The sequence below is a fragment of the Polaribacter septentrionalilitoris genome (assembly GCF_009832745.1).
Taxonomy (GTDB): Bacteria; Bacteroidota; Bacteroidia; order Flavobacteriales; family Flavobacteriaceae; genus Polaribacter; species Polaribacter septentrionalilitoris.
This window is the reverse complement of sequence record NZ_VRMJ01000042.1, coordinates 288358-346028: the sequence shown is the minus strand read 5'-3', so window position 1 is coordinate 346028 and position 57671 is coordinate 288358. Positions and strand designations below refer to the sequence as shown.

The following is a 57671-nucleotide window of genomic DNA, read 5'->3' as shown; positions in this document are numbered from 1 at the left end:
AACATCAGCAACAGAAGTGAGTATTTATGTAGAAAGTGAAACTAATAATGATATTGGAGAAATTGCTAGATGGGATAGTTTTGATGGTGGCGATACTTTTAAAAAGAACCATATTTTTTTACAAAGAAAAAATTCTGGTTTTGTAATATCTGCTTTGATTGATAACCCTCACCCTGATGCGAGAATCATTGTAGGTGAGAAAGAAGAAGGATCAGATTTTAGAAAAATGTATTTGTTGGGAGATAATGGACCAATTAAAAGAAATAAAGAACAAACAATATTTGAAAAACAGACTATAAATCAAAATAAAAACTAAAAATCGAACTTAAAATGAATATTATTAGAAAATTATCTTTAGGACTACTTGCGTTAAGTATACTAATTTCTTGTGGAAAAGGAACTAAAAAAGAAACAGAAATAGGTTTAGTAAAAGCTGAAAATCAACCCAACATCGTTTTTATCTTATCTGATGACCAATCTTGGACAGATTACAGTTTTATGGGCGATGAAAATATTGAGACTCCAAGAATAGATCAATTTGCAAAAGAAAGTTTAACGTTTACAAGAAGCTATGTGCCAACACCTTTATGTTCGCCTTCTTTGGCAACAATTATAACAGGTTTGTATCCAAAAGATCATGGTATTATAGGTAATGATAAAGTTTACAAACGTGTAAAAGGTGATCGTTCAGCAAGTAAAAAAAATAGAGCAGAAGCCTACAAACCTGTTATTGCCGCTTTTGAAAAGCAAACAACATTGCCAGATATGTTAAAAGAAAAAGGCTATTTGTCTTTTCAAACAGGAAAATGGTGGCATGGAAACCACAAAGTAGGTGGTTTCGATTATGGAATGACACATGGAGACCCTAAAAGAGGGGGGCGTCATGGAGATTATGGTTTAAAAATAGGAAGAACAGGGCTAGATACTATTAACAATTATGTAGACTTGGCATTAAAACAAAAGAAACCTTTCTTTTTATGGTACGCACCTTTCTTGCCTCACAGACCACACACGCCACCAGCACGTTTGTACGAAAAATACAAAAAGAAAACAGACTCTGAACACCTAGCAAAATATTGGGCAATGATAGAGTGGTTTGATGAAACTTGTGGGCAATTATTTGATATGTTTGAAGAAAAAGGTTTAACTGAAAATACCCTTTTTGTATATGTTTGTGATAACGGATGGAGACAAAATCCAGATAAAAGTGGTTATATGTCAGACTCTAAACGTGCTCCTTATGATATGGGAATTCGTACACCAATTATGTACAAATGGGCAGGTAAGATAAAACCAGAAATGAACAAAACTACCATAACAAGTAGTATAGATATGGTGCCAACAGTATTGGATATTTTAAATATAGAAAAACCTAAAAACTTGCCAGGTGTTAGTGTGTTAGATAAAAAAGCATTAGAAGCTCGTAAAGGAATTTTTGGAGAAGTATACGCGCACGATTTTGATACTATAGAAAATAGCATGTATTACAACATGGCAATTTTTCCTCCTTATAAAATTATTGTTCCAGACCCAGTAAGAAAACCAAAAGAAAAAGTACAGTTGTTTAATATTGATGCAGATCCTTTTGAGAAGAATAACATTGCTAATGAAAACCCTGAAATTGTTTTGAAATTAAAAGATAAAATAAAAGCCTTTAGATCTAAATAATATCGTTTTTTTGATAAAAACGATATAAGTACTAGCAAAAAATTCAAGATATGAAACCATATTTTAGAACATTACTTTTTTTAACACTCTGTAGCTTTATTACATCATCTTTACTTTCTGCAAACGATTTGTTGCAAAATAGTTATTTAAGAAAAGGTATGAGTTTAAACGGAAGGTGGCACTATATAGTTGATGTTTATGAAACAGGATACTTTAACTACAGAATGGAACCTCATGATGGTTCAGAAAACCCAGGTTCTAGTGCTTATTTTTTAAATAAAAAACCAAAAAATAAAACAGATAGAGTAGAATACGACTTTGATACTGCCCCAACGATGTTAGTGCCAGGTGATTGGAATTCTCAAAAAGAAAAACTTTTCTATTACGAAGGGACTGTTTGGTATAAAAAATCTTTTAATATCGAAGATTTTAATAGCTCTAAACGTTATTATATACATTTTGGAGCAGTAAATTACAGAGCAGATGTATATCTAAATGGTAAAAAATTAGGAGTTCATAAAGGCGGGTTTACACCATTTAATTTTGAAATGACACATCTTTTAAAAGAAAAAGACAATTTTATTATTGTAAAGGTTGATAACAAACGTGCTGCAGATGAAGTACCAACATTGAGTACAGATTGGTGGAATTATGGAGGTATAACAAGAGATGTAACAGTTTATGAATTGGGTAACACCTTTATAGAGGATTATAAAATTCAATTAGACAAATCAAATAACAAATATGTTACAGGTTATGTACAGTTAAATGGAAGTACAAAAGCTTCAAAAAGGGTAACTATTGAGATTCCAGAGTTAAAGCTTCAAAAACAAGTTACTACAGATAATAATGGGTATGCTAAAGTATCTTTTCCTATTAAAAAAGTAACATACTGGAGTGATAAAAATCCAAAATTGTACGATGTCAAAATTTCTACCGTTGAAGATCAAGTAGTAGATAATATTGGATTTAGAACCATAGAAACAAAAGGTACAAATATTTTATTAAATGGCAAGAAAGTCTTCCTTAAAGGAATTTCAATACATGAAGAAAATGTAATACGGGGTGGTAGAGCTTGGTCTATAGAAGATGCTAGAGTTTTATTAGGTTGGGCTAAGGAATTAGGATGTAATTATGTGCGTTTAGCACATTATCCTCACAATGAAAATATGATACGTTTGGCAGATCAAATGGGCATACTCGTATGGGAAGAAATACCCGTATATTGGACCATTCAATGGACAAACCCAGAAACATACAAGAAAGCAGAGAAGCAGTTAAAAGAGCTAATTCATAGAGATAAAAATAGAGCATCGGCTATTATTTGGTCTATGGCAAATGAAACCCCAACTTCTAACGAACGTCTCGTTTTTTTAACCAATCTTGCTAAAACTGCAAGAAAGTTAGATGATACAAGGTTAATTAGTGCTGCTTTAGAAGATCATGGTAGAAAAGACAATAAAAATATTATGATTGTGGAGGATGAATTTGCTCAAGTAGTCGATATTTTAAGCTTTAATCAGTATTATGGCTGGTATGGTGGTACAGTAGAGAATATAAAAAATATAAGATGGGAAATAGATATTAATAAGCCTGTAATTATTTCGGAGTTTGGTGCAGGGGCATTACAAGGCTATCACGCAGATAAGATGACACGATGGAGTGAAGAATTTCAAGAATTATTATATGAAGAAACCTTACCAACTTTAGCTAAAATTCCTGGAATAAGTGGCATGACTCCTTGGACTTTAGTTGATTTTAGAAGTCCACGTAGAATGTTAATTCCTTATCAAAATGGGTGGAATAGAAAAGGATTAATATCGGAAACAGGAAATAAGAAAAAAGCGTTTTATACACTTCAAAAGTTTTATAAAAACGTAAAACAAAAATAGATGACAATGAAAAAAATAGTTCTAGTTTTAACTGTTATAAGTTTAGTGTTGAGTTCTTGTAAATCAGATGATAAAAAAGCTAAAGCAGCTAAACCTAATGTACTTTTTATAGCTGTTGATGATTTAAACAATTGGATTAGTCCAATTCAAAATTTTTCAAACGTAAAAACCCCCAATTTTCATAGATTGGCAAAAATGGGAGTTACGTTTACTAACGCCCATGTACAAGCTCCTTTGTGTGGTCCTTCACGAGCATCCTTAATGACGGGTTTGCGACCTTCAACAACGGGTATCTATGGCATGACACCAGATAATAAAATCCGAAGAGCAGGAAATAAAGCCACAAACGATATTACATTTTTGCCAGAATATTTTGAGCAAAATGGATATCACACTATGGGTATTGGAAAATTATTTCATATTCATGCTCCTGATAGCGTTTTTAATGAATCTGGAGGACGTGTTAGAGGTTTTGGTCCATATCCAAAAAAACGTTTTGTTTGGGATGGTTTTGGAACATCAAAATCTAAAAAAGAGAAATATGGCAGAACCAGTACAGATTGGGGCGCCTTTCCAGAAAAAGATTCATTAATGCCAGATCATCAATCTGTAAATTGGGTTACAGAACGTTTACATAAAGATTATGACAAACCATTTTTTATGGGCCTTGGTTTTTTACGTGTGCATGTACCATTATATGTGCCTCAAAAATGGTTCGATTTATATCCTTTAGAAGACATTCAAACACCACCTTATAAATCAGATGACTTAAATGATATTCCGCCTGTTGGAATGCAAATTAACGATTTACCCATGATGCCATCTACAGAATGGGCAAAAGAAAGTGGCGAATGGAAAAAAATTGTGCAAGCTTATTTGGCTTGTATTAGTTATGTAGATTATGAGTTGGGTAGAGTTTTAGACGCTTTAGAAAATAGTAAATATGCAGATAATACTGTAATTGTTTTATGGTCTGATCATGGTTACAGATTAGGAGAAAAAGGTACGTTTGCAAAACACGCACTTTGGGAAACTGCCACAAAAGCTCCATTGCTATTTGCTGGACCAGACTTACCAAAAGGAAAGAAAATTGACGCTCCTGTAGAAATGCTGTCTATTTATCCAACTTTATTAGAATTAAGTGGATTACCTGCTTACCAGAGAAATGAAGGGTACAGTTTAGTGGATATGATGCAACAAGATAAAGGACTTGCAGAAGCTAAAGCCATTACAACTTTTGGAATGAATAACCATGCTATTAAGATGAATGGATATAGATACATTCAATACGAAGATGGAAAAGAAGAGTTTTACGATCATAATTCAGATCCAAATGAATGGAATAATGAAGCAGGAAATCCAAAATATAAGGCTCAAATAGAAAAGATGAAAGGTTTTTTACCTAAGGTAAATTCTAAATGGGATGCTAGTTCAAATTATACATTTCAGCCTTATTTTGTCGAACAAAAAGCTAGAGTTAATGGTAAATAGGTATCTATAAAAATAGCAAAAGGATTAAAAAATTAAATAAAGAAAATGTTCATTCAAAAAAAACACATAAAAAAGTACCTCTATTTTTTATGTGTTTTTTTGTGCAATAGTTTTTTAGCTCAAAACCCAATCTTAAAAGGATTGGGCGTTTCAGATCCTCATGTTCGCGTTTTTAATGACACAATTTATTTGTATTCTGGTCATGATGCAAGTCCCAAAGATAAAACCTGGGTGATGAAAGACTGGCGCGTTTTTTCATCAACAGATTTACTCAATTGGTCATTACAAACTACTATTAGTCCAAAAGACAATTATATGGACGATAATAGCACTGATTGTTGGGCAGGTGATGCAGCCAGCAGAAACGGAAACTATTATTTTTACTTCTCAGACAGAAAACGTGGAGTTGGGGTGATGTCTGCTAAATATCCCGCAGGAAATTTTAAAGACGCTTTAGGAAAGCCATTGGTAGCTCCAATGCATGATCCTACTATTTTAATTGATGATGATGCTCGTAAAACTCCCTATTTAATTTATGGCGATAAAGAAGGAGGAGGCTTTCATATTACAAAATTAAATGAGGATATGATTTCTGTAGCAGAAACGCCAAAACCAATCCAAATTATTGGTGATGCTTGGAATAAAGCACCACATTGGATGGATAAAAACTACATCTTTAAACACAAAGACACCTATTATTTAAGTTGGGGAAGAGATTATGCAATTTCTAAAAATATTTATGGACCTTACCATTGTGTTGGAACTGTTGGAAATGGATACAATTTAAGTGAGTATGCTCATGGAAGTTTTTTCAATTGGAAAGGACAATTTTATCATATTTGGTGTTATTACCTCAAAAAAGGATTCAAATTTAGAGAGTCTATCATTACCTATTGTCATATAGATGATGATGGTGAAATTGTAACAGATACTAATTTTTTAGATCAACATTTTAAAAATGGAGTGGGGCAATACAATGCTTCTTGGGATAAAATTGAAGCAGAATGGTTTTACGAAAAGTCAGCTTCAACAATACTTAAAACGGGAACTAAAGTAAATGGTTTTGCAGTCTCAAACCTTAAAAATGGAGATTGGATAAAATTTTCTAATCTAACGTTTGATAAAAAATATAAAAAAATAATTGCAAGTATTGTATTTAAAGGTAAAAAAGGAACGTTAGAAATTAGAACAAAAAGTCCGAAAGGTAAGTGTATTGGAAAATTAAAATTAACAACTAAAAATCAATTACATACTTTTCAAAAAGTAGCGTCTAAAATAAATAATAGTATAGAAAAGACGGATGTATACTTAGTTTTTAAGGCAAAAAAAGATAGCCTGCTAAAACTAGATTGGTTCAAATTTGAATAAATTCATAAAGTAAATTTTAAAAGGCTTGACTGTATTATTGGCTTTTTTTCAGTATTGTTATCATGCTTTCGTTCAAAACAAAAAAAGAAATAAAAAAATAGACAATCTAAATAATATTAATCCTAAAACAAAAAAATAAATGAACCCATTTCTAAAAATAACAACAGTTGTTTTTATAATAGTACCACTATTTACATACGCTCAAAAAAATAAAGAAAAAATACCAAAACCCAATATTGTACTTGTTTTTGCTGATGATTTAGGTTGGACAGACATAAGCACAGGAAATACAAACAAAAACAATGGTTCTAAAATTTATAAAACACCTGTAATAGACAAATTAGCCTCTCAAGGTATGTCTTTTACCAATGCCTATGCCAACCAAAATTGTGCACCATCAAGAGCTGCGTTAATTAGTGGGCAATATGCTACAGGTATAGAAAACCAGGTGTATAATGTAGGTTCTTTAAAAAGACAAGACAAAAGAACTAAAGGATTTCCTAATGTACTCATAGAACCATTTAAGCAAAAAAAGGTAATTGCAGAAGATGGAATTAATATTTTTGATGTATTAAAAACAAAAGGATATCGAACTGCTTTAGTAGGGAAAAGTCACGGAACACCACATCCTTTAAAGGGCGATTTTGGTATTGATTTACCAGCAGATATTCATCATATTATTGCAGCGCCTATTAACGGAAAAAGAACTAAATCTTTTTATTTAGCGTTGAATTCTGATAAAAAAGGATGGACGTTTAATTCGGAGTTTGTAGATAAATACGCAAATCCTTATGATGAAGAATATATCAACACCATTTTAAAACCTTATAAAAGTCAAGGAAATCTAACGCTTTTAAAAGGAACTCCAAAACACCTTACAGATGCTATTGGAGATTTTTCTGTAGATTATATTAAAAAAAACGCAAATGCTGAAAATCCCTTCTTTTTGTATGTGCCATTTCACGCTGTACATTCTGATGTTACAGGAAGAAAAGATTTAACTCAAAAGTATTTAAAAAGAGGTTTAAAACCAAGAATTGCAGAATATGCTTCTATGATTGAATTGTTAGACCAAAATGTTGGAAAAATAAACAATGCTTTAAAAGATCCTAATGGAGATGGAAAAGATGATGATGATATTACTAATAATACAATTTTTATATTTTATTCTGATAATGGAGGCCTATTTAATAATTCACCTTTAAAAGGTAAAAAAGGAAACTTAACTGAAGGAGGTCTTAGAGTGCCTTTAATTTTTAGATATCCAAATGTGATTCCTGAAAACACAGTTACTAATCAAGCAGTGCATTGTATTGATTTTTTACCAACCTTAGCAGCCTTAACAGATGTAGATGTTACATCACTGAAAAAGAAAGATGGGAGCAAACCAAAATATGATGGTGCTTCTTTTGCTAAAATTCTAACAGGAAAAGAAAAAAGAATCTCGAGAGAAAATTTGTTTTGGCATTTACCAGGATATATGGATGAACGTTTTTCTCCATCAACTTTGATGCAAAAAAGAATTGAAAATGAGTATTACAAATTGTTTTATTTTTATGAAACAGATGAATTTGAAATGTATAATATCACAAAAGATATTTCTGAAAAAAGAAATATTTTAGAGAATCCAACATCAATAGAAATAGAAATTGCTTTGCAAATGAATGCTGATATGTTGGCTTGGTTAAAAACCAATAAGGCACCAACAGGAACTTGGCTAAAAAATGGAGAGAAAGTGCCTTATCCTAAATTAAATGGAGTTGAGAAATATAAATAATAATTACAAATACCTTAAAAAATGAAAAGACTTTTAGTATTTACACTTAGTGCATCAATTTTATTATTGTCTTGTAAAACAGTAAAGAAGGAGATTGCTATAAATACAGATAAAAAACCAAAAAACATCTTATTTATTGCTGTTGATGATTTACGTCCAGAGCTCAATTTTTACGGAGCTAATCATATCAAATCGCCAAACTTAGATCAACTAGCAAGTGAAAGCTTAGTATTTAACAAAGCGTATTGTAATATTCCTGTTTGTGGAGCTTCAAGAGCAAGTTTATTAACAGGTATGAGACCAACTAGAAATCGGTTTATAACAGCACATACCTCAAAAGATAAACAAGTACCTAATGCAAAATCTCTTCCTTTTCTTTTAAAAGAGAATGGCTACACAACCATTTCTAACGGTAAAATTTATCATTATAATAAAGATGATGTTGCTGCTTGGGACGAAATGTGGCAACCAGATAAACTTTGGAGTTATGCATTGCCAGAAAGTCAAGAAATTAGAAAAAACACCAAAAGAGGATTGCCTTTTGAAGTTGCAGAAGTGCATGATTCTGTATATAGAGATGGAAAATTAGCGTTAAAAGTAATTCAAGATTTAAAAAAACTAAAGCAATCAAATCAACCCTTTTTTCTAACAATGGGTTTAATGAAACCACACCTTCCATTTACAGCCCCAAAAAAGTATTGGGATTTATATGATAGAAATCAAATTGAATTACCTGAAAGCTATATTCAACCAAAAACAACTCCAAAACAAGCATTTCACAGATATGGGGAGTTAAGGAATTACGAAAATATTCCTAAAAAAGGGCATTTGCCTGATGATTTGGCAAAAGAACTCATTCACGGATATTATGCTTGTGTAAGTTATATAGATGCACAAATTGGTTTAGTTTTAGATGAATTAAAACGTTTGGAATTAGAAGACGATACTATTGTAGTTTTATGGGGAGATCATGGTTGGAATTTAGGCGACCATAAATTATGGTGCAAGCATGTTACGTTTGAAACTGCTTTAAGAACGCCATTAATCATTAAAGTTCCAGGAAAAACTAAAGGAACAAAAACAGAAGCCATTACAGAATATATCGATATCTATCCTAGCCTTGTAGAGTTAGTAGGTTTGGAATCACCAAATACTTTAGATGGTAAAAGTTTTGTGCCAATTTTAGAAGGAAAAGAACCTCAAAAAGATTGGGCAGTTAGCAAATTTAAAGATGCAGTTACGCTAATTAAGGGCGATTTATTTTACACAGAGTGGACAAAAGATGATGGTGTTGCTTATGCCAGAATGTTATTCGACCATAAAACAGATCCTTTAGAATTAGATAATTTAGCTGAAAAGCCAGCATATCAAGAAAAAGTAAAAGCACTTGCTTTAGAATTAAGAAAAAAATGGGGTAAAGATTTCTTAACAAAATAAATTACTAAAAATGAAATTATTAAGAGCAAGTATTTTAGTAGTATTGTTTTTTATTTCTTGTAAAAGTGATAAAAAAGAAGCGAATAGTATTGATGTAAAAAAACCAATGAATATCCTATTTATTGCGGTTGATGACTTACGTCCAGAACTCAATTTTTACGGAGCAAAACACATCAAATCGCCAAACTTAGATCAACTAGCAGGTGAAAGCTTAGTATTTAATAGAGCGTATTGTAACGTTCCTGTTTGTGGTGCATCAAGAGCGAGTTTATTAACAGGTATGAGACCAACAAGAAATCGTTTTATAAACTATAAAACGAGAGCAGATGTAGATGTGCCTTATGCTATTTCTTTACCAAAGCTTTTAAAACAAAATGGTTACACAACAATTTCAACAGGTAAAATTTACCATACTAATGAAGATGATAGCCTTTCTTGGAATGAAAGATGGTTTCCAAAAGGAAATATTCGAAACTATCAATTAGAAAAAAATATAGTGGAAAATGGTAAAGCCAATTTAGCTATGGGAGGTGCCAGTGCTTTTGAAATGGCAGCTGTAAATGATACTGCTTATTTTGATGGTAAAATAGCTCAAAAAGGAATTGCTGATTTAAAGAAACTTAAAAATAGTAAACAACCTTTCTTTTTGGCATTGGGTTTTATGAAGCCGCATTTACCATTCAACTCACCAAAAAAATATTGGGATTTATATGATAGAAATCAAATTGAATTACCAGAAAGTTATCTCCAACCAAAAACGACACCCAAAAAAGCATTTCACAACTTTGGTGAGCTACGTAATTATGGAAACATCCCCAGAAAAGGTCAAATTTCTAATGATTTGGCAAAAGAATTGATTCACGGTTATTATGCATGTGTAAGTTATGTTGATGCTCAAATTGGCTTGGTTTTAGACGAATTAAAACGTTTAGAATTAGAAGACGATACTATAGTAATTTTATGGGGAGATCATGGTTGGAACTTAGGTGACCATAAATTGTGGTGCAAGCATGTTACGTTTGAAACTGCTTTAAGAACGCCATTAATCATTAAAGTTCCAGGAAAAACTAAAGGAACAAAAACAGAAGCCATTACAGAATATATCGATATCTATCCTAGCCTTGTAGAGTTAGTAGGTTTGGAATCACCAAATACATTAGATGGTAAAAGTTTTGTGCCAATTTTAGAAGGAAAAGAACCTCAAAAAGATTGGGCAGTTAGCAAATTTAAAGATGCTGTAACTTTAATTAAAGGCGATTTATTTTATACAGAGTGGACAAAAGATGATGGTGTTGCTTATGAAAGAATGTTATTTGACCATAAAACAGACCCTTTAGAATTAGATAATCTAGCTGAAAAGCCAGCATATCAAGAAAAAGTAAAAGCACTGGCTTTAGAATTAAGAGAAAAATGGGGTAAAGATTTCTTAACCAAATAAACTACTAAAAATGAAAGTATTAAAAGTAAGTGTTTTAATAGTATTGTTTTTTATTTCTTGTAAAAGTGATAAAAAAGAAACGAATAGTATTGAGGTTAAAAAACCAATGAATATCCTATTTATTGCAGTAGATGATTTACGTCCTGAACTCAATTTTTACGGAGTAAAACATATTAAATCTCCAAACTTAGATAAATTAGCTAGTGAGAGTTTAGTATTTAATAAGGCGTATTGCAATGTACCCGTTTGTGGTGCTTCTAGAGCTAGTTTACTTACTGGTATGCGTCCAACAAGACATCGTTTTATAAGTTATAAAACCAGAGCAGATAAAGATGCTAAGCATGCCATATCATTACCTATGCTTCTTAAAAAAAATGGATACAATACCATTTCAAACGGCAAAATATTTCACCATCAACAGGATAATAGCTTAGCTTGGAATAGCATTTGGTTTCCAGAAGGCAATATTCGCGATTATCAACTTGAACAAAATAAATTAGTTACAGAAAAAACAGGCTATGGGTATCCTGTTGAAAATGTAGATGTAAATGATGGGGCATATTTTGATGGTAAAATAGCGAATAAAGGTATTGAAAATCTAAAAAAACTAAGAAATAGTAAAAAACCATTTTTTCTAGCATTGGGTTTTATGAAACCACATTTACCTTTTAATGCACCAAAAAAATATTGGGATTTATACAATAGAGAAAATATAGAACTTCCAGAAAGCTACGTACAACCAAAAACAACACCTAAACAAGCATTTCATAATTACGCTGAGTTACGAAGATATAGTGGCATACCAAAAAAAGGGCATTTACCCAATGAACTTGCAAAAGAATTAATTCATGGTTATTATGCTTGTGTAAGCTATTTAGATGCACAAATAGGAAGCGTGCTAAAAGAACTAGAAGATTTAGGTTTGGCCGAAAACACAACAGTTATTCTATGGGGCGATCATGGTTGGAATTTAGGAGACCATAAACTATGGAGCAAACATTCTACATTTAAAACGGCTTTAAAAGCACCATTATTAATTAAAGTACCAGGAAAAACAAGTGGAGAAACCACAGGTGCTATTACAGAGTATATAGATATTTACCCAAGTTTAGCGGAATTGGCAGGCATAAAACTTCCAGATACTGTTCCGGGCAAAAGTTTTATTCCTATAGTTAATGGCGCAAAACCTAAAAAGGATTGGGCAATTAGCAAATACAAAGACGCAGTAACATTAATAAAAGGCGATTTGTTTTATACAGAATGGACAAAGGACGATGGTATTGCTTACGCAAAAATGTTGTTCGACCATAAAACAGATCCTTTAGAATTAGATAATTTAGCTGAAAAGCCAGCATATCAAGAAAAAGTAAAAGCACTGGCTTTAGAATTAAGAGAAAAATGGGGAGAAGATTTTCTTTCTAAAAACTAAAAACGATCTATAAGAATGAGAAATATAGTTGCACTAATACTATTAACAGTACTGATAACAAATTGTAATTCATTAAAAACAAATAAAATACAATCTAAAGAGGTTGTTAAAAAATCAAAAGAAAAACAACCCATCGTTATACAATTTATTATAGATGGATTGATGAAAGACGCAGCAGAAACTGCTATTGCATCTGGAGCAAAAAACTTAAAATATTTTGCAGAAAATGGCGTAGTTGTAGAAGATGCCTATTCTAATAGTCCAGTTGGTAGAGTTAAATTACCAGATGGAAGTGAACCTTGGAGAGGAGCATCACCCCCAAATATTGGCATGCACACAGGAACTCACGTTTTTGAAACACAAGAATTAGATGATATTTTTTTATCAGCCAAAAGAAAGGGTATAAAATCCGTTTATGTAGGTGGACATACTTTATATGATGTTTTTACAACCTCAGATATTCATTATGCTGAAATTATGCCAGATCAAAAAGTTGTAGATCTTGGGATAAAACACATTAAAGAAGATGGAGTAAGGTTGGTGCGCTTGCATTTGCAAGAAATTAGAAGTTCTTGGAAAGGACCAGAAGGGAAAACCAATCCAAATTCTAAATACATTAAAGCCATTTTAAATGCAGATGCTCAATTAGGAAAATTGGTAACCTTCTTAAAAAATGAAGAATTATGGGAAACAGCATATTTCATCATTTCTGCAGACCATGGAATGGGAACTTTAAGAAAAAGCAATCACCTTTCAGAGCAATTGTCTTCATGGCAAATTTATATGAATTTTTATGGGCCTAAAGTAAAAAAAGGAGCCATAATTCCATATGCAGAATCTCCAGACATCGCTTTAGTAACCAATCATTTTATGGGGCTAGAGCCATTAAAAGGGTATACATCAAATGTAGAAAGTCTTAAAAATATAAAAACCACAGGTATTTTTCTAGAAAATATTTTTGAAGGAAATTCTGATAATTTAGAACATCCACAATGGATAAAAACCTACCTTGATAAAAATGCAGGCTCTCCTCCAAATGATTATTTACATTATAGAGAGGCAATGCTTAAATTTATCAATAATTAAAGTATCTTAAATCACAATGATATATAAACCAAGAAAACAAAAAGTAGTTACATTAGTAGTATTACTCTTATTTTCATTAAACATAATAAGTCAAAACGACTCCATTGTTTTTTCTAAACTAAAGAACGATAAAGAATGGGATTTAGTTTTTGAAGATGTCTGTACAAAAGACTGGACTAAAAAATGGACTTTAGATGGTTTAGTAGCAACAGTTAAAAATTCCAAACAAGGAATGCATTTTACATCAGGACCAGAATATAAAAACGATGCACATCATGGGGTTTTATGGACTAAAAAATCATTTACTGGAGACATTAAAATAGAATATGATTATACTAGAACAGACCACGCCACTAAATGTGTAAACATTCTTTACATTCAGGCCACTGGTGATGAAGCAGGTGGTTATGAGAAGGACATTTCTAAATGGAGTGCGCTTCGTGAAATACCAGCAATGAAAACATATTACGAAAAAATGAATGCCTTTCATATCAGTTATTCAGCATTTGGTAATCAGGAAAACTCCTTTCATTACGTGCGAGCAAGACGTTACCCCAAGCCAGAAGACAAACCGTTTAAAGTGACACAAATAGAACCTTCTTACGATAAACAAGGCTATTTCAAATCTGGTCAAACGTATCATATTACATCTATAAAAACTAAAACTCATCTTTTTTTTAAAATGGAAAGTAAAGATGGTGTAGAGCTTTTTAAATGGGATATTTCTAAAATTAAACCAATAAACGAAGGAAGAATAGGGTTACGTCAAATGTTTACTCGTTTTTCTATTTATAAAAATTTTAAAATTTACTCAAAATGAAAATTATAAAACGTCTAACTTTTCTATTCTTAATGATATTAAGCTTCATAGCTTGTGCTCAAAATACGTCTAAAGTAGATTATTTTGCAAGTAATGCATTAGGAAACCCTGTAACAGGAAATGCAGGCGAGTATTATAAAGGTGTAACCTATGTTTCTTACCAAGGAGCCTTAGAAGATCCTTATGTTGCAGCTTATGATCACAAAACCAAAACATGGGTTGGTCCTTTTAAAGCAGGTACCAGTTTAATGGGTAAAGACAAAAGTAGGAAAATAGATAACCACGGAAAGCCTACTTTGGTAATTGATAAAGAAGGCTATATTCATATCGTATTTGGTGGTCATGGTGGCACACCAGATATAGGAAAAAACCCACTTGGTAATTATCATTATGGTAAACAGATGCATGTGGTTTCAAAAAAACCGTTAGATATTTCCAGTTGGGAAGTTTTAGATAATATTTCACCTTTTGGTACATACAGTCAGTTTATAAAAATGGACAATGGCGATTTATATTTGTTTTACAGACATGGTGCGCATAGAAGCGATTACGTGTTTCAAAAATCTGTAGACAATGGTAAAACATTTTCTGCACCTATTTCTATTTTAAAGTCTAAGAAAATAAAAGGGACTGCAGAAAACCCTGTTATCTATGATTCTTGGTATCCTCACTTTTCTAAAGGTAAAAATTATGATATTATAGTAGCTTATAATTATCACGTCTGTAAAGGTCCAAAACATGATGGAGAACGTCAGAATGTGTATTATATGAGTTTTGATACCAATAAAAACGAATGGTATAATGTAAAAAACCAAAAATTAACATTACCCATTACAAAAGAAGTAGCAGATCTTTCTACACTAGTATATAATACTGGAGATTTATGGACGCATAATGGTCATGCAACTATAGATAAAAATAGAATTCCGCATGTTACATCTTATGAGGGAAAATATGATGGAACAGTTCACGGAGGTCCAAAGAGCCTAAAACATTACTATTGGTCTGGTAAAAAATGGATTAAATCCAAATCTAAAGGTTTGCCAATTGGTGCAAAAGGAGATATTATTGTAAACTCATCTAAAGAAATATTACTTTTAGTACGTTATAAAGAAGATGATTTTGGTATGTTGGCTTGGTGGAAAAGCAATAATGGAGGTAAAAGCTTTTATAAAAAAGAAGTGTTACTCAAAGAAAGTAAAGCAAATTACAGTTTGTCAAATTTTATAACAAATGCAAACCCTGAGGCTCAAATACTAGTTGCAGAAAAAAATAATGAAGCAAAAGCAAAAGTATATATTTTTGGAGAGAATGGCGCTGTAAAAAGATAGCATCAAAAAAAATAGCTTTCAAAGAAAAAGTATCTATAATAAGATTTTAGAAAATATGAAATACTTTAAAAATAGGATTATAAAATTGAAGCTTGTTGTGCTGTTTTTTATGCTATCTGTAGGTGCTCAAATTAACAGTCAAGAAGTAGAGCGTCCTTTTATTTTAGTAAAAAATTCTGATAGAACTGAAATTTTAAACAAAATAAAAACAAAAACTTGGGCGAAAGAGATTTATGAAAATTTAAAAACAAGAACAGATTTACAAGTTGTTAAATTCAATCAAAACCCAAAAGACTACATTAAAAATTTGCCTTTTAATTGGTCTGAAGGACAAAAAAATAATTTTCCACCATTTTACAAAACTGACCATGTAGAAAATGGTAAACATAGAAACTTAGATAACGCTACAGACAAAGAGTGGGAACCAGCAGAAAAATTAATTACCTATTTGCAAATAGCTTTAGATTGTGGTTATCTATACTACATTACCCAAGACGAAAAATACGCGTATATGGCCAGTAGTATCTTGTATTCATTTGTAAAATCTGTACAGAAATCCAAGTTATCTAATTGGCATGGTAGAGGTGGCTGGCTGTTTCCTTATGATGGTTTTAGAGAAGTACGTGTAATTGGCTACAGAGTTCCATTAATTTACGATTTTATTGCAACCTACCTTAAAAAAGAAGGCAATGCTTTTGATATCATTCAAAATAAAAAAGTAGTTTTTCCTGTTGATGAACTTCAAAAGGTGTGCAAAACCTATGCAGATATTACCATTAATTACGGACAAACAGGTTCTAACCATCCAGTACTAGAAGCACCAAGTTTAGTCTATAATGCTTTGGCAATGGACGATGAAAAGGAACGTGAAAAATTACTTTCTTACTTTTTATCAGAAAGCACAAAAAATCAAGATGCGTTGCCAGTAATGGCAAAAAATTATCAAAATCAAGGTGATATTTGGCCAGAAACATCTCAATATTTAAATCATTCAACAGAAATTTTAGGTAAATTATTATTGGTAATTAATAGATATAATCCGTCTTTAAAATTAGGAGCTCAATATCCAAATATATTATTTGCTTTACCAAGATTAGATGATTTGGTATATCCAAACAACGAGATTATACGTTGGGGTGATGGACATAGAAGACAACATGGTTCCTATCAGGCGTATGAAAATGCTTATGTTTTAGCTAAGATGGACAACCTAACTTTTTTACAAAATAAATTTGCGCCACTTTTGATAAAAGCTATGGAAAGTGGAAAATATTCAAGAAAAAGTATTGAAGCTTTATTTTGGTATGATGATGATATTTATGGGAATTCAAAAAAAATAGAGTTACCAAGAACAGATAGAGTATATCATGCAGGAATTGTTTTGCAAAGAAATATAAGTACAACAAATAATCCAAAAGATGGATTAATGGGTTTTGTTGGTGGCGCGCACATGGTACATGGTCATGCAGAAGGCATGAATATAGAATTGTATGGAGAAGGGCAAGTTTTAGGTGTAGATCATGGTAGAAAAAAATATGGTAAAGACTTACATGAAAATTATTCAAGAATTTTTGCAGCCCACAATACTGTAATTGTTAACGGAAGTTCGCAAGGAGAAGGAGGTTGGGTAAATTTAGGAATCAATTCTGTAAAGGTCATCTCAATGGAACCAAAAGTAAGAGAAGCTGGAGTTTCTCCTAATCATTCTTTTAGTCAAACAAGTTTTTTAGATGATAAAGGAGATAAAGCAGAAGCAACCCAAGAAAGAACTTTAGGTTTGATAAGAACATCGCCTACAACAGGATATTATGTAGATGTTTTTCGTTCAAAATCAAAATTACCAAATGAATATCATGATTATTTATATCATAATATAGGAGATAAGTTGGTGTTTGAAAATAAGGATTTAAAACTAAAAAAGACTCCAAATAGATATATGAAAAATGCAAATTCTGAATGGATTCATAACAAAAAATATAGAAACCCTGGGTGGCATTTTTTTAAGAAAGTAAAATCATCAAACACATACAATAAAGATGTAAAAGCTACATTTAATATCAAAAAATTAAAAGGAAATGACGTTTTCATGAAATTATATATTCCTGGATTTAAAAATAGAACTTATACCAAAGTAAAAGCACCTATAACGTTTGAATCCCCAGAACCTTATGATAAAAAACCTACACCAACTTTAGTAATTAGAAATAAGGGCGAAGCTTGGCAAAACCCTTTTGTAGTCGTTTTTGAACCTTATAATAGTTCAGAAAAACCAACCATACAATCGGTTTCTAAAATTGAACAAGATGGAATTTATAAAGGATTGATTATAAAAAGTAAAACACCAAATGAAGAGTTGATTCAATATGTAATTACACAATCTAAAAATCAAGTTTTTCAAAATGATGCTATTTATTTTAAAGGTTCTTATGCAGTAATTACTTTACATAAAGATAAAACGTTACAAAGTGTTTATGTTGGCGAAGGGCAAGAACTGACTTACAAAAAGAAAAATTTTGAAATTGATAAAAAACAAAATACCTTGTTTGTTGATTTTACTAAAAAATAGTAGTAAACACCTATGAAGATCACTGTAAAACTCCTTGTTGTAAGTTGTCTTTTTTTATTGAGTTGTCAATCAATATCAATTTCAAAAAGTGAAATAATTACAACAGATAATTTACCTTCTGCAAGACACGAGTGTGGTTTTGTAGAAGCAAATGGCTTGTTTTACTTAATTGGAGGAAGAAAAATAAAACCTGTAGATATTTTTAAAGCCAAAACAAATACATGGTCCCAAGGTGCAAAACCTCCAATTGAAATTCATCACTTTCAGGCTGTAACTTATGATGATGATATTTATATTATTGGTGCAATGACAGGAAAATATCCACATGAAAAACCTTTGGATAAAATCTTAATCTATCAAACAAAACATAATAAATGGATTTGGGGAGATACCATTCCAGAAAACAGAAGAAGAGGTTCTGCAGGTGTTGTGGTAAAAGGAGATCTTGCTTATGTAGTTTGTGGTATAACAGATGGTCATTGGAGTGGGCATGTTTCTTGGATAGATACGTACAATTTTAAAACGGGTGAATGGAAAATCTTAAAAGATGCACCAAGACCAAGAGACCATTTTCATGCTGTTATACATCAGAATAAAATTTATTGTGCCAGTGGTAGAAATTCATCAGCAAAAACAAAACAAACATTTAATTTAACCATTTCAGAAGTTGATGTTTTTGATATTGAGAAAAATATATGGATTACTTTACCAAAAGAAGCTAACTTACCCACAAAAAGAGCGGGAGCATCAAGCATTATTAAAAATGGACAATTATTTGTTATTGGAGGAGAAAGTGCTGCTCAAAAAATGGCTCATAATCAAATTGAAATATTAGATTTATCAACAAATACTTGGCAATCTTTAATTCAGTTAAAAAGAGGTAGACATGGCACACAGTCTATACTTTACAAAAATAAAATATATATTGCTGCCGGAAGTGGAAACAGAGGAGGGAAACCCGAATTGTCTTCATTAGAAATCATAGATTAAATTTAATTTTATGCAAATCAACTTGAAAAAATTTATTAAATCAATTCTTGTTACTCTTTTACTAATAACAGCTTTTACTTCATGTACTGAAAAGAAAGAAAAGGAAGTAACTTTACTTTTTGTCGGAAGCTTTACAGATAAAAAACCAGGAGAAGGAATTCATGTGTATGAGTTTGATACAGAAACAGGAAAAGCAGAGTTAACCTACACATTAGATAGTATTACCAATACCTCATTTCAAAGATTATCGCCCAATGGAAAATATTTGTATTCGGTAGTAGATAGCCAAATGAAACATAATGGAAAAGTAGCGGCTTTTAAAGTTGACGTTGCTAATAAAAAAATACATCTAATAAACATGCAAGATTGTGGAGGATTAAATCCTGCACATTTGGCAATTGATAATGCTGGAAGTTATTTAGTAAACTCTAATTATTCTGATGGTACTTTAAGTCTTTTCAAAATAAAAAAAGATGGTGGTTTAACAAAAACAACTCAAGTACTACAATTTAAAGATAGTAGCGTTATTAAAAGTAGGCAAAGCGCATCTCACATGCATTCTGCTAATTTTTCTCCTGATGATAAATATGTTTTTGGGCACGATTTAGGGGCAGATAAAATCAGAGGTTTTCAACTTGTAAATAATCAAGGAAAAGTTTCTCTAGAAAATCCCAAAGAAATTAATGTAAAACCAGGTAGTGGACCAAGACATTTTACATTTCATCCTAATGGAAAATTTGGATATTTAGTAAACGAATTAAGTGGTAAAATTGACGCTTATAACTATACTAATGGTAGTTTAGAATTTATTGCAGATTACGCTACTTATCAACAAAAACAAGACATTTACAGAACAGCAGATATTCATCTTTCTCCAGATGGTCAATTTTTGTATGCTTCAAATCGTGGCCCAGAAGAAGATACTATTGTTGTTTTTTCGGTTGATAAAAACACAGGGAAACTAAGTTTAGTAGAACATGTTAATACTGGAGGAGAACACCCAAGAAATTTTGGTATAGATCCTTCAGGTAAATTTCTTTTGGTTGCAAATATGTACACAAATAGTATTGTAGTTTTTAAAAGAGGTTTAAAAACGGGAAAATTAACAAAAATACCTGAAGAAATTAAAGTAAATAACCCTTCGAGTATTCAAATGAAAAAGTATAAAAATTAAAGTGAATCTCTTACAATGAAATTAAAAGGTACTTTTACTTTACCTTTAGTTTTGTTAAGAATCATTTCAGCAGCAGTTTCCCCCATAGATTTAAAATCTGTAGACATTACTGTAATTCCTAATAATTCTTTTAAAGGGGTATCATTATAAGATATTATACCAATATCTTTACCAAGTTCAAATTCCTCTTCTCGAACTTGTTTTACCAAATTTACCAAATCAGATTCTTCTATGGTAACAAAAAGATCTCCTTTCTTTAAAATTATATCATCATAAATTTTATCTAGAATTTCAAAATCTAATTTATGCTCAACACAAAATTTTCTAAACCCATGAAGAATTCTTCTTGGGTAAGGATAAACCGCCTCTTCAGGGTATGTTAAAATTAACTTTTTATATTTTTTAATTATTTCAACTCCTTCATTTAAACCATTGTAGATGTCGTTTTCAAAATCTTGATAGATCTGTGTCAGGTTACTGCCTAAATCCTCTTTAATATTATCTAGTATGATTAATTTTTCACTAGGAATTTTATTTAATGCCTTTAAAACTTTTTCAGGCAAACTAATATGTTTTAAATTTTCAGTTTTAAAGTGTGGCATAATTACATAATAATCGTACGCTGCTTTATTTTTTTCTAATAAGTTTAGAAAAAGAGTTTCATCACAATGATAAATATCTAAATCTGTGTAAGAATTTGCTCCAATTTTGTTAATAAAGTGATTGTAAGTTCTAAGTTTGTAAGAACTTAATTTATTGATTAAGAATAAGATGTTTACCTTGGATATTAACTTGGTTCTTGAAATGTAAAAACCTTTTCCTCTTATCGAGGTAATAATTTTACGTTCTTTTAAAATACTATATGCTTTTTCTACAGTATCTCTAGATAAGTAAAACTCTTCACTAAACATATTTATTGATGGAATCTTTTGATCCATTGTAAGATTACCCTGTGAAATATTATGAATGATAGAGTCTATAATTTGTTGGTACTTAGGTACCCTAGAGTTTTCATCAATGGTTATGAGTTTCATCATTTTCATCTACGTTTTTTTTAAACAATTTATAAAAAAAGTTTAGGCTCAAATTTAATAAAAGCCTTACTAATAATACAGTAAATATCAGATTCTTTTAAAAAAAAAGAGGTTTCATTAAATATACAAAAAACATATTGTTTTCTTTTTTTTTTTGTAAAAAAGACAACAATTCATTTCGAATATCAAATTTTTTTTCTGATTTTTTGTACTTTACGGTATAGTACAGGATACAAAAGTTGAGATTCAAGTATATTTTTGGTCTATAACTCATCACTAACAGAATAATGAAACAAATGACAAAAACTTTTAAGTACGTTGACTATTTATGGGACGAAGAAAAAGCACAATCTCTTGGCGATAATCAAGTGGAATTGTTTTTATATAGATCTAATATATTAGGCGCAGACTTAAGAATTACCAACTACGGTGGCGGAAATACAAGTTGTAAAACCATAGAAAAAGACCCATTAACTAATGAAGAAGTTGAGGTAATGTGGGTAAAAGGTTCTGGTGGAGATATTGGAACTTTAAAACGTTCTGGTATTGCAGGCTTGTACACAGGGAGACTTCGTGATTTAAAAAATGTTTACCAAGGATTACATGATGAAGATAGAATGGTTGGTTTATTTAATCATTGTATTTATGATTTAGATAGTAAAGCACCTTCTATTGATACGCCTTTACATGGTTTATTACCATTTGCACATATAGATCACTTACATCCAGATGCTTTAATTGCTGTTGCTGCAGCAAAAGATAGCGAAAAAGTTACCAAAGAAATTTGGGGAGACACAATGGGGTGGGTACCTTGGCAAAAACCAGGTTTCGACTTAGGGTTACAATTAGAAAAATGTTTAGCTGATAATCCAGGAATTAGAGGTATCGTTTTAGGAAGCCATGGTTTATTTACTTGGGGAGATACTTCTTATGAGTGTTATATGAATAGTTTAGAAGTTATTGAAATGGCTTCTGAATACATAGAACAAAAATTAAAAGAACAAGGCGAAGTTTTTGGTGGTCAAAAAGTAGAAAGTTTACCTAAAGAAGAGCGTTTAGAAAAAGCAGCTCAAATTATGCCCTTATTAAGAGGTTTATGTTCTTCAGAAAATAGAATGATTGGTCATTTTTCTGATACTGAAGTTGTAATGCAATACATCAACAGTAATGATCTAGAAAGGTTAGCACCTATGGGAACTTCTTGTCCAGATCACTTCTTAAGAACTAAAATTCAACCATTAGTATTAAAGTTAGACAAAAACGATGACTTATCTGATGCTGATGCAGTATTAGCTAAATTAGAACCAGCGTTTGAAGCATATCGTCAAGAATATGCAGATTACTACAATACTTGTAAAAAAGATAATAGTCCAGCAATACGTGATGCAAACCCAGTAATTATTATTTATCCTGGAGTAGGTATGTTTAGTTTTGCTAAAAATAAGCAAACTACACGTGTAGCAAGTGAGTTTTATATCAATGCAATTAACGTAATGCGTGGTGCAGAAGCTATAACAGAATATACTTCTTTACCTAGACAAGAAGCTTTTGATATTGAATACTGGTTATTAGAAGAGGCTAAATTACAACGTATGCCAAAAGAAAAACCATTATCTAGAAAAGTAGCTTTGGTTACTGGTGCAGGTGGTGGAATTGGTAAAGCTATTGCAGATAAATTAGCTGCAGAAGGAGCAAATGTTGTGTTAACAGATATTAATGAAGATGCTTTAGTAGAAGCAAATGCAACTTATGCTAGAGATGTTTCTTCTTATGCAGTTTGTGATGTAACCAATACAGAATCTATTGCAAGTGCTTACAAAAAAGCAATTATTGAATTTGGAGGTGTAGACATGATTGTTCACAGTGCAGGTTTAGCCATTTCAAAACCTTTAACAGATACTACAGATAAAGACTGGAATATATTACAAAGTATTTTAGTAAAAGGTCAGTTTGACTTAGCAAAACAATTTGCATTAATCGTTCGTAAACAAGGTTTAGGAGGAGATTACATTGCAATTGCAAGTAAAAACGGATTGGTTGCTGGTCCTAATAATGTAGCTTATGGTACTGCAAAAGCAGCACAACAACACATGGTACGTTTGTTAGCTGCAGAATTAGCTAAAGATAAAGTAAGAGTAAATACAGTAAATCCTGATGGAGTTATTGTAGGAAGTAAAATTTGGGAAGGTGCTTGGGCAGAAGGTAGAGCAAAAGCAAACGGTATCACCGTTGAAGAACTACCTGCTTTCTATGCAAAAAGAAACTTACTCAATGAAATAATAACACCAGATGACATTGCAAACGGAGTCTTCTCGCTAGTAGGGATATTAGATAAATCAACAGGAAATATTATTAATGTTGATGGGGGTATGGCTAATGCATTTGTCAGATAACAATAAAGTAATTTAATTTGAATTAAGATTAAGGCTTCTATAATTTCATTACGATTTATAGGAGTCTTACTTAATTAAGAACTTAATATAAGTATGAAAATTCAACAATCAGCAATCTCCGATTACAACAAAAAAGTTGTAACAGAACACAAAGAAAACTTCGATTTTTTATCAACGAAATTAACAAAACAAGGAAAAGATGTAGATAGCATTACAGCTAAACTAGCAGAATTTCAAGTAGCTATACCAAGTTGGGCTTTAGGTGCAGGAGGTACTCGTTTTGGACGTTTTGGTTTCTATGGTGAACCTTCTAATTTAGAAGAAAAAATAGATGATGTAGGAATCTTACATAGTTTAACTCAAACAGCAGGAGCAGTATCTTTACATATTCCTTGGGATATTCCTTCTGATTATGCAGCAATTAAAGAAAAAGCAGATGCTTTAAACATTAAATTTGATGCAGTTAACTCTAATACTTTTCAAGATCAGGCAGGTGCCAAAGAGAGTTATAAATACGGTTCTTTAAGTAACGTAAGTAAAGCGGTTAGAGAGCAAGCAATACAACATAATTTAGATGTAATTAAAATTGGTGATAAATTAGGTTCTAAAGCGTTAACAGTTTGGTTAGCTGATGGATCTTGTTTTCCAGGTCAAAATAACTTCCAAACTGCATTTCAAAACACTCAAGATAGTTTAATAGATATTTATAAAGGTTTACCAGAAGATTGGAAATTATTAGTAGAATACAAACCTTACGAACCAAATTTTTACAGTACAGTTATTCAAGATTGGGGAGCTTCTCTCATGTTAGCTAACGGTTGTGGAGACAAAGCCTATACTTTAGTAGATTTAGGTCACCATTTACCAAATTCTAATATAGAACAAATTGTATCTATTTTACAATTAAAAGGTAAACTAGGAGGTTTCCATTTTAACGATAGCAAATATGGTGATGACGATGTAACAGTTGGTAGTATTAAACCTTATGCATTATTCTTAATTTTTAATGAATTGGTATATGGTATGCAAAACAATCCACAGAATCCTGATTTAGCGTGGATGATTGATGCAAGTCACAATGTAAAAGATCCTTTAGAAGATTTAATTCAATCTTTAGAAGCAATTCAAGAAGCGTATGCAAAAGCTTTATTGATAGATCAAGACGCTTTGAGAACTGCTCAGTTAGAAAATGATGTTGTAAAATGCCAAGAAATTTTACAAGGAGCTTACAGAACAGATGTTAGACCATTGTTAGAAAAGGCTAGAGTAAATGCTGGTGGAGTAATTAATCCAATTGGCGCTTATAGAGCTTTAGGTGTTAGAGAGCAATTAATTAAAGAAAGAGGAAGAAATACTGTAGCAACAGGTCTTTAAAAAAAACCTCATGAAACAAAAAGTAACCGCAGTTTTTGATATAGGAAAAACAAATAAAAAGTTTTTCCTATTCGATAGAAAATTTAAAGAGGTTCATAAAGAGTACGCTTCTTTTGATGAAATAGAAGATGAAGACGGTCATCCAACAGAAGATATTCACGCACTACAAAACTGGTTGAAAAAAGTTTTTCATAAGATATTAAAATCAGATGAGTTTAGTGTAAAAGCAATAAATTTTTCAACCTATGGAGCAAGTTTTGTTCATTTGGATGAAAATGGAGAAATCTTAACACCACTATATAATTATACAAAAGAAATTGATGAAGATATTATAGAACAATTTTATAGTGATTATGGTAACGACTCAGAATTGATTAGAACTAGTGGTTCATCAAAATCTCCAGGTTTATTAAATTCAGGCTTACAATTGTACTGGTTAAAATATAAAAAACCAGAAGTTTTTAAGAAAATAAAGTATTCATTGCATTTGCCTCAGTATTTAAGCTATGTTTTTTCTGGAGTTGCTCTAAGTGAATTTACAAGTATAGGTTGCCATACAATTCTTTGGAATTATGAAACCAAAGATTACCAAGATTGGGTATATAAAGAAGAGATATACAAAATTTTACCACCAATAGTCTCTACAGAGACTAGTTTAAATATGAATTATAATGGTAAAAGAGTAAAAATAGGAGTCGGAATTCATGACAGCTCCTCAGCACTTCTGCCTTATGTAAGAAGTGTAAAGAAACCATTTGTATTGGTTTCTACAGGAACATGGAGTATCGCTTTAAACCCATTTGTAGATACACCTCTAACAAATCAAGATGTAGAAGCTGATTGTATTAATTATATGAGGATTAATGGAAAACCTGTAAAATCCTCTAGACTATTTTTAGGGAACGAATACAAAATTCAGGTAACCAAATTAGCCGAAAAATTTAATGTAGATAAAGATTACCACAAAACAGTTGAATTTAATTATGATACGTACTTTGAAATCTTACAAGATTTTAAGCATTCGTTTAAATGGGAATCTTTTGAGCATATAAATATGCCGGAAAAAACAAAATATTTATACAATAATTTTGAGCAAGCCTATCACCATTTAATGATTGAGCTAGTAAAATTACAAGTAGAAAGCATAAAAAGAATTTCTGATACACAAAAAATTGACAGGCTATACGTAGATGGTGGATTTACAGATAATGATATTTATATCAAATTATTATCTCATTATTTAAGAGGTATGAAATTAAGAACAACGAAAGCATCTTTAGGTTCTGCCTTAGGAGCTGCAATTGCAATTTCAGACACTAAATTAAATTCAAAGTTTTTGAAAAAGAATTATGCACTAAAAAAGCATGTGCCCTTTATAGTCAATGGATAATTTTTAAGAAGACATCAAACAAAATAAAATAAACAAACAAATTAAAATGTCAAAAAATATAAAATTAATTCACCCAAGAGATCAAATTACAGAAGTAATAGGTAGAATTTATAAAAGAGGAATGACAACTACTTCTGGTGGTAATATCTCAATTATTGATGATAATGGAGATATTTGGGTTACACCATCTGCCATAGATAAAGGTTCTTTAAGAGCTTCAGATATTATCTGTGTTAAAAAAGACGGAACTGTAATTGGTAAACATAAGCCTTCATCTGAGTTTCCTTTTCATAAAGCAATTTATGAGGCAAGACCAGATATTAAATCTGTAATTCATGCACATCCACCAGCATTAGTATCTTTTAGTATTGTTCGTCAAATACCAAACACCAATATTATTTCACAAGCCAAACATATTTGTGGGCCAATAGGCTATGCAGAATATAAAATACCAGGGAGTGAAGATTTAGGAGAAGTTATAGCAGACGAATTTAAAAAAGGATTTAAAGCTATTATTATGGAAAATCATGGAACCGTTTTAGGGGGTAGTGATTTAACAGATGCTTATGAGCGTTTTGAAGCTTTAGAATTTTGTGCAAAAACTATTTTACATGGTTCCCAAATTGGAGAGCCAAAGTATTTAACTGATGACCAAATCAATCAGTTTGAATCTCAGGCTAGAGGAGTCTTACCAGAAATGGAAAGCATGGTTTATCCTCCAGATGAAACTGAAAAAAGATTAGAAATTTGTAACATTGTAAAACGTTCTTGCGAACAAGGTTTAATGATTAGTTCTTATGGAACAGTTTCTATGCGTTGGAATGAAAATGACTTCTTAATCACACCAACCAATAAAAATCGATGGGATATTCAGTTAGATGATATTGTACAGATAAAAGATGGTCACAGAGAAGCAGGTAAAACACCAAGTAGAGCAGCTTGGATTCATCAAGAAATCTACAATAGAAACCCTGATGTGAATTCTATTATAATGACACAATCTCCATATTTAATGGCTTTTGGTGTTACTGGTGAATATCTAGATGTAAGAACCATACCAGAAAGTTGGATCTTTTTACAAGATATTAACTTTGTAAAATATGGCAATCATTTTAGAAAGAATAATAACACTGAAATTGTAGATAAATGCCCAACAGCTTTAATTATAGAAAATGATTCGGTAATTATTACAGGTGATAAATTGTTACAAACTTTTGATTATTTAGAAGTTGCAGAATTTAGTGCAAAATCAATAGTTTTAGGACATTCATTAGGAGAAATGGTACCTATTAACGATGAACAAGTAGAAGACTTAAGAAAGAAATTCTTAGCTTAAAATAAAAATATTACAAATATGGCTTTATCTTTTGATACAAGATACCCTTCAATAGACGATCTAAGAAAACGTGCTCAAAAAAAAATACCAAAATTTGCTTTTGAGTACCTAGATGGTGGTTGTAATGAAGATGTAAATCTTATTAGAAATACTTCAGAATTAAGAGAAGTACAATTAGAACCAAATTATTTAAGAAATCATGGAGGTTCGTCAACTAAAACAAAATTATTTGGGATAGAATATGATGCTCCTTTTGGTATTGCACCTGTTGGATTACAAGGTTTAATGTGGCCAAATTCACCTGAAATATTGGCAAAAGCTGCGTTTAAACATAATATTCCTTTTATTTTAAGTACAGTTACAACAACAAGTATAGAAAGAGCAGCAGAATTAACAGAAGGTAAAGCGTGGTTTCAATTGTACCACCCTACAGAAGAAAGGTTAAGAGATGATATTATAAACAGAGCAGCAGCAGCAGAATGTCCTGTTTTAGTGATTTTATGTGATGTCCCTACTTTTGGATTTAGACCAAGAGATATTAGAAATGGTTTGGCAATGCCACCAAAAATGAATTTAGCAAATATATTAGAAGGTTTTACGCATCCCCATTGGAGCTTACAAACTTTAAAACATGGGATACCTAGTTTTGCTACTCTAAAACCATATATGCCTAAAAATTTAGATTTAAAGCAATTAGGTAAATTTATGGATCAAACTTTTTCTGGTCGCTTAAATGAAGAAAAAATTAAACCTATTAGAGACATGTGGAAGGGTAAATTGGTGATAAAAGGTGTAGCATCTCATTATGATGCTGAACAGGCCATTCGTTTAGGTTTAGATGGAATTATAGTTTCAAACCATGGTGGAAGACAATTAGATGCTGGAGAGTCCACTATAAAACCTCTTGCTACAATTGCAGAAAAATATGGAGATCAGATAGAAGTAATGATGGATAGTGGAATTCGTTCTGGACCAGACGTAGCGAGAGCAATGGCTAGCGGTGCTAAATTTACATTTATGGGACGCTCATTTATGTATGGTGTTTCTGCACTTGGTAAAAAAGGAGGAGATCACACAATATCTTTATTAAAAACTGAATTACAGCAGGTTATGGAGCAGTTATGTTGCGAAAAAACTTCTGATTTTCCAGATCATTTAATTAAATAGAAACAAAATTATTAATACTGTTATTATTTATAAAATATAGTATTATAAAACTTCAGAAACTATTTAGTTACTGAAGTTTTTTGTGTTAAAAAATAAAAATTAAACAATTAACTATAAAAACATGAAACATTACAAACAATATATAAACGGAGAGTTTATAGATTCTAAAGCAACTTCTGTAATAGAGATTTTAAATCCGTGTACAGAAGAAGTAATTAGTACAATATCTACAGGAACTGTAGAAGATGCTAACAATGCATTAGAAGCAGCTCAAGCAGCACAACCTGCTTGGGAAGCTTTACCAGCAATACAAAGAGCTGCATTTTTACATAAAATGGCAGATGTAATTAGAGAAAATAGGGTGTTTCTAGCAGAAACATTGTCTAAAGAACAAGCTAAGGTAATTGGTTTAGCACAAGTAGAAATTGATGTAACAGCAGATTATTTTGATTATAATGCAGGTTGGGCAAGAAGAATTGAAGGAGAAATTATTCAGAGTGATAGAGAAAAAGAGCACATTTATTTACATAAAGTTCCAATTGGGGTTGCAGTAGGTATTTGCCCTTGGAATTTCCCGTTTTTTGTAATGGCACGTAAAGTTGCAGCATCTTTAATTACAGGAAATACTTGTGTTATTAAACCAAGTTCAGAAGCTCCAAATACAATTATGGAATTTGCAGATTTCATCCAAAAAATTGATTTACCAAGAGGTGTTTTAAATTTTGTTTGTGGTGCAGGTAGAACTGTTGGTAATGCATTGTCTAAAAGCCCTATCACTGGTATTATTAGTTTAACAGGGAGTGTTGGTGCAGGTCAAAAAATTATTGAAGCTGCTGCTGAGAATATTACCAAAGTTTCTTTAGAGTTAGGAGGTAAAGCACCAGCCATAGTTTGTGCAGATGCGAATTTAGATTTAGCAATCAATTCAGTTGTATCTTCAAAAGTTATTTTTAGTGGACAAGTTTGTAACTGTGCAGAACGCGTGTATGTTGAAGACAGCATTTATGATGAATTTGTAGACAAGCTAACTAAGAAAATGAGCGAAGTGACTATTGAAGATGCCTTAACAGGTGTAAATGCAGATATGAGTAGTTTGGTGTCTAAAGATCAGTTAGATAAAATTACAGAAATGGTTGAGTTTGCTAAGAAAGAAGGAGCTGAAGTTTTACTTGGGGGTGATAGACCAGATAAATTTGATAAAGGATATTTTTACAATCCTACTTTGTTAACCAATGTTAAACAGAGCAGTCAAATTATTCAAGAAGAAGTTTTTGGACCAGTTTTACCAGTTATGAAATTTAATACTTTAGAGGAAGCTATTGCTATGTCTAATGATACAGAATTCGGATTAACATCTTCTATTTTCTCAGAAAACTTTAATAATATTATGAAGGCTACAAATGGTTTACATTTTGGTGAAACTTATGTAAATAGAGAGCATTTTGAAGCTATTCAAGGTTTTCATGCAGGATGGAAAAAATCTGGAGTAGGTGGTGCAGACGGTAAACATGGTATGGAAGAGTATTTACATACTAAAGTAGTATACGCTAAATATTACTAGGGTATTCTTTAAACTTAAAAAAAACTCAGTTAAATTTAATTTTAACTGAGTTTTTTCTATTTATTGGTAAAACTGGAAACTACTTCTTAGAAGAAAAGTTAAGCATCCAATCTATACATTCAACTTGACTAAATAATTTTTTGTTTCCTTGTGAATGATTAGCTCCAGGAAAAGCAACGTATTTTACATTTTTATTACCAGTCGCCTTTAAAAGAGTAACCATTTTTTTTACGGATGCTACATTCTTACCATCCTCACCACCAACCATTCCATATATAGGGAAATTAGCAAGTTTTGCAAAGTTGTCGTTTTCTGAAACCCCACTAAATCCACCAGGTGCAGCAGCTGCAAAACGTTCAGAAGATTGTTGTATCCAATCCCAAGAACCTCGCCCTCCCATACTGTGTCCTATAACATAAATACGACTATGATCTATTTGAGAGTAGGTCTCAAGTATATAATCTAGCATGATGTTAAGTGTTTTGGGGTCCCATTTTTCTGAAGAATTTGGTTCTAATAGTATAAGATTTTTACCAGCCAATTCAACAAGCGAGAGACCTTTTACCTTTGCAGAACGTTTTAATTGTTCTTCAATAGACCATTTTTTTCCACCACCTCCATGAAGTGATATTAGAAGAGGTATTTTCCCTTTCATTTCTTTTTTAGGAAAAGCAATAAAAGCAGTCCTTTTTAACTTCCTTAATTTAGGTTGTAAGTTTTTTGGCCAATTTATAAGCTTTACTTCCATGGTTTTGAAAGTATTGTTTATCTTGTCAAGTGTTTTTACAATACTTTTAGTTTGCTGAAAACTGGTAAGTAATAATAAGGTTAATAGACTAAATATTATTTTTTTCATTTGTTTATTGATCAAATAGAGTTTTTGTAAAAATAGATAAAACTTAATTTTCTGGTGTCTTGTTCTAGCCTGATGATAAAATCATTTATGATTTAAAATAAGAATTTATTGAATTTTAAGTATTAATTAATTCTAATATTTAAAGTAAGTTAATATTTTAATATTAAAAACCGTACAGTGCAGGATACAGTTTTTTTGTTGATGCCATATTTTCGTATCTACCAACTTTGTTAATAAAAAGATAAAGATCATTTTTACTTAACAAATAATAAAGAATCATTTACTAATAAACTAACTAAGAAATTATGTCTGAAAATCATATAGAGGAATTGGCTCTAGAAGCTAACTCTGGAGGAGAATTTGAAACAACTCCAGTTCCAACTTCTAAATTAAAAGGATGGAAATCTTTTTTAGGAATGTATGCAGGAGAACATGCAGCTGGTACCGAATTTATGATTGGGCCCTTGTTTTTAGCTGCAGGTGCAAGTTTAAAAGATTTATTATTAGGATTATTTATTGGTAATGTTTTGGCTATTCTTACGTGGAGGTATATTGTAGCTCCCATAGCTGTATCTAAAAAACTAACATTATATTATCAATTAGAAAAAATTGCTGGTAAACATTTAGTAAAAGTGTATAATGTGGTAAATGGTGTGCTTTTTTGTTTTTTAGCAGGGGCTATGATTACAGTTTCTGCAAGTGCTGTAGGTATTCCTTTTGATATTAATTTTTCTGTACCTGAAAATATTTTTGGTTTAAGTACACCTGCATTTTCAATGATTGTCATCATTGTAGGTGTAGTAATGACGGTTGTGGCTGCTGCCGGTTACAATACAGTTTCTAAATTTGCTAACATTGCTGCACCTTGGATGATTGTTGTCTTTGCAGCTTGTGGTATATCTGCTTTAACTCAAATGGAAGTTACTTCTTGGGATAGTTTATTAACAGAATGGGACAAAGGTGTAGGAGTGGTTCAGTCTGTAAGTGGTAAAGTGGATTTTGGTTTTTGGAAAATTGTAATTTTTTCTTGGTTGTGTAATGCTGCAATGCATTTTGGAATGGCAGATTTGTCTATTATGCGTTTTGCAAAAGATACTCGTGCTGGTTGGGGACCATCAATAGGAATGTTCTTAGGTCATTATATGGCTTGGATTTGTGCTTCTTTTATGTTAGCTGCTCAAATTAAACTAACTGGAGATATTTCTGCTAATCCTGGAGCTTTAGCATGGAGTGTTGTTGGTTGGACAGGTATAATCTGTGTAATTATTGCTGGCTGGACAACTGCTAACCCAACGATTTATCGTGCTGGTCTTGCTTTTCAAAGCTTGTTCCCTTCTAAAGCTAAGTCTTATTCGGGCGTAATTTTAGCAGGTGTCGTTGCAACAGCAGCTGGTATTTTTCCTTCACTTTCAGGTAAATTGCTTGATTTTGTAGGTCTGTATGGCACAATCTTAGGTCCAATGGGAGGAGTAATTTTTGTAAACCATTATTTAGCAAAGAAAATGAATTTTACAGAAGATTATGCGGACCAAAAAGGGACAGGTTTTAATGTTGCTGTTTTATTGGCTTGGGTGCTTCCTGTTGCATTAGGTTTGTACTTTATCTTCGCAAAAGATTTATTTCCTGCCTATGCAGTAATACCTTGTTGGATTGCTTCTAGTTTATTATATGTAATGATTATGAAACTTCAAAAATCTTAAATTATGAAAATACTAAAATTAATAAGTACTTTATCGATAGGTATTTTAATACTGTTAGCTAGCATACTTTTGTTTTTAGGAAGTTTAGAGGCAACCAATGCAAAGATTCTTATGTTAATTGGTACAATTATATGGTTTATTGTTACACCTTTTTGGATGAAAGAAGAGTAATAATTGTAAATTGATTCCTGTTTAAGATGATTAGAGTTTGATAATAATTCTAATATAGTATTATCTTAATTCTATCTCAATAAAGAAGTATGTGTTTCTTAATAGTAATGTGTTTTATCTTTTTTAACAATTCTGTTTTTATTTTATAAAGTGTATTATCTGTCACTTTAATAAATGATTTAAAAAATTAGTTTATTGATGTTTTTAGTGAAAAAAATTAAAGATTTTTTTGTAGTAATTTTTTTAATTATAACGCTTCCTTTTGAATTATCTAAAGGCAAAAAAAGAAGAGTAAAAAAACAAATTAAAAGTTATTTTCTCTAAATTCTTTGACTATTTTTAAAACTTACTTGTCAAAATAGTTAGAGATGGTTTTATGCTTTTTAATTGAGAATTACTTAAATTGTTAGAGAACCCTTTTATTCAAAAAAGTTTTACATTTTAAACCATTCTTTTACCAACTTTTTTTCTATTGGAGGAATAGTCTTATGATAATAATCATTTTTAATTGGGTCATACTCGTAATCCTTAGACCATTCTTCAATATTTTTTGATAATTTATGAAGAGATTCGCAGACAAAGTTTAATTCTTCTAAACTTATTGTAGGATGAACAGACAAACGAACCCAACCTGGTTTTTGAATATTACAACCATGTAAAATCTCATCTTTAATTCTATTAGATGCTTCCTGATCTACGTTCAGTAAGAAATGTCCATAAGTTCCAGCGCAAGAGCATCCACCTCTAGTTTGAATTCCAAAACGGTCATTCAATAATTTTACCACTAAATTAAAGTGATATTTTTCAAAATAAAAAGAAAAAATACTCAACCTATTTTTATGGTTAGGTGCTAAAATTTTTACTTCAGGTAAACTTTCTAAGGTTTTAAAGATCACTTGATTAATTTCATCTTCTCTTTTTTTGATGTTGTCAACACCCATTTGCTCTTTTAATTGAATAGAAAGGGCAATTCTAATAGTTTGTAAAAAACCAGGTGTTCCTCCATCTTCACGTGTTTCTACATCATCAAAATAGTCATGTTGTCCCCAAGGATTTGTATAACTTACAGTACCTCCTCCAGGGTTGTCTGGAACAGTATTTTTGTATAAACTTTTATTAAATATCAAAACTCCAGAAGTTCCTGGGCCTCCTAAAAATTTATGAGGAGAGAAGAAAATGGCATCCAATTGTTCTTCCTGATCAGTAGGATGCATATCAATAGCTACATAAGGTGCACAACAGGCAAAGTCTACAAAACACAATCCATTGTATTTATGAATCAGTTTTGCTACTTTATGATATGGAGTTTTAATTCCTGTAACATTAGAACATGATGTGATTGAAGCAATTTTAATCTTTCTATCTTGGTATTTTTGAATACATTTTTCAAATTCTTTTAAACACACTAAACCAGTATCATCACAAGGAACAACTTCTACATCTGCAATAGTTTCTAGCCAAGAAGTTTGATTAGAGTGATGTTCCATATGACTTAGGAAAATAATAGGTTTTATGTCATCAGGAATAGTGGTATGTTCTTTTAAATTTTCAGTAACTTTTAAACCCAAAATTCTTTGAAACTTATTGACAACACCTGTCATTCCAGAACCTGTGGTAATTAAAACATCATTATTATTAGCATTTACATGGTTCTTTATAATTTTTCTGGCTTCATGATACGCTAGAGTCATAGCCGCACCAGAAGTTGATGTTTCTGTATGCGTATTGGCAACAAAAGGGCCAAATTGGATCATTAACTTTTCTTCGATAGGACCATACAATCTTCCACTTGCAGTCCAATCTGTATAAATCAATTTTTGTTCTCCATAAGGAGATTGAAATGTTTGATGTATACCAATAATATTTTCTCTAAATTGATTAAAATAGTTTTCTAAATCAGATTTAATTACACTTTCTTTTGTTGATGCCATAGTTGCTAAACGATTTTAAATCAATAATCAAAAATAGTTATTTAAAATTTGCTACTCCTTTTTTTAACCAATTGTAATAAGTTTCTACATTTGGGGTATAGGCAACAGGTCTTATCAAATTAGCTTCATTATGATCCATTAAAACATATAGAGGTTGCGTGTTGGCTTTGTATTTAATTGTTTGTAATTCACTCCATTTTTCACCAATGTATTTCAGTTTTTTACCTGGTTTTAATTTAGATTCTACAACCTCATTAGGTTTTAGCTTTCTTTTATCATCAACATACAGAGAAATCAAAACAACATCATTTTTAAGGATATTTAAAACTTTAGGCTTTACCCAAACATTTTGTTCCATTTTTCTACAGTTTACACAGGCTTTACCTGTAAAATCAATTAATACAGGCTTGTTTATCTTTTTAGCATAAGCCAAACCTTTATCGTAATCATTAAAAGCTAAAATATCATGTGGAGCCATTAAATGTGCTCCTTTAGGAATGTCTGAATGATTAATAGAAACTGTTCCAAGTTTAGAGAAACCTACACCATAAGGAGACTCACTATAGTGTTGTGGAGGTGGAAAAGCACTTATTAAATTTAGTGGAGCACCCCATAAGCCAGGTAACATATATAAGGTAAATGAAAGTGTTATTAGACCTAAACTTAATCTGCCTACAGAAATGTTTTTTAATGGAGAATCATGAGGTAATTGAATTTTACCAAATAAATACAGGGTTAATGTTCCAAAAATGGCAATCCAAATGGCAATAAAAACTTCTCTTTCAAACAAATGTAAATCTAATACCATATCTGCGTTTGATAAGAATTTAAATGCAAAAGCCAATTCTAAAAATCCTAATACAACTTTAACTGAATTTAACCAGCCTCCAGATTTTGGAAGTGAGTTTAACCAACCAGGAAAAGCTGCAAATAAAGCAAAAGGCAATGCTATAGCAGAAGAGAATCCTAACATACTCACTATTGGAGCAATTCTTTCTCCTGTGGTTGCTGCAGCTACTAAAGCTGAACCCACAAAAGGACCTGTGCATGAAAATGAAACAATAGCTAATGCTAAAGCCATGAAGAAAATTCCTACAAAACCACCTTTATCAGCTTTGGCGTCAATTTTTGTTCCCCAAGAACTAGGTAGCGTTAGTTCGAAAGCTCCTAAAAATGAGGCTGCGAAAAATATCAACAATAAAAAGAAAAACAAATTAAACCAAACATTGGTAGATAATGCATTTAATGCATCAGGACCAAAAATGGCGCTCACTGCTAAACCTATTACTACATAAATTACGATAATTGAAATACCATAAAGAATAGCATTTTTAACACCTGCTGCTTTGTTTTTACTTTGTTTTGTAAAAAAGCTAACAGTCATAGGTATCATTGGGAAAACACATGGAGTTAACAATGCAGCTAACCCTCCAAGAAAGCTCAAGAAAAATAAGGTAAGTAAACCTTTGTCTTGGTGTGTTTCAATTGATTGATTAGTGAGGTTGTCTGTTTTGTTTTTTTCTGATATAATGGTTTTTTTACTACTGTTTTTTAGAATAAAATTCAAATCAATTTCTGTTGGCGCAGAACACATCTCATCGTTACAGACCATAAACTCTACAATTCCATTAACAGAGTTAACCTCAGGAGTTACTTTAATTTTTTGTTGAAAAACAGCTGAATTTTCAAAGAATTTAATCTTCATTCCAAAAACTGGGTCATCTACAGTATGTCCTTCTTCTTCAATTGTTTTTCCTACTAATGAAATTCCATCATTAGAAACATCAAAAATAAAAGTTGTAGGTATTGGTCCGTCTTCAGGTACATTTTGAGAATACAAGTGCCAACCTTTGTCAATTGTTGCAGTAGCAATTAAGGTATATTCGGTTTCTGAACTCTTTTTAACTGAAGTTGACCATTTTACGGGATCAACAATTTGAGAGAAAATTCCTAATGTAAAAGTTAGGAATAAAATAGTGATAATATGTTTCATCAATATAAATTATATAAAATTAAAAGAGATAATTGAGAGTGTAATACTCTTTAATTTTCTTTAAAAAATCAAAGATAATTAATTCGTGAAGACTTCGTTAAATGATAAGTTTATTTTAACTTAAAGTAGATGCTATTATAGTGATTAAAAAAAGAAAGTTGGTTTCTTTATTTAACTGTTGATAGCAGTATAAAAAAAATACTCATTTTTAGATGAGTATTTTTATGTAAGTTACATTTAAAATCCTTGAGCTATTTTCTCTAATTCATTGAGATTTATAATCGAGATTTCTTTTCCTTTAAAAGCAATAATTTTTTTCTTTTTTAAATCAGATAATAATCGAATTGCAGATTCTGTAGCTGTACCAATGATGTTAGCAATGTCTTCACGAGACAAATGCACATTAATGGCATCGTTTTCATTTGTTCCAAATTTGCTTTCTAAGTTTAATAAGGTTTCCGCTAAACGTTGTTTTACGGTTTTTTGAGCCATATCAACAATTACATTGTCAGCAGATTTTAAAGTTTTGGCCATGTCTTTTAAAACACTCATAGAAAAAGAAGGATTTTTTTCTAAATCTTTCATAATTTCTTCCTTAGGTATGAAACAGATTTCCATGTCTTCTAAAGCAATAGCTTTTAAGTTTGAAGGCTCATCAGAGATTAAACTTCTTTCACCTAATAAATCACCTTTTGTAACTAAGCTAATTATTTGATTTCTGCCGTTTTCACTCATTTTAGAAACCTTACAAACACCATCTTTAATACAGAAAACACCTTTTAAACGTTCTCCTTCATCAAAAATAGGTTCTCCTTTTTTTATGATTTTTGAAGTTTTACAATTAGACATTCTAACCAATTCTTCTCTGCTTAAGTGTTTTAGGGAGTTAAATTGGCGAATAATACATTGTTCACATTTGCTCATAGTGCCTTTTGAATTTATCTATCAAATATATTAAAAATGTGATAAAAATCATATAATTAATAAGTTTCTTAGTAGAAATTTGCAGAAGGCAAAAGAGTAAATATGAATTCTACACAATGTTATCACTGTGGTGATTCTTGTGATGATGATTTAATTCAATTTGATGATAAAAATTTTTGTTGTAACGGTTGTAAAACGGTTTATGAAATTTTTTCTGAGAATGATTTAACTTGTTATTACGATTTTCAAGACAATCCAGGAGCAATTCCTACTGAAATTCAAGGGAAATATGACTTCTTGGATACGAAAGAAATTGCAGATAAATTATTAGATTTTAATGATGGTAATACACAAATAGCAACGTTGTATATTCCACACATACATTGTAGTTCTTGTATTTGGGTGTTAGAAAATTTACACAAACTAAACTCTAAAGTAGTTGCATCTCAAGTTGATTTTCCTAAAAAGAAAGTAAGAATTACTTTTAATTCTTCTAAAACGTCGCTCAAAGAAATTGTTTTACTATTAAGTGCTATTGGTTATGAACCCTACATTAGTCTAGAAGATTATGAAGCTGGGAAAAAAGCAGTAGACAGAAGTTTGATTTATAAATTAGGAATTGCAGGTTTTGCCTTTGGAAACGTAATGTTTCTCTCTTTTCCAGAGTATTTTGAAGTAGATGGTTTCTGGATTGAGAAATATAAAAATATTTTTAGATGGCTAATGTTTGCCTTTTCATTGCCTGTAGTTTTTTATGCAGGAAAAGACTATTTTATTTCGGCAATTAAAGGGTTGCGTTCTAAAATTTTAAATATTGATGTGCCTATAGCTCTTGGTATTTCTGTCTTATTCATAAGAAGTACTTTTGAAATTGTTTTAGACTTAGGAACTGGTTTTTTTGATAGTCTCACAGGATTGGTTTTCTTTCTGTTATTAGGTAAATTCTTTCAACAAAAAACATATAACTTCTTGTCTTTTGAGCGTGATTATAAATCTTACTTCCCAATAGCAGTCACTCGAATTTCATCTAAAGGAAAAGAAGAAAATGTTCAGATTTATGACATTGAAAAAGGAAATAGATTGCTCATTAGAAATCAAGAATTAATACCTGTTGACGGTATTCTAATTAACGGAAATGCAGCAATTGATTATAGTTTTGTAACTGGAGAAGCTGATCCAGTTGCTAAAAAATCGGGTGATAAATTATTTGCAGGAGGAAAACAATTGTCTGGAGTTATAGAAATGGAAGTATTGTCTTCTGTTTCTCAAAGTTACTTAACGCAATTGTGGAGTAATGATGTTTTTCAGAAAGATAAAAAATCACACTTTAAAACCATAACTGATAATATCAGTAAAAATTTCACTATTGTTGTTTTATCTATTGCATTTCTTTCAACAGCTTTCTGGATGTATATAGATGCTTCTAAAGCACTAAATGTATTTACTGCAGTTTTAATTATAGCTTGCCCGTGTGCCATTGCTTTGGCAGCACCATTTACTCTTGGAAACATGTTACGTATTTTCGGAAAACAAAAGTTCTATTTAAAAAATGCAACTGTAATCGAAAAATTAGCAAGTTTAGATACAATTATTTTTGATAAAACAGGGACGTTAACTACGCATAAAGAGAATACTGTTTCTTATGATGGTGATGCGTTAAATCAGCAAGAAAAAAGTATGTTAAAAAGTTCGTTAAGAGCTTCAAATCATCCTTTAAGTAGAACATTGTACAATTCATTTGAAGATATTGAAACCTTGACTATTTCTGATTACAAAGAAATTGTTGGAAAAGGAATTCAAGCTTCATTTCAAGATATGAATTTAAAATTAGGCGCATCATCTTTTGTAAGTAATGATGTAGAAAAATCCACTTTAGATACATCAGTTTATGTTAGTTTTAACGAAGTTTATAAGGGGAAATTCACTTTTAAGAATTCTTATAGAACAGGAGTAGAGTCTCTTTTTAATTCGCTAAAAAACGAATATGAATTGTCTGTTGTTTCTGGAGATAATCAAGGCGAAAAAGAGCATTTACAAGAGAGTTTGCCTAGAGGAACTCAATTATTATTCAATCAAAAACCAGAGGATAAATTAAATGTGGTCGCCAACCTTCAAGAAAAAAATAAGAAAGTAATGATGATTGGTGATGGCTTAAACGATGCAGGTGCATTAGCGCAAAGTGATGTTGGTATTGCGTTATCAGAAAATATCAATGTTTTTTCTCCTGCTTGTGATGGAATTTTAGACGCATCAAAATTCAATAAAATAGCAAATTATATAAAGGCATCAAAAAAAGCAATGCAAATCATAAAGTACTGTTTTATCCTATCTTTATGTTACAATGTTGTAGGATTGTATTTTGCAGTAACAGGGCAATTAATGCCAGTAATTGCTGCAATTTTAATGCCTTTAAGTTCTATTAGTATTGTGGTTTTTACAACAATATCTACCAATATATTAGGAAAAAAAATACAATAATTATGAGTGTTCATATAGCAGCAAAAAAAGGAGAAATTGCAGAAACAATTCTACTGCCAGGAGATCCTATGAGAGCAAAATGGATTGCAGATACTTTTTTAAAGAACATCAATCAATATAATGATGTTAGAGGGATGTTAGGTTTTACAGGAACATACAAAGGCAAGCCAATTTCTGTGCAAGGAACAGGAATGGGAATTCCTTCTACTTTAATTTATTGTACAGAATTGATTACTGAATATGGAGTAAAAAACTTAATTAGAGTGGGGTCTGCAGGCTCTTATCAGAAAGATGTAAAAATTAGAGATATTGTTTTGGCAATGGCAGCGTCTACCAATTCTGGATTAAATACCATTCGTTTTAGCGGAGCAGATTACGCGCCAACAGCAAGTTTTAAATTGTTTCAAAAAGCAATAGAAATAGCTAAAGAAAAGAAGATTCCTGTAAAAGCTGGTGGAATTTTAAGTTCTGATGAGTTTTATGCAGATAATTTTGAGAGTTATAAAAAATGGGCAGAATATGGGGTGCTTTGTGTAGAAATGGAAACATCAGGATTGTATACTGTTGCAGCAAAACACAATGTAAATGCATTGTCAATCTTAACAATATCAGATAGTTTGGTTACCAAAGAAAGAACAACAGCAGAAGAAAGAGAACAAACGTTTAAAGAAATGATAGAAATTGCTTTAGAATTGGCATAATTGTCAGTTCGAGTGATTTTGTTGAAGAATGAAACAAAATTGTATCGAGAACACATGAAACAATCACTAATACAAAAATACAACATTCCAGGACCAAGATACACTAGTTATCCAACTGTACCTTATTGGAACAAAGCAGGAATTGATAAACAAGATTGGATTAATTCTTTCAAAAAATCGTTTGTAGAGAGTAATGCAACAGAAGGAATCAGTCTTTATATTCATTTGCCTTTTTGTGAAAGTTTGTGTACGTTTTGTGCTTGTCATAAACACATCACAAAACGTCATGAAGTAGAGGAAGAATATATAGAAACGGTTTTAAAAGAATGGAAACTGTATGTTGCTTTGGTTGATGAAACACCTATTATAAAAGAATTACATTTGGGTGGAGGCACACCAACTTTTTTTTCAAAAGAAAATTTAGAGTATTTAATGGATGGTATTTTTGCACTTTCAAACAAACATTCAGAAGCAGAGTTTAGTTTTGAAGGTCATCCCAATAACACCACGAAAGCACAATTACAAACCCTGTTCAATTGTGGTTTTACACGAGTTAGTTTTGGTGTGCAAGATTATAATGAAACAGTCCAGAAAGCAATTCATAGAATTCAGCCTTTTGAAGCAGTAGAAAAGGTAACAAAATGGTCTCGTGAAATTGGGTATACTTCTGTGAGTCATGATTTGATTTTTGGATTGCCATTTCAAACCAAAGAAAATGTAATTCATACTATAAATAAAACCAAAGAGTTACAACCAGATAGAATTTCATTTTACAGTTACGCCCATGTTCCTTGGGTAAAAGGAGTAGGGCAAAGAGGTTTTAATGAAGATGATTTGCCAAAGAATGATGAGAAAAGAAAACTCTATGAGATTGGTAAAGAGCTATTTGCAGAATTGGGTTATGAAGAAATTGGTATGGATCATTTTGCATTAAAAACAGATGGTTTGTATGAAGCAACTATCAATAAAACCTTACACAGAAATTTTATGGGCTATACCGCTAACAAAACTCAATTAATGATTGGGTTAGGAATGTCTGCAATTTCAGATTCTTGGTATGCCTTTGCACAAAATGTAAAGACGGTAAAAGAGTATCAACAAATTGTAAATGAAGGAGAACTGCCAATTTTTAGAGGACATTTATTATCTAAAGAAGATCAAATTATCAGAAAGCATATTTTAAATATGATGTGTCATTTTTCTACTTCTTGGGAAAAAGAAACCATGCAAATTAAAAATATAGAAAATCATTTAGAACTATTAAAAGAAATGGAAAATGATGGTTTAGTACAAATTGAGGAAAATAAACTATCTATACCAGAGAAGTCAAGACCTTTTGTGAGGAATATTTGTATGGCTTTTGATGTACATTTATTAAAGAACAAACCAAAAACACAATTGTTTTCCATGACTATTTAACAAATTTTTAAGAAAATTACAAAGACATGACATTTGTCATATTTTAATAAAACAATCAACATTAATTTTGATAAATCAATTATCAGGCAAGATATGAGCGTAATATACCTACTACTTTCAATAAGTATTATTGTAGCAATAGCTTTTTTTATAATATTCATTCTCTCTACCAAAAGAGGGCAATATGATGATATGTATACACCATCAGTAAGAATGTTGTTCGATGATGAATTGGTCAAAGAAAAAAAGAAACTAACTAAACAGAATTAAATCAAGTAAATATGGAAATGCAACAATTTTATTACGATAATAAGATCGTAAAAAATTTCATCTACGCAACACTACTTTGGGGTATTGTTGGTTTTACAGTTGGACTACTTTTAGCCTTCATGTTTTTATTCCCTAATTTAACCGACGGAATTTCGTGGTTAAGTTTTGGTCGTTTAAGACCATTACACACAAATGCTGTGATTTTTGCATTTGTTGGTAACGCAATGTATGCAGGTGTATATTATTCTTTGCAGCGTTTGTTAAAAACAAGAATGGCAAGCGATTTTTTAAGCAAGTTTAATTTTTGGGGTTGGCAATTAATTATTGTTGCAGCTGCAATAACCCTTCCTTTAGGGTATTCAACTTCCAAAGAATATGCAGAACTTGAGTGGCCAATAGATATTGCAATTGCTTTGGTTTGGGTTGCTTTTGGTGTAAACATGATTTGGACAATCTTAAAAAGAAGACAACGTCATTTATACGTAGCAGTTTGGTTTTACTTAGCAACATTTGTTACGGTTGCAGTATTGCATATTTTTAACAGTTTAGAATTACCTGTAAGTGCTTTAAAAAGTTATTCTGTGTACGCAGGTGTCCAAGATGCATTGGTACAGTGGTGGTATGGGCATAATGCAGTAGCATTTTTCTTAACAACACCATTTTTAGGTTTGATGTACTATTTTGTACCGAAAGCAGCAAATAGACCAGTATATTCTTATCGATTATCAATTGTACACTTTTGGTCATTAATTTTTATATATATCTGGGCAGGACCACACCACTTATTGTATTCAGCACTACCAGATTGGGCACAAAATTTAGGAGTTGCGTTTTCAGTAATGTTAATTGCTCCATCTTGGGGTGGTATGATCAATGGATTGTTAACCTTAAGAGGTGCTTGGGATAAAGTAAGAACAGATCCAACCTTAAAATTTATGGTTGTAGCCATTACAGGTTATGGTATGGCAACTTTTGAAGGGCCAATGTTATCATTAAAAAATGTAAATGCAATTGCTCACTTTAGCGATTGGATTATTGCTCACGTACACGTTGGTGCATTAGCTTGGAATGGGTTTTTAACCTTTGGGATGTTGTATTGGTTAATCCCAAGAATGTTTAAAACAAAATTATATTCTACAGCATTGGCAAACTTTCACTTCTGGATTGGTACTTTAGGTATTATTATGTATGCCTTACCAATGTATGTAGCAGGTTTTGTTCAAGCTTCTATGTGGAAACAATTTAATCCTGATGGATCTTTAACGTATGGTAACTTTTTAGAAACAGTTAACGAAATTATTCCAATGTATTGGATGAGAGCTATTGGTGGAACAATGTTTATCATTGGTGCAATTGTAATGTTGTACAATGTTGTAAAAACTGTAAAATCGGGTAGTGGAGTTGAAGACGAATTAGCTGAAGCAGCAGCTTTAACTAAAGTTCCAAGTTATAGAACTAAAGGTGAAGGGTGGCATACTTGGATCGAAAGAAAACCTATCAAATTAACTATTTATGCAACTATTGCAATTTTAATTGGAGGTGTAGTTCAGATTATTCCAACACTATTGGTAAAATCAAATATACCCACAATTAGTAGTGTAAAACCATATACACCTTTAGAGTTAGAAGGTCGTGATTTATACATTAGAGAAGGTTGTGTGGGTTGTCACTCACAAATGGTAAGACCTTTTAGAAGTGAGGTAGAACGTTATGGAGAATACTCTAAAGCAGGAGAATTTGTTTACGATCACCCATTTTTATGGGGAAGTAAACGAACAGGTCCAGATTTACATAGAGTTGGTCAGAAATATAATGATAGCTGGCACTTAAATCATATGTATGACCCGCAAAGTACATCACCAGGTTCAATTATGCCATCTTACAAATGGTTGATTAGAAATGAGCTTGATAAATCTAATACAGAAGGCAAAATGAAGGCAATGGTTGCTTTAGGTGTGCCATATACTGATGAAGAAATTGCAAATGCACAAGAGCATATGTTAGCCCAAGGTACTCAAATTGAGCAAAACTTATATGGTGATCCTGATTTTGCTAAAAACTATGAAGCTGATAAGAAGTACGCTGAAGAAAATGGTGAAGCTTTTGTAGAAATGAAAAACAGAGAGATTGTAGCGATTATTGCTTATATACAACGTTTAGGAACAGATATCAAAGTAAAAGACGAACAAAAAATTTCTAAAAAATAAGAGTCATGCTAAAATTTGTAAAAAATCACATGGAGAGTATTACCGGAATTGAAATTTATCCGATGATATCATTAGTCATTTTCTTTACTTTTTTTGTAGCCTTATTTTGGTGGGTTTTTACAGCAAAAAAAGAATATATAAAAACGGTAAGTCAACTACCATTAGATCATTAAAAAACTCAATACAATGAAAAAATCTTTTCAATCTATAATATATATAATCTTTGTAATTGTTACGTTTATTGCACTTGCAAAGTCGTTTATGGTGTACGAAAACCCATTTGACGTGTATGAAAATCCATTAGTTTGGTTAGCACTTATCGGATTTGTTATGGTCGTCGTTTTAAAAGAAATGGTGAATGTTATTGCTTATAATAAAGCCAAAGAACTTCAAAATGAGAAAGACGGTATTGTTCCAGAAGAGTCTAATGCTTGGATAAAGAGCTTGTTAAAATCTTGGACCAAAGCTAAAGACATTGAAGAGGAAGAGGAAATTGTTTTAGATCATAATTATGACGGAATTAGAGAGCTTGACAATTCGCTTCCACCATGGTGGGTGTACATGTTTTATGCTACCATAGTATTCGCGGTTGTATATTTAGTTAGATTCCATGTCTTAGACGGTAATGATCAAGCAACTGAGTATAAGTTAGCGGTAGCAGAAGCTAAAGCAGCTTTAAAAGAATATCAAAAATCGGCTCCTGCTGATTTAATTACTGCAGATAATGTGACGCTTTTAACAGATGCTAAAGATTTAGGAAGAGGTAAAGCAGTATTTAATTTAAACTGTGCGTCTTGTCATTTAGCTGATGGAGGAGGATCTATTGGCCCAAATCTAACAGATGAATATTGGATTTTAGGTGGAGGAATAAAAAATGTCTTTACAACAATAGCTAAAGGAGGTAGAGATGGTAAAGGTATGATTGCTTGGGATAAAACATTAAAATCTGCTGATATTGCAAAAGTGGCAAGCTATGTTATTTCTTTACAAGGTACAACACCAGCAAAAGCAAAAGCTCCTCAAGGAGATAAATGGGTAGAAGAAGAAACCAAATAAAAGTAGTTATAAATAGTATTTAATAATGGAAACACCTCAAAATGAGCAATTTCGTGATAGTATTGCTACCGTAAATAACGAAGGTAAGCGCTCTTGGGTTTTTCCAAAAAAACCTAGTGGAAGGTTTTATAAATACAGAAGTTATGTAAGTTACTTTTTATTAATTTTTTTATTATCTGCTCCGTTTGTAAAGATTAATGGAAATCAATTTCTATTATTTAATGTTTTAGAACGTAAATTCAATATTTTTGGATTCCCTTTTTGGCCACAAGATTTTCATTTACTGGTAATTTCTATGATTATTGGTGTTGTCTTTATTATTTTATTTACAGTTGTTTTTGGTCGTATTTTCTGTGGATGGATTTGTCCGCAAACTATTTTTTTAGAAATGGTTTTTAGAAAAATAGAATATTGGATAGATGGTGATAGAGGAAAACAAATTCGTTTAGATAAACAACCATGGAATGCCGAAAAGATTAGAAAGCGACTCTTAAAATGGTTTATTTTCTTTGTAATTTCTTTTATAATCGCAAATGTGTTTTTGGCTTATTTAATAGGTGGAGATACGTTAATTAGTTACATCACTGGTAATCCTTTAGATAATATAAGTACGCTTATTTCCTTAATCATTTTTACATGTGTTTTCTATTTTATTTTTGCGTGGTTTAGAGAACAGGTATGTATTATAGCTTGTCCTTATGGTAGATTACAAGGTGTTTTGTTAGACAATAAAACCATTAATGTTGCGTATGACCATAAACGTGGAGAAAGAGAAACAGGAAGAGCTAAGTTTAAGAAAAATGAAGACAGAGAAGCGCTTGGAAAAGGAGATTGTATTGATTGCAAACAATGTGTGGTTGTTTGTCCTACAGGTATAGATATTAGAAATGGTACACAATTAGAGTGTGTTAATTGTACGGCTTGTATTGATGAATGTGACCATATGATGGAGCAGGTTGGCTTACCAAAAGGCTTAATTAGATATGCTAGTGAAGACAATATTGCAAATAAAAATCCTTTTAAATTTACAGCAAGAATGAAAGGGTACTCAGCTGTATTATTCATTTTAGTTGGAATTTTAATAGGAATGTTGTTTTTAAGAAATGATGTAGAAGCAACTATTTTAAGATTGCCAGGACAATTATATGAACATAAAGAAAATAATATTATAAGTAACGTTTACACCTATAAAGTAATTAATAAAACCACAAAAGATATACCTGATGTGAGTTATAGAATATTATCTCATAAAGGAACAATAAAGTTAGTGTCAAATCACAATTTTATGGTTCCAAAACAAGGTTTAGCAGAAGGAACTTTATTTATAGAGTTGAATGCCTCAGCGATGAAAGGAGATAAAGAAAAATTAGAAATAGGTGTCTTTAGTGGCGATAAACTAATAGAAACTGCAATAACCAACTTTTTAGGTCCAAGAAGTTATAAATAAGAAAGATTATGAAATTTAATTGGGGAACAGGTATTGTAATTGCTATTGTAGGTTTTATAGGTTTTATCATGTATTTTGTCATTACAATGAGTACAGATAAAAGTTATAGTCATGATTTAGTGACAGATAAATATTATCAAAAAGAATTAGAATATCAACAAGAAATTGATGCAGAAAAAAATGCAGCATCACTAGAAAAAAACATCACTTTAAATAGAACACCAGAAGGTTTGCAGGTTATATTTCCTCCTAATTTTGTCTCTGAAAAAATTAAAGGTAAAGTGTTCCTATATAGACCATCTAATAAACAATTAGATTTCGAAATACCTATTTCGATAACTAATACATATTTGCTCGTGCCTGAGAAACGTTTATTAGATGGTCGCTGGAACATAAATGTTTCTTGGAGCTATAAAAATAAAGATTATTTATTTAAAAAAGAACTTAATTTTTAATGTTACTATCGGCAATTGTATTTGGGTTATTAGGAAGCTTCCATTGTATTGGAATGTGTGGTCCAATTGCTTTTATGTTACCAATAGACAGAGAAAATAAAACCAAAGGGTTTTTTCAAATAACAAGCTATCATTTAGGTAGGTTGTTTACCTATAGTTTAATAGGGCTACTTTTTGGACTACTAGGTAAAGGATTTTATTTCTTCGGATTTCAACAACAAATCTCAATAATTGTAGGTGTAAGTATGATTTTAGTCATCATATTTCCAAAGTTTTTTTCGAAAATCAACTTTTCTAAAAATATTAATAAAATTATCTTTAAAGTAAAAAATGCATTAGGAAAAGAACTCAAAAAGAAAGGCAATGACACTTTTTTTACAATTGGTTTTTTAAACGGATTTTTGCCATGTGGTTTGGTATATATGGCTGTTTTTGGAGCCATTGCAACAACAAATGCACTCTCAGGGAGTCTGTATATGTTTTTGTTTGGGTTGGGTACGGTTCCGTTAATGACAGCTGTTGTTTTTTTAGGAAATTTTACTAAAGGTGCTTTTAGAAAAAAAATACAAAAAGTAATCCCTATTGTTGTTGTCTTTATAGGCGTTTTATTTGTTTTAAGAGGTTTAGGCTTAGGTATTCCTTTTGTTTCTCCATTAGAACCTATTTTAAGTAAAGCTGCAGAAAGTGTATCAACCTGTCATTAATATCTTTTTTTGATTTTTATAAATAGAGTAGTATTTTGATAAATAAAAAAGACTTCCATAACGAATTATAAAAGCCTTTTTTATCAAATTTAAATTAAAAAGAAATTTAATCTTTTTTTGTATACTCATCATTACTACCATCACTGTCTACCTGATAGTGAAAATCTATTTCTAACAAACCTGCATCACCACTATAAGAGTCATCACCATCATTAACTCTATAAAGCCTACAAAGTATCATGCTAGAAAGTGTTTTTCCAGTAGCTGTAATATCTCCTAATGGAGTAATTATATGTTCTCTTAACGGAATACTCCCTTCATTAGGAGTCGCAACCACTGAACCAGTAAGCGTAGTTGAAGTACTATTAAACTCACCTGCTACATTTGCCCAAACATATTCTAGAGCCCATTTTACCCTGTTTGTTCCAGGAGCAGCATCTCCACTTCTACCAGATGTCCAGTGAATATGAGGTTTAATTGTTGATCCTTCTTTCCATTTGTGAGGCATTTGTACTGTAAAAGACACACTTTGTAGTTCTTCGCCTTCTTCGAACCATAATAATGAAATACTTCCGATAAAATCATCCCATTTAGGCTCACTTGCAACTTTTTTAATGTTTACAGAACTTACAGGTACTTGTAAATCTTCCCATCTAGTAGCTTCACCAACATAGCTTAATGAACCATCTGAAGTTATTTTTGTATAATTTGTGCCAGGAGTTCCTAATTCTGTAACCCCAACATTATCTACAGTAACTCTTAAGGTGTCTGCAGCAGAAATTCTAAGTTTATCTTCATCTCCAATTATTTCGATTTTAGTATCGTTATCGGTATCAGTAATTTTATTACTAGCGCTTGAGCCTGCAGTTAATTCTACCCATATATTATTATAATACCAAAAAGTTTTAGTGGTTGAATCAAATACTAATAACCCTTCAACACCAGTAATCGTATTTCTTTGAACTGTAGTCATTCTTGGTATTAAAATTCCTTTTGATGTTGATTGGATATCAAGCATAGAAGAAGTATTTGGATTCTCAGTACCAATACCTACTTGAGAGAAAATCAAAAAACTTGGGAGAAAGAATAATGCAAGAAGACAAATTTTTAGTTTTATTTTTTTCATTTTTTCTAAATTTAATATTACCATTAAAAAAAGATTAAATAATTATACAACCATCTTTAGAAGATGGACATAATGAAATGAAAGGACATCATTAAAAATAACAAATAAAAACTACATAAATATACGAAAAATAAGTCGAAAACAAACTGTTTTCTTATCGCTAAAAATAGAAACCTATTTATTCTCTATAATATCAAGAGAGATAAGTTTTTTAGATTTTGATTTAGATTATTTTTTTAAGTATTAAGAACTATAACTTCATCACTTTTTTTTATGATTAGAAATTAGATTTACTTCGATAAATAGTCTGATAAACTATGATTTTTATCATGTTTTCTATCTTAAATTCATTGTAAATTTAGAGTAAAATAAAAAATAGATTAATTTATAAAAGACTGAAAATATGGATAAATACACATTAAATTAACATTAAAAACTATACACTTAATTCATAATGTTATGAATTATAAACAAATTATTTAAGTCATGAAAAAAATTATAATTAGCCTGTTTGTTATCGGGATGATAACAGGGCTTTCAAACAATTTAGTTGCACAGACAACTAATACAGACAATGCATCAGCAACAGCATATGCTACCATTGTAGCGCCAATTGCAATAGAAAAATCTGCAGATTTGCAGTTTGGAACAATGATTAAAGGAACAGGTACTGTAACAGTAGCAACAACAGGTGTTAGAACTTTTAGTGTTGATGCTATGAATCCTGGTGATCAAGGAGTAACCCCAGCTGCAGCAGTATTTTCAATTACTGGAGAAGCATCATACACCTATTCTATTGCTTTTTCAGAAGCTAGTATAACTATAACAAATGCAGGTAGTCAAGAAATGGAAGTAGGTACTTTTGTAGCTTATTCATTAACTGATGACGCTACAGGTACAACAGGAACATTATCTGGGGGAGGTACAGATACTGTAAAAGTAGGAGCTACCCTAACACTTGATAATGATGAGACAGCAGGTGAGTATACAGGTTCTTTTACAGTAACAGTTGCTTATAATTAAGTTCTTCAATAAATCAGGTTTATTCTTTATAAATAAATCTGATTTATTTTAATTCTTGTTAAATATATAATAAAGCTATTATGGATTTATGTGTAAATAAAACCTTCTTAAAGGTTGCTGTTTTTAAATATCTATTGTTATTTGTTTTTTCTATCTCAACAATAGCTCCAATAGTAGCGCAAGGTAATTTATTAGTATATCCTACACGTATCGTATTTGACGGAAAAAAGAATATTAAAAAAGTTGTTTTAACTAACACTGGTAGTAAAAAAGCTATCTATAATATTTCTTTTGTTGAATATAAAATGACCAAAAATGGTGAAATGAAGGTTATTTTATTACCCGAAGAAGGTTTAAAATTTGCATCATCAAACTTAAGGTTTTTTCCTCGTAAAGTTATTTTAGAGCCTTATCAATCACAAACTTTAAAAGTACAACTTAGAAATACGAAGAACCTTGTAGAGGGTGAGTATCGATCTCACCTCTACTTTAGGGCAGTAGAAGATGAGGGTGATTTACAAGATGTAAGCAAGAAAAAAGATACCGTAAATATTTCTGTAAAATTAAAACCCATTTTTGGTATATCTATTCCATGTATTTTTAGGATTGGAGAGAATACAACTGTAGTTTCATTATCAGATTTAGAGTTAAAAACAGTAAATTTTGAAGAAAGAATTTTGAAATTTAATTTAAATAGAATAGGTAATATGTCTATCTATGGAGATTTAAGTATCAATTATATAGATAAAAACAATAAAGTTTTAAAAGTTGGTCAAATTAATGGAGTTGGTGTTTATACACCAGGAAACCTAAGAATCATCAGAATAAAGTTAAAATCGTCAAAAAACATGAATTTTGATGAGGGTAAATTACATATAGTTTTCACCAAAAACAAAAGTGATGAAATACTATCAGAAGCTAGTTTAAAATTATAAATTACTTTTTTAAGTAGCAATCAAGATATTAATTAGTCTTTAACATAATTTAAGATGAAGAGACGAGCAAACATATTACCCTCATTAAAGTTGATGCTGCTTTTTATGTTTTTACTTTTCATAACAGCAATAATTGCTCAGCCATCATTACCAGACCGAAATATTACAGCATTACCAACACAACCAATAGATTTTGGCGTTTTTTATGTAGCAGGTGCTGGCACTATAGAGGTAGACTATCAAGGTAATATCAATGTTACAGGTGGTGTGGTGTCTTTAAATACAGCAACTGTAACACCTGCTATTTTCGAAATTAAATTATGTCAGGGTAGAAAAATTGCGATCACTTATGATTATTCTGTAATGATTAATGGTAGTAATGGAGGAGAAATAGAATTGGTTGTAGGTCCAACAGATCGAGGAATATCTGGAGCTGAATTTTTTTCTAGCAATGATTGTAATTTTATAACAGTGTTAAGAGTTGGCGGAAAATTAATAATTCCAGCAAATACCATTCCTGGAATATATTCTGGTAGTTTTCCGCTAGTTTTTACTCAAGAATAAATGGATGTTTACAAAAGATTCATATCGCCCTTTTTTATATCTAAAGTCCTTAAAAAACCGGACATATATCTTCTTGCTGTTTTTCTTCATTATAATTAGTTTTTATGCAAAAACAACTCCCTCAGAATATAAAGAAATCAAATTAGATCCTATTGTTTCTTTTGATCAGGTGCCTATTGATGTAATTGTAAAAGGTTATCTTCAATTTGAAGTGGATGCCATTATTACAGGTAAAAGTTTGGCTTATGTAAATGTGGAAGAGTTATTTAAAAAACTAGGTATTTATGTTACATCAGAAAATAATGGGACTATCTTAAAAGGTTTTATAGAGAATGAAACGATAACTTATAAAATTGATTTAAATACAAAACAAATTACTATTGGAAATACAATTGTAAAATCCGAAAATGGTATTGCTTATAAATTAGGTGCTATTTATGTTGAAACAAGTATATTAAATGAAGCTTTTAATATGGAATTGATATTTAATTTTAGGTCTTTATCTATAAAGCTAGAAGCTAATTTTGAATTACCAAGTGTAAAATTAGCACGGTTAGAAAAAATTCGTAAAAATATCAAAAGGCTACAATCTAGTGATGAAGATACTTTTGATAAAATTATAGGTAGAGATTATCACCTTTTTAAAGGTGGTGCAATAGATTGGGCTGTATCATCATTTCAAACAAAGGGTTTTAAACCAAATAATAGATTTTATCTAGGCCTTGGAAGTGAGTTGTTCTATGGTGAAGCTAGAGTTTCTATAAATTACTTAGATCGAAGAAAATTTGATCGAAGACAACTTTATTATAATTGGCGTTGGATCAACAATGACAATAATATTGTAAAACAGGTGCAACTTGGTAAAATATCAACACAAACAATTTCTTTTTTAAGAGCCCCAGTTATTGGTGCTAGAATTAACAATTCTCCCAATACCATTAGAAAGGCAAAAGGAACATATACCATTAGTGATTATAGTGAGCCAAATTGGACAGTTGAATTATACATCAATGATGCTTTAGTAGATTATACATCAACAGATGCTTCAGGTTTTTATTTGTTTAATGTTCCTGTTGTTTACGGTTATACTACGTTAACATTAAAGTTTTACGGTCCGTTAGGAGAAGAGCGTATAGAAGAAAAAATAATAAATACACCTTATACTTTTATGCCATCAGGTGTTTTAGAGTATAATATAGCAGGTGGTGTTTTAGAAGATGATGCAGGAAGTTCATTTGCTAGAAGTGAGGTAAATTATGGTATAAATAAATCGATTACTATTGGAACAGGTATAGAATACTTATCTAGTATACCTGAACACCCATATATACCTTTTGCAAATTTAGCAATTCAACCATTTTCTAAAATGATTCTAAATTTTAAGTATGCACATAACGTAAGTTTTAAAAGTACTTTAAACTATTACTTTGGTAGAAGTGCTTTTTTAGAATTTGATTTTAATAAATATAAAAAAGGACAACAAGCAACCATAGAATTAATGAATGAGGAAAGAAAGATGCGTTTATCTTTACCTTTTAGATTTAAAAAAATTAGTGGTAATACAAAATTAACCTTTAACCAGTTTATTTATGATGCCTTTAATTTTAACCAAATTGATGCATTAATCTCTACACGCTATAGAAATAATTCATTAAACATGTCTCTGGCCTCTAACTGGATAAATAATCAAAATCCTTTTATAACATCTTCTTTAGTTTTTTCGAGAAGATTTAATAATGGTTTTATAATTCGTCCAACCATTCAATATAATATTTCTGATAATAGTTTGATGAGAATTCGTGCTGAAATAGAAAAAAGAGCAAACAGAATTACCTATGCTGCTTCAGTAGAAAAAAACATACAATTTAGCACCAACATTTTTAATTTTAGTATCAGGTATGATTTTTCCTTTTCAAGAACTAGTTTTAGCTCATTTTACAATAACAATCAGTTAGCTCTTCAAGAAAATATGCAAGGTAGTTTAGCTTTTGGAGCAGGAAATGGAAGAGTAAATACAGCTTATAATTCTGCTATGGGTAAAGGAGGTATTATCTGTCATCCGTTTCTTGACTTAAACCAAAATGATAAAAAAGATATAGGTGAACCCAGAGTTTTTGTTAAGAATGTAAGAATATCAGGAGGTAAAATTAAAAGTTTTGAAAAAGATTCTATAATTAGGATTTCAGATTTAAATTCTTTTATAAAATACAAACTTACTTTTGATGATGGTGAATTGGAAAATATAGGTTGGAAGTTTAAATACAAAACATACCAAGTTTTAGTTGATCCTCATCAATTTAAGAAAATTGAAATTCCAGTATTAGTTTTTGGTGAAGTAACAGGAATGATTTATGAGAAAAATGGAAGTCAAAATAACGGCTTAGGACGAATAACCATTCAAATTTTTGATCAATCAGGAAAATTAGTTGCAAAAACAAAAAGTGAACATGATGGATATTATAGTTACCTAGGTTTAAAGCCAGGAGAATATACATTGCAAATAGATGAAGAACAATTAAAAAGAATAGGCTATAAAGTTGATAAGAAACCATTAAAAGTTACAATTAACCCCTCTATGAAAGGTGATTTTGTTGAAAATTTAAATTTTATTTTATCTGAGAAATAAAAATAAAATTGATAAGATAATAGTTGAGTTTTAATTTTAATAATAACTCCTTGTTTTATAGTTGTATAAGTGGTGATTTTAGTAGGAAATGGTTACTTTTTTTTGTATTTTTAAGAGACAGTTTAATGTAAAATTTTAAGAAATGAAATCGGTATTTTTTTTCCTTTATTTCATGGTGATTTCTTTAAACTCAATCATTTACTCACAAATAGTTAATGAGGGAGAGTTTACAATTTCTGCGTCTACAACTGTTTCTTTTTTAGATGAATATACTAATAAATCAACGGGTAACTTTATTAATAACGGAACGCTTAGTTTACAAGGTAATTATATAAATAATGGTTTGATAACTTCAGTTTCTGGAACGACTTTTTTTAATAATTCTAATTTAGAAAGTCAATCTATTTCTGGAACAGCAAATGAAATAAATTTCTTTAATCTTGTTATTGATAATGTCTCTGGAGTTACGCAATCTATAAATGCAGTTGTGAGTAATTATTTTTTGATTAATTTAGGAAATTCATACTCAATTTCACCTGGAATACAATTAACAGTAAATGGAGATATTTCTAATTTAGCAGGAAATAATGGTCTTGTATTAAAATCCAATAATACAGGTACAGCCTCAATTATTCATAATACAGATAACATTGCAGCAACAGTAGAAAGGTATATAAGTGGAGCTTCAGAAGATTGGCATTTTTTAGCATCACCTGTATCAAATCAACCTATAGCAAGTTCTAATTGGGTTCCTTCAGGAACTTATGGTAATGGAACAGGATATGACATGTATGTTTGGGATGAGTCAACACCCTGTTGGGTATATCAGTTAAATACAACAACAGCACCAAGTTGGTCAACTGTTCATCCTTCAGAAAATTTTGTTATAGCTAGGGGGTACTTGTATTCTGTTCAACAATCAAATCCAACTTTTAATTTTCAAGGAACATTAAATAATGGTACTGTTAGTTATGCTACAACAGCAGATAATACTACTGATGTAAACTTAAAAGGATTTAATCTTATCGGCAATCCATACCCTTCTGCAATAGATTGGAAAGCAATTTCAGGATGGACACGTGACAATTTAGTAACTTCTGGAGGAGGTTATGACATGTGGATCTGGAATCCTACAGCAAATAATTATGGCGTTTTTAATTCTAATGGAAGTAGAGGTACTAATAATGTAACTCAGTATATTCCTTCAATGCAGGGGTTTTTTGTTAGAGCAGAAAGTAATGCTAACCTTACAATGACTAATAATATACGATTACATTCAGTTTCAAGTTATTGGATGAAAACAAAAACAAAAAAATCAATAAAAAATTTAAAAGTGAAAATTGAATCAAAATCAGGTTTAGGTTTTGATGAGGTTTTATTTCAATTTGGACATTCAGAGAACAAACCAGGAGCGACAAAACTTTTTAGTTCAGTAAAATCTGCCTTATCGGTTTATACTCAATCTGGTTTAGATAATTTATCTGTCAAATATTTAACAGACATCAATCAAAATGCTTCTGTTCCAATAAGTTTTGTTTCAGGGGCAAATGGGGATTATATGTTGACAGTAGATTTAAATGATAGCAATTTTGAGTATCTAACCTTAGAAGATAAAAAGACTAAAACATTACATGATTTATTAACATCCTCTGAATATTCCTTTAATAGTTCTCTAAATGATCTTTCAGATAGATTTACTATTCATTTTATGTCAAAGGAATTAGTTTTAAAAGAAAATATTTTAGAAGTACCTATTTACTATAATGGTAAAAATATTGTAATTGATTTGAGTACTATACATAGTAATACTCAAGTTGAGGTTTTCAATGTTATAGGTAAGAAAATAATATCAAAAAATTTAGAAAGAAAAAGAATTCATTATTTAACTTCAGGTTTAAAAAAACAGTTATACATCGTAACGTTAAGAAATAAAAATAAAAGTATACGAAAAAAGATTATTGTTTATTAATATTGATAATAAGAGATCTTTTTTTAGTAATTATAATACATTACTATGGTTTTTTATTTTTTTAGTTCTATTAAATTTTAGAAAGAGATTTTTACTTACAGATAATGTTAAATATTTTCACGAAAAAGTATTCATAAACTATAAATGTAATATCTTTGGTCTTTTTCAAAGACAATTAAGCCTTAATGAAGTTAATTTACATTAGAATTTGCCTTTTGGGTATTGTTTTTTTTTCGATGAATAATCGAGCTCAAGAAACATTACCAATTTACCAAGATTATTTATCAGACAATGTGTACTTGGTACATCCAGCTGCTGCAGGTATAGGGAATTCAAGTAAGTTAAGGTTAACAGCAAGACAACAGTGGGCAGGTGTGCCTAACGCACCAGCTTT

45 protein-coding genes (2 of these 45 only partly in view) are annotated in these 57671 nt (G+C 30.9%); 39 read left to right on the top strand and 6 right to left on the bottom strand.

Going from position 1 to position 57671, the window contains the following annotated elements; translation table 11 throughout:
• The 15 genes from FP421_RS14085 to FP421_RS14015 all read left to right on the top strand — a co-directional run.
• On the top strand, nt 1–316 hold the final stretch of the coding sequence (locus tag FP421_RS14085; RefSeq protein ID WP_159951678.1) for a BNR-4 repeat-containing protein. Its footprint begins 1121 nt before the window's first position; the window shows 316 of its 1437 coding nt (coding positions 1122–1437); its start codon lies off the left edge, out of view; its stop codon occupies nt 314–316.
• A gap of 14 nt (nt 317–330) precedes the next feature.
• The gene (locus FP421_RS14080; RefSeq protein ID WP_159951676.1) at nt 331–1668 is read left to right on the top strand and encodes a sulfatase-like hydrolase/transferase; all 1338 of its coding nucleotides are present in this window, start codon (nt 331–333) and stop codon (nt 1666–1668) included.
• Between the two features lie 50 nt (nt 1669–1718).
• Nucleotides 1719–3560: a glycoside hydrolase family 2 protein gene (locus FP421_RS14075; protein ID WP_159951674.1), complete on the top strand. Its 1842-nt coding sequence runs from the start codon at nt 1719–1721 to the stop codon at nt 3558–3560.
• A gap of 6 nt (nt 3561–3566) precedes the next feature.
• Nucleotides 3567–5051 carry a sulfatase gene (locus tag FP421_RS14070; protein ID WP_159951672.1) on the top strand — a complete coding sequence of 495 codons (1485 nt, stop codon included), beginning with the start codon at nt 3567–3569 and terminating at the stop codon, nt 5049–5051.
• A gap of 45 nt (nt 5052–5096) precedes the next feature.
• Nucleotides 5097–6419: a family 43 glycosylhydrolase gene (locus tag FP421_RS14065; RefSeq protein WP_159951670.1), complete on the top strand. Its 1323-nt coding sequence runs from the start codon at nt 5097–5099 to the stop codon at nt 6417–6419.
• Nucleotides 6420–6558: 139 nt separating this feature from the next.
• Complete coding sequence (locus FP421_RS14060) at nt 6559–8196, top strand: sulfatase-like hydrolase/transferase (RefSeq protein ID WP_159951668.1); 1638 nt, start codon at nt 6559–6561, stop codon at nt 8194–8196.
• A 21-nt stretch (nt 8197–8217) separates the two neighbouring features.
• Complete coding sequence (locus tag FP421_RS14055) at nt 8218–9633, top strand: sulfatase (protein WP_159951666.1); 1416 nt, start codon at nt 8218–8220, stop codon at nt 9631–9633.
• 10 nt (nt 9634–9643) lie between these two features.
• The gene (locus FP421_RS14050; RefSeq protein ID WP_159951664.1) at nt 9644–11071 is read left to right on the top strand and encodes a sulfatase; all 1428 of its coding nucleotides are present in this window, start codon (nt 9644–9646) and stop codon (nt 11069–11071) included.
• A 10-nt stretch (nt 11072–11081) separates the two neighbouring features.
• The gene (locus tag FP421_RS14045; RefSeq protein WP_159951662.1) at nt 11082–12500 is read left to right on the top strand and encodes a sulfatase; all 1419 of its coding nucleotides are present in this window, start codon (nt 11082–11084) and stop codon (nt 12498–12500) included.
• A gap of 15 nt (nt 12501–12515) precedes the next feature.
• A complete protein-coding gene (locus FP421_RS14040) occupies nt 12516–13586 on the top strand; it encodes an alkaline phosphatase family protein (protein WP_159951660.1) in 1071 nt (356 codons plus the stop codon).
• 16 nt (nt 13587–13602) lie between these two features.
• Nucleotides 13603–14406 (top strand): DUF1961 family protein, encoded by an 804-nt coding sequence (locus tag FP421_RS14035; protein ID WP_159951658.1) that lies wholly within the window; start codon nt 13603–13605, stop codon nt 14404–14406.
• The gene (locus FP421_RS14030; protein ID WP_236548127.1) at nt 14403–15737 is read left to right on the top strand and encodes a BNR-4 repeat-containing protein; all 1335 of its coding nucleotides are present in this window, start codon (nt 14403–14405) and stop codon (nt 15735–15737) included. The genes FP421_RS14035 and FP421_RS14030 overlap by 4 nt, the downstream gene beginning before the upstream one ends.
• Before the next feature lie 55 nt (nt 15738–15792).
• On the top strand, nt 15793–18303 hold the full coding sequence (locus FP421_RS14025) for a heparinase II/III domain-containing protein (RefSeq protein ID WP_159951656.1): 2511 nt from the start codon (nt 15793–15795) through the stop codon (nt 18301–18303).
• Between the two features lie 12 nt (nt 18304–18315).
• Nucleotides 18316–19293 carry a Kelch repeat-containing protein gene (locus FP421_RS14020; RefSeq protein WP_159951654.1) on the top strand — a complete coding sequence of 326 codons (978 nt, stop codon included), beginning with the start codon at nt 18316–18318 and terminating at the stop codon, nt 19291–19293.
• Between the two features lie 10 nt (nt 19294–19303).
• Nucleotides 19304–20467: a lactonase family protein gene (locus FP421_RS14015; protein WP_159951652.1), complete on the top strand. Its 1164-nt coding sequence runs from the start codon at nt 19304–19306 to the stop codon at nt 20465–20467.
• Here the strand turns inward: FP421_RS14015 and FP421_RS14010 are convergent.
• Nucleotides 20464–21504: a GntR family transcriptional regulator gene (locus FP421_RS14010; RefSeq protein ID WP_159951650.1), complete on the bottom strand. Its 1041-nt coding sequence runs from the start codon at nt 21502–21504 to the stop codon at nt 20464–20466. The two genes, FP421_RS14015 and FP421_RS14010, sit on opposite strands and share 4 nt — an antisense overlap.
• Before the next feature lie 293 nt (nt 21505–21797).
• Between FP421_RS14010 and FP421_RS14005 the strand changes: the two genes are divergently transcribed.
• The 6 genes from FP421_RS14005 to aldA all read left to right on the top strand — a co-directional run bounded on the left by FP421_RS14005 (nt 21798) and on the right by aldA (nt 30722).
• A complete protein-coding gene (locus FP421_RS14005) occupies nt 21798–23894 on the top strand; it encodes a bifunctional aldolase/short-chain dehydrogenase (RefSeq protein ID WP_159951648.1) in 2097 nt (698 codons plus the stop codon).
• A gap of 93 nt (nt 23895–23987) precedes the next feature.
• A complete protein-coding gene (locus FP421_RS14000; protein WP_159951646.1) occupies nt 23988–25268 on the top strand; it encodes a sugar isomerase in 1281 nt (426 codons plus the stop codon).
• Nucleotides 25269–25278: 10 nt separating this feature from the next.
• Nucleotides 25279–26658 (top strand): FGGY-family carbohydrate kinase, encoded by a 1380-nt coding sequence (locus tag FP421_RS13995; protein ID WP_159951644.1) that lies wholly within the window; start codon nt 25279–25281, stop codon nt 26656–26658.
• 46 nt (nt 26659–26704) lie between these two features.
• Nucleotides 26705–27994: a class II aldolase/adducin family protein gene (locus tag FP421_RS13990; protein ID WP_159951642.1), complete on the top strand. Its 1290-nt coding sequence runs from the start codon at nt 26705–26707 to the stop codon at nt 27992–27994.
• A gap of 18 nt (nt 27995–28012) precedes the next feature.
• The gene (locus FP421_RS13985) at nt 28013–29161 is read left to right on the top strand and encodes an alpha-hydroxy acid oxidase (RefSeq protein ID WP_159951640.1); all 1149 of its coding nucleotides are present in this window, start codon (nt 28013–28015) and stop codon (nt 29159–29161) included.
• A 121-nt stretch (nt 29162–29282) separates the two neighbouring features.
• Complete coding sequence (aldA, locus tag FP421_RS13980) at nt 29283–30722, top strand: aldehyde dehydrogenase (RefSeq protein WP_159951638.1); 1440 nt, start codon at nt 29283–29285, stop codon at nt 30720–30722.
• A gap of 79 nt (nt 30723–30801) precedes the next feature.
• Here aldA and FP421_RS13975 read toward each other — a convergent pair whose 3' ends face one another.
• Nucleotides 30802–31578 carry a carboxylesterase family protein gene (locus tag FP421_RS13975; RefSeq protein WP_159951636.1) on the bottom strand — a complete coding sequence of 259 codons (777 nt, stop codon included), beginning with the start codon at nt 31576–31578 and terminating at the stop codon, nt 30802–30804.
• A 305-nt stretch (nt 31579–31883) separates the two neighbouring features.
• On the opposite strand from FP421_RS13975, the gene FP421_RS13970 reads away from it, so the two are divergent.
• Both FP421_RS13970 and FP421_RS13965 read left to right on the top strand, forming a co-directional pair.
• Nucleotides 31884–33278, top strand: coding sequence for a purine-cytosine permease family protein (locus tag FP421_RS13970; protein ID WP_159951634.1), 1395 nt, complete (start codon nt 31884–31886; stop codon nt 33276–33278).
• A 3-nt stretch (nt 33279–33281) separates the two neighbouring features.
• Nucleotides 33282–33449, top strand: a complete 168-nt coding sequence (locus tag FP421_RS13965) for a hypothetical protein (protein ID WP_159951632.1) — start codon at nt 33282–33284, stop codon at nt 33447–33449.
• A gap of 434 nt (nt 33450–33883) precedes the next feature.
• Here FP421_RS13965 and FP421_RS13960 read toward each other — a convergent pair whose 3' ends face one another.
• The 3 genes from FP421_RS13960 to FP421_RS13950 form a co-directional block, all read right to left on the bottom strand.
• Entirely contained in the window at nt 33884–35380 is a 1497-nt protein-coding gene (locus FP421_RS13960) for an aminotransferase class V-fold PLP-dependent enzyme (RefSeq protein ID WP_159951630.1), read from the bottom strand.
• Nucleotides 35381–35417: 37 nt separating this feature from the next.
• Nucleotides 35418–37373, bottom strand: a complete 1956-nt coding sequence (locus FP421_RS13955) for a protein-disulfide reductase DsbD family protein (RefSeq protein WP_159951628.1) — start codon at nt 37371–37373, stop codon at nt 35418–35420.
• 237 nt (nt 37374–37610) lie between these two features.
• Nucleotides 37611–38297, bottom strand: coding sequence for a Crp/Fnr family transcriptional regulator (locus FP421_RS13950; protein WP_159951626.1), 687 nt, complete (start codon nt 38295–38297; stop codon nt 37611–37613).
• Between the two features lie 102 nt (nt 38298–38399).
• On the opposite strand from FP421_RS13950, the gene FP421_RS13945 reads away from it, so the two are divergent.
• The 10 genes from FP421_RS13945 (at nt 38400) to FP421_RS13900 (ending at nt 49034) form a co-directional block, all read left to right on the top strand.
• Nucleotides 38400–40775 (top strand): heavy metal translocating P-type ATPase, encoded by a 2376-nt coding sequence (locus FP421_RS13945; RefSeq protein ID WP_159951624.1) that lies wholly within the window; start codon nt 38400–38402, stop codon nt 40773–40775.
• A 2-nt stretch (nt 40776–40777) separates the two neighbouring features.
• On the top strand, nt 40778–41476 hold the full coding sequence (deoD, locus tag FP421_RS13940) for a purine-nucleoside phosphorylase (RefSeq protein WP_159951622.1): 699 nt from the start codon (nt 40778–40780) through the stop codon (nt 41474–41476).
• A gap of 54 nt (nt 41477–41530) precedes the next feature.
• Entirely contained in the window at nt 41531–42895 is a 1365-nt protein-coding gene (gene hemN, locus FP421_RS13935; RefSeq protein ID WP_159951620.1) for an oxygen-independent coproporphyrinogen III oxidase, read from the top strand.
• Between the two features lie 93 nt (nt 42896–42988).
• On the top strand, nt 42989–43165 hold the full coding sequence (gene ccoS, locus FP421_RS13930) for a cbb3-type cytochrome oxidase assembly protein CcoS (protein WP_159951618.1): 177 nt from the start codon (nt 42989–42991) through the stop codon (nt 43163–43165).
• An 11-nt stretch (nt 43166–43176) separates the two neighbouring features.
• A complete protein-coding gene (gene ccoN, locus FP421_RS13925; protein WP_159951616.1) occupies nt 43177–45372 on the top strand; it encodes a cytochrome-c oxidase, cbb3-type subunit I in 2196 nt (731 codons plus the stop codon).
• 5 nt (nt 45373–45377) lie between these two features.
• Complete coding sequence (locus FP421_RS13920) at nt 45378–45545, top strand: CcoQ/FixQ family Cbb3-type cytochrome c oxidase assembly chaperone (RefSeq protein WP_159951614.1); 168 nt, start codon at nt 45378–45380, stop codon at nt 45543–45545.
• A 13-nt stretch (nt 45546–45558) separates the two neighbouring features.
• On the top strand, nt 45559–46428 hold the full coding sequence (locus FP421_RS13915) for a cbb3-type cytochrome c oxidase N-terminal domain-containing protein (RefSeq protein ID WP_159951612.1): 870 nt from the start codon (nt 45559–45561) through the stop codon (nt 46426–46428).
• Nucleotides 46429–46453: 25 nt separating this feature from the next.
• Nucleotides 46454–47875, top strand: a complete 1422-nt coding sequence (gene ccoG / locus FP421_RS13910; RefSeq protein WP_159951610.1) for a cytochrome c oxidase accessory protein CcoG — start codon at nt 46454–46456, stop codon at nt 47873–47875.
• 8 nt (nt 47876–47883) lie between these two features.
• Entirely contained in the window at nt 47884–48330 is a 447-nt protein-coding gene (locus FP421_RS13905; RefSeq protein ID WP_159951608.1) for a FixH family protein, read from the top strand.
• The gene (locus tag FP421_RS13900; RefSeq protein ID WP_159951606.1) at nt 48330–49034 is read left to right on the top strand and encodes a sulfite exporter TauE/SafE family protein; all 705 of its coding nucleotides are present in this window, start codon (nt 48330–48332) and stop codon (nt 49032–49034) included. The genes FP421_RS13905 and FP421_RS13900 overlap by 1 nt, the downstream gene beginning before the upstream one ends.
• A 106-nt stretch (nt 49035–49140) precedes the next feature.
• Here FP421_RS13900 and FP421_RS13895 read toward each other — a convergent pair whose 3' ends face one another.
• Nucleotides 49141–50160, bottom strand: a complete 1020-nt coding sequence (locus FP421_RS13895) for a hypothetical protein (RefSeq protein ID WP_159951604.1) — start codon at nt 50158–50160, stop codon at nt 49141–49143.
• Nucleotides 50161–50646: 486 nt separating this feature from the next.
• Between FP421_RS13895 and FP421_RS13890 the strand changes: the two genes are divergently transcribed.
• The 6 genes from FP421_RS13890 to FP421_RS13865 form a co-directional block, all read left to right on the top strand.
• Nucleotides 50647–51183: a DUF4402 domain-containing protein gene (locus FP421_RS13890; RefSeq protein ID WP_236548126.1), complete on the top strand. Its 537-nt coding sequence runs from the start codon at nt 50647–50649 to the stop codon at nt 51181–51183.
• Between the two features lie 80 nt (nt 51184–51263).
• The gene (locus FP421_RS13885; protein WP_159951602.1) at nt 51264–52118 is read left to right on the top strand and encodes a fimbrial biogenesis chaperone; all 855 of its coding nucleotides are present in this window, start codon (nt 51264–51266) and stop codon (nt 52116–52118) included.
• A gap of 54 nt (nt 52119–52172) precedes the next feature.
• Complete coding sequence (locus FP421_RS13880) at nt 52173–52682, top strand: DUF4402 domain-containing protein (protein ID WP_159951600.1); 510 nt, start codon at nt 52173–52175, stop codon at nt 52680–52682.
• 73 nt (nt 52683–52755) lie between these two features.
• The gene (locus FP421_RS13875) at nt 52756–55308 is read left to right on the top strand and encodes a SpaA isopeptide-forming pilin-related protein (protein WP_159951598.1); all 2553 of its coding nucleotides are present in this window, start codon (nt 52756–52758) and stop codon (nt 55306–55308) included.
• A gap of 142 nt (nt 55309–55450) precedes the next feature.
• Complete coding sequence (locus FP421_RS13870) at nt 55451–57277, top strand: T9SS type A sorting domain-containing protein (RefSeq protein WP_159951596.1); 1827 nt, start codon at nt 55451–55453, stop codon at nt 57275–57277.
• A 185-nt stretch (nt 57278–57462) separates the two neighbouring features.
• Nucleotides 57463–57671 carry the 5' portion of a PorP/SprF family type IX secretion system membrane protein gene (locus tag FP421_RS13865; protein ID WP_159951595.1) on the top strand. Its footprint extends 775 nt past the window's final position, so 209 of the gene's 984 nt are visible here — the first part of the coding sequence; the start codon lies at nt 57463–57465; its stop codon lies off the right edge, out of view.

Coding starts and splice junctions, on each gene's coding strand:
- FP421_RS14080 (WP_159951676.1), top strand. CDS start 331: ATGAATATTATTAGAAAATTATCTTTAGGACTACTTGCGTTAAGTATA.
- FP421_RS14075 (WP_159951674.1), top strand. CDS start 1,719: ATGAAACCATATTTTAGAACATTACTTTTTTTAACACTCTGTAGCTTT.
- FP421_RS14070 (WP_159951672.1), top strand. CDS start 3,567: ATGAAAAAAATAGTTCTAGTTTTAACTGTTATAAGTTTAGTGTTGAGT.
- FP421_RS14065 (WP_159951670.1), top strand. CDS start 5,097: ATGTTCATTCAAAAAAAACACATAAAAAAGTACCTCTATTTTTTATGT.
- FP421_RS14060 (WP_159951668.1), top strand. CDS start 6,559: ATGAACCCATTTCTAAAAATAACAACAGTTGTTTTTATAATAGTACCA.
- FP421_RS14055 (WP_159951666.1), top strand. CDS start 8,218: ATGAAAAGACTTTTAGTATTTACACTTAGTGCATCAATTTTATTATTG.
- FP421_RS14050 (WP_159951664.1), top strand. CDS start 9,644: ATGAAATTATTAAGAGCAAGTATTTTAGTAGTATTGTTTTTTATTTCT.
- FP421_RS14045 (WP_159951662.1), top strand. CDS start 11,082: ATGAAAGTATTAAAAGTAAGTGTTTTAATAGTATTGTTTTTTATTTCT.
- FP421_RS14040 (WP_159951660.1), top strand. CDS start 12,516: ATGAGAAATATAGTTGCACTAATACTATTAACAGTACTGATAACAAAT.
- FP421_RS14035 (WP_159951658.1), top strand. CDS start 13,603: ATGATATATAAACCAAGAAAACAAAAAGTAGTTACATTAGTAGTATTA.
- FP421_RS14030 (WP_236548127.1), top strand. CDS start 14,403: ATGAAAATTATAAAACGTCTAACTTTTCTATTCTTAATGATATTAAGC.
- FP421_RS14025 (WP_159951656.1), top strand. CDS start 15,793: ATGAAATACTTTAAAAATAGGATTATAAAATTGAAGCTTGTTGTGCTG.
- FP421_RS14020 (WP_159951654.1), top strand. CDS start 18,316: ATGAAGATCACTGTAAAACTCCTTGTTGTAAGTTGTCTTTTTTTATTG.
- FP421_RS14015 (WP_159951652.1), top strand. CDS start 19,304: ATGCAAATCAACTTGAAAAAATTTATTAAATCAATTCTTGTTACTCTT.
- FP421_RS14010 (WP_159951650.1), bottom strand. CDS start 21,504: ATGATGAAACTCATAACCATTGATGAAAACTCTAGGGTACCTAAGTAC.
- FP421_RS14005 (WP_159951648.1), top strand. CDS start 21,798: ATGACAAAAACTTTTAAGTACGTTGACTATTTATGGGACGAAGAAAAA.
- FP421_RS14000 (WP_159951646.1), top strand. CDS start 23,988: ATGAAAATTCAACAATCAGCAATCTCCGATTACAACAAAAAAGTTGTA.
- FP421_RS13995 (WP_159951644.1), top strand. CDS start 25,279: ATGAAACAAAAAGTAACCGCAGTTTTTGATATAGGAAAAACAAATAAA.
- FP421_RS13990 (WP_159951642.1), top strand. CDS start 26,705: ATGTCAAAAAATATAAAATTAATTCACCCAAGAGATCAAATTACAGAA.
- FP421_RS13985 (WP_159951640.1), top strand. CDS start 28,013: ATGGCTTTATCTTTTGATACAAGATACCCTTCAATAGACGATCTAAGA.
- aldA (WP_159951638.1), top strand. CDS start 29,283: ATGAAACATTACAAACAATATATAAACGGAGAGTTTATAGATTCTAAA.
- FP421_RS13975 (WP_159951636.1), bottom strand. CDS start 31,578: ATGAAAAAAATAATATTTAGTCTATTAACCTTATTATTACTTACCAGT.
- FP421_RS13970 (WP_159951634.1), top strand. CDS start 31,884: ATGTCTGAAAATCATATAGAGGAATTGGCTCTAGAAGCTAACTCTGGA.
- FP421_RS13965 (WP_159951632.1), top strand. CDS start 33,282: ATGAAAATACTAAAATTAATAAGTACTTTATCGATAGGTATTTTAATA.
- FP421_RS13960 (WP_159951630.1), bottom strand. CDS start 35,380: ATGGCATCAACAAAAGAAAGTGTAATTAAATCTGATTTAGAAAACTAT.
- FP421_RS13955 (WP_159951628.1), bottom strand. CDS start 37,373: ATGAAACATATTATCACTATTTTATTCCTAACTTTTACATTAGGAATT.
- FP421_RS13950 (WP_159951626.1), bottom strand. CDS start 38,297: ATGAGCAAATGTGAACAATGTATTATTCGCCAATTTAACTCCCTAAAA.
- FP421_RS13945 (WP_159951624.1), top strand. CDS start 38,400: ATGAATTCTACACAATGTTATCACTGTGGTGATTCTTGTGATGATGAT.
- deoD (WP_159951622.1), top strand. CDS start 40,778: ATGAGTGTTCATATAGCAGCAAAAAAAGGAGAAATTGCAGAAACAATT.
- hemN (WP_159951620.1), top strand. CDS start 41,531: ATGAAACAATCACTAATACAAAAATACAACATTCCAGGACCAAGATAC.
- ccoS (WP_159951618.1), top strand. CDS start 42,989: ATGAGCGTAATATACCTACTACTTTCAATAAGTATTATTGTAGCAATA.
- ccoN (WP_159951616.1), top strand. CDS start 43,177: ATGGAAATGCAACAATTTTATTACGATAATAAGATCGTAAAAAATTTC.
- FP421_RS13920 (WP_159951614.1), top strand. CDS start 45,378: ATGCTAAAATTTGTAAAAAATCACATGGAGAGTATTACCGGAATTGAA.
- FP421_RS13915 (WP_159951612.1), top strand. CDS start 45,559: ATGAAAAAATCTTTTCAATCTATAATATATATAATCTTTGTAATTGTT.
- ccoG (WP_159951610.1), top strand. CDS start 46,454: ATGGAAACACCTCAAAATGAGCAATTTCGTGATAGTATTGCTACCGTA.
- FP421_RS13905 (WP_159951608.1), top strand. CDS start 47,884: ATGAAATTTAATTGGGGAACAGGTATTGTAATTGCTATTGTAGGTTTT.
- FP421_RS13900 (WP_159951606.1), top strand. CDS start 48,330: ATGTTACTATCGGCAATTGTATTTGGGTTATTAGGAAGCTTCCATTGT.
- FP421_RS13895 (WP_159951604.1), bottom strand. CDS start 50,160: ATGAAAAAAATAAAACTAAAAATTTGTCTTCTTGCATTATTCTTTCTC.
- FP421_RS13890 (WP_236548126.1), top strand. CDS start 50,647: ATGAAAAAAATTATAATTAGCCTGTTTGTTATCGGGATGATAACAGGG.
- FP421_RS13885 (WP_159951602.1), top strand. CDS start 51,264: ATGGATTTATGTGTAAATAAAACCTTCTTAAAGGTTGCTGTTTTTAAA.
- FP421_RS13880 (WP_159951600.1), top strand. CDS start 52,173: ATGAAGAGACGAGCAAACATATTACCCTCATTAAAGTTGATGCTGCTT.
- FP421_RS13870 (WP_159951596.1), top strand. CDS start 55,451: ATGAAATCGGTATTTTTTTTCCTTTATTTCATGGTGATTTCTTTAAAC.